Genomic DNA, 55753 nt, shown 5'->3' with positions numbered 1-55753 from the left:
GTCCTGCGCAAAGCCGCGGCCTCCCAGGTCCCTGGCTGCGCCGAGACCGCGGCGATCGCGCTGGTCGGCCGTGGTGAGATCCCCGAGGGACACGGTCGGGAACTCCAGCTATGGGGGCTCGTGGACCATCTGTGGGGCCCGCTGGGCGTAGCGGACGAGGCGCTTGCCGCGTTTCTGGACCAGGAGGAGGACTTGGTGCTGCCCCTCCTGGAGCAGGCCGCCGACGATCTGTGGCGCTGCGACCACCCCGCCACCGGGGCCGTCCTGGAAGCGGCAGGGCGACAGCTGAGGGCTCGGGACAAGGTGCTGGCCAAGCGGCTGCGCAGGTCCGCAACCAAAGTCGGATCCCAGCGCCGACGATGAAGTCGAACCCGCGCCGAAAGCCCAAGCACCGGAATGACGGCCGCGACTGGGCGGCCTCCGGTGCAAAAGTTCCGGGCGGGTGAGGAGCGGCAGGCAACGAGGAATGCAACGACCGGCCCCGTACGACGGCGGTCAGTGCGCGAATGCCTTGCGGAGCCGTTCCGCCGCGTCCACCAGTACCTCGGTGCGTTTGCAGAACGCGAACCGGACATAGGGGGCACCCGCCTCCGTGTGGTCGTAGAAGACCGCGTTGGGGATCGCGACCACGCCCGCGCGCTGCGGGAGGGAGCGGCAGAAGGCGGCGCCGTCGCTCTCGCCGAGCGGGCGGATGTCGGTCGTGATGAAGTACGTCCCGGCCGGCCGGAAGACCCGGAAGCCGGCGTCGGCGAGTGCCGCGCTCAATAGGTCCCGCTTGGCCCGCAGGTCCTCGCGGAAGGCGGTGATGTACGCGTTGGGCAGCCGCAGGGCCTCGGCGACGGCGTATTGGAAGGGGCCGGAGGCGACATAGGTCAGAAACTGCTTGGCCGCGCGGACGGCGGCAATGAGCTCGGGGGCGCCGGTATCCCAGCCGACTCCTCGTTCGTACGCTCATTCGCGTGTCACGCAACAGGCCCACCAGGGGCAACTCCAGCATCCGCGCCGCCGGTGAGCCGGCGGCGGTCTACTGCCGCATATCCCAGGCGGACGACGACGACCAGACGGGCGTCGACCGCCAGGAGCGCAGTGCGCGCACTGCCGCTGCCTCCCGTCGGCTACCCGCAAGGAGAGACGACCGTGGGGACCTTCTGGCAGCCGACGACTACGACTGGACCCAGAGCCAACTCGCCACAGCCAAGGCCCACAACGTCTTCGCCATCCTCTGGGGCGGCAGCGGGACCAACCAGCGTCGTCTCAACCCTCGGCTGACCCCGGACACCACACCGTGCGTCCCTCAACCAGCCACGGATGAAGGCGCTCGCCGGTAACAGCATGCATGAGGCCCGGATCCCCAGGATCCGGGCCTCATGTCACTTCAGTAGCGGGGACAGGATTTGAACCTGCGACCTCTGGGTTATGAGCCCAGCGAGCTACCGAGCTGCTCCACCCCGCGTCGGTAGGCCCAACCATACGCCACCCAAGCACCCCCCAGGACCGACGACGCGAGGGCCGCCACCGCGGCCGCAGCAGGCTTCTGCGCTCCGAAACACGGTGACGACAGCTATCCCGAGGTTTACCTGCCGCTAGCCCACCTCCGCGCTGGAGGCGCGTTCCACCCGCCGCAGAGCTACCGCACGTCGACCCCGACACCCTGCGTAGCTGGGTCCAGGGGCACGCGTCAGCGGACGAAGTACTCTGCAAATCCAGCCCCCGGACAGCAGCAGCTAGCAAGACCAAGGCCGCATCTAGGAGTCAGGCCCCACGAGGTACGGGTGCACCGCTCGGCGGCAGCATGATTCTTGCGCGGCATGTAGCAGCCTAGGGTCCCCCAAGACCGTTAGCCTCCACGAAGCTCGGTAGGCCCTTCCCAGCGCTAATGGTTGAGGGACATTATTGGGAGCCATCTGGGAGCCGGAATGCTCCCCCGAGGCTTCGCGGCACCCCGTCATACCAGCCCAGACCAATGGCCTGACCTGCACAATCTCCGATCGAGCTGGTGGGGATCTTGGTCGGACCTCATTCGGGACGAAGAGGTCGTGAGTTCAGGACGCCAAGCATTGCAGGCGGCTCGTGGCCTCGTGGAGAACGTCGTCCTTCTTGCAGAAGGTGAAGCGGACCTGGCTGCGGCCGGCTTCTGGGTCGTCGTAGAAGACCGAGTTGGGGACGGCGACGACGCCGCAACGTTCGGGAAGAGCGCGGCAGAAGGCGTAGGCGTCCTTCTCGCCCAAGGGTGTGATGTCTGTGGTGATGAAGTACGTGCCCTGGGGCTGGTAGACCTCGAACCCGGCCGCGCGCAGCCCGTCGCCGAGCAGGTCGCGCTTGCGTTGCAGGTCGGCGCGGAAGCTGTCGAAGTACGAGTCCGGCAGGCGGAGCGCCTCGGCGATCGCGTACTGGAACGGGCCGGAGCTGACGTAGGTCAGATACTGCTTGGCCGTCCGGACGGCGGAGACGAGCGGTCCGTCCGCCGTGACCCAGCCAACCTTCCATCCGGTGAACGAGAAGGTCTTGCCGGCGGATGAAATGGAGACGGTGCGCTCGCGCATGCCGGGCAGAGCCGCGATGGGACGGTGCGTGCCCTCGTAGACAAGGTGCTCGTACACCTCGTCGGTGACGACGAGCAGGTCGTGTTCGACAGCGAGCGTGGCAATGGCGCTCTGCTCTTCGGCGGTGAGGACCATCCCGGTCGGGTTGTGCGGCGTGTTGAGGAGCAGGAGGCGGGTCTGCGGAGTGATCTTGGACCGCAGTTCGTCCAGGTCCGGGCGGAAGGACGGGGCGCGCAGGGTGAGCGGCACGCGCTTCGCGCCGGCCATCGCGATGCAGGCAGCGTAGGAGTCGTAGAAGGGCTCGAAGGCGATCACCTCGTCGCCCGGCTCCAGGAGCGCCAGCATGGTGGCGGCGATGGCCTCGGTGGCGCCGGCGGTGACCAGGACCTCGGTATCGGGGTCGAAGGAGATGTCGTAGAAGCGCTGTTGGTGTTCGGCGATCGCGGCGCGCAGTTCCGGGATGCCCGGGCCGGGCGGGTACTGGTTGCCCTTTCCCTCTCGCAGGGCGCGGACGGCGGCCTCGCGGATCTCCTCGGGACCGTCGGTGTCGGGGAAGCCTTGGCCCAGGTTGATCGCGCCCGTCGCGGATGCCAGCGCCGACATCTCCGCGAAAATCGTCGTCCCGAGTCCGTCCAGCCTTCGGTTCAGTAGTGGCCTGGCGTTCATGTCTCCACCGTTCTCACTCGGGCACCCGTCGATTCTCCGGGGGCCATCCTGTCTCATGGCCGGTCGAGGACTCGCGCGGCGTGGGGATCGCGGAGCGGGGATACGTGTGCTTCTCGTCGGGCTCTGCCTCCTGCTCCAGGAGAGCGCCGGCCTTTGCCGAGATGTCGCGCAGAAGCGAGTCCTTCAGGTCATGCAGTGTCGCGACATCGGAGACCAACTGCTTTGCCATGGCGTGCAACGGGTCGGCCACGGCGTGAAAATCGGCGCGGGTGCCCAGTTCGGGCCAGGTGATGCTCAGGCGCGAGAGGGCCCGTGCGGAGACCTCCCGGGCGTTTCGGCCCTGAGCCACCTGAGCGACGTCGCTGCTCCGGCTTCTCAGCTCGTGGAGCAGCCACCAGCTGTCCTTGTCATCCGCAGGCCGCACCGCCACGACACCTCTGGTGGGTGACGCCGGGTGCCGCGTCACGGCGATGTGCGCGCCGTCGGGGCGGGTGCTCAGCATGAAGGTGCCGGCAGGCCACGCTTCCGCGGCATCCGACGGGCTGCTCAGGCGGAACCTCTCCACGTGGGGCTTGACCCAGCCGACCTTCCACCCGGTGGTGCCCGGCGCGCAGCGCGCGGACCGCGGCCTCCCGGATCTCTTCGGGGCCGTCGGTGTCGGGGAAGCCCTGGCCGAGGTTGATGGAGCCGGTCCGTACGGCCAGCGCCGACATCTCCGCGAAGATCGTCGTGCCGAACTCGGCGAGGCGGCGGTTGAGCAGCGGTCGTCCCTGTGTCATGCCCGCCATCCTGGGCCGAAGCTCTGGAGTTGCTCAAGTCTGCTTTGGCTCCGCGGGGCCGAGGGCATCCCCCACTCACGCGAGAAGCGGTGGGAAGCGGGGGACCTCGCTTCGGGGGACGGAAGGACGTGAGGTCGATGGAGAACTTTCCTGGTGTGCTGATCGGGGCCGTGGTCGTCGGGTTCGTCGTGGTGCTGCTGCTGGCGGTGGCGGCCAACCGGAAGTCGGGCCGGGGGCGCAGCGGGCGGCGTCGCGCGGGCGGTGGCGCGGGCAGTGGTGCGGCCGCTGGTGGCGGCTGGTGGGCGGCCGGCGACGGCGGTGGCTCGTCCTGCGGAAGCGGCGGCCACTCCGGTGGTCACTCGTGCGGCGGGGGCTCCTCGTGCGGCGGCGGTTCTTCGTGCGGCGGCGGGGGCGGATGCGGCGGAGGCAGCTGACACGGGGCAGCTGGTCCGCGTGGTGAAGGTGCCCGGCGGGTGAACTCCCGCCGGGCACCTTTTTGTTGGGCCGCGCAGCGCGTTTGTGGTGAACAGTTGAACCGTCGGGCCCCCGAGGGGATGGAAACCACGTCAAGTTGGGCAAAAACGCTGTGGACGCGGCGTACTTCATGATTCCCTCGTTGGAGAGAACATTCAGCCCTCGGACCCCAGTTGGACCTGATCGGGCGTTCCCCACCCCCCACGTGCGTCGTTACGGGGGCGTCCCCTGTCCATGTGTCCATGCGTGTTTTGCGGAGCCGACCCATGCTCACGACCCTCCAGACGGCCTATTCCGACACCCGTGCTGCCGACCTGGCCTGGGCGCTGGGGCGTGAACCGCTCCCAGCCCTGGCCGTGCTCGACCTCGAGCTCGGCGGGGCCCCATTGCAGCTGCGTCTGCTCGGCGCCTCCCACCAGGTGCTTCTCGAAGAGGACGGCGGTACCTGTTCCGAAACGGTCGCCTGTATCCCCGGCAGCTCCACGCCGCTGCCGCTCGGCGTCGCCAAACGGCTCGGTGACTGGGAGTACGAATTCGCGGCGCGCGTCGAGACGCTCTCCGCGGGCTCCTTCGCCGTGCGTGCTCAGGAGCTCCTCGCGCTGGTGACCGACCATCCGCACGGCCTCGCAGGTACGTTCCCCGGCAGCCCGCACGCCTTCACCGCCATGCTCGCGCAGCGGTCGGAGGGCCAGGTCCGGTGGCGCACCTGGCACGCGTACCCGCAGGAGGGGCAGTTGGTGGTGACCCGCACCCGGGTGGGAGTGCGGATGCCGGTGGTGGCGCCCTGAATCGCCTCAACTCGGTTGCGTGCACGGCACTTGCACCCTTGTGGGTGACAGGCGGCGACGTCATTGTGACGTAGCGTTCGCATCATGATCGACCAGCAGGTGCAGGTGTCGTTGCGAGGGGGTGCGCCGCGTCTTCCCGTACGACCGCGGACCGGTCGGTTCCTCGTGCTGGCCACAGTCTTCGTCTGCGCCGCCTGCGGGCTGGTCTACGAACTCGAACTGGTCGCTCTCGCCGCCTACTTGACCGGCGATTCCGTCACCCAGACATCCGTCGTGCTCTCCGTGATGGTCTTCGCGATGGGGGTCGGCTCGCTGCTCGCGAAACGTTTACGCAGCCATGCCGCCGTGGGTTTCGGGCTGATCGAGGCGGGTCTCGCACTGATCGGCGGCTGCTCGGCGCTCGTGCTCTACGCGTCGTTCGCGTGGATGGGGGAGTCACGTTTCGCGCTGGTCGGGTTCTCGCTCGCCATAGGGATCCTGATCGGCGCGGAGATCCCGCTGCTGATGACGCTGATCCAGCGCGTCGACCGGCAGGACGCGGGCGGGGCGGTCGCGGATCTGTTCGCCGCCGACTACGTGGGTGCGCTGGTCGGCGGACTGGCGTTCCCCTTCCTCCTGCTGCCGGTCCTCGGCCAGCTCACCGGGGCGCTGCTCACCGGCACGGTCAACGCGGCGGCGGGCGGGGCGCTGGTGCTGTGGGTGTTCCGGCGGGACCTGACCCGGCGGTCCCGGTGGCTGCTGATCGTCGCCAACGTGACGGTGATCGCCCTGCTGGCCGCCGCCACGGTGCTGGTCGACGACTTCGAGCGGGTGGCCCGGCGTGCGGTGTACGGGGACCAGGTGCGGGTTGCCGTGCAGACCGACGTGCAGGAGGTCGTCCTCACCGGGGCCGGTCGCAGCTCCCTGGACCTTTTCCTGGACGGGCGGCTGCGGGTCAGTGCCCGTGACGAGTACCGGTACCACGAGGCGCTGGTCCATCCGGCGATGAACGGGCGCCATGCCCGGGTGCTGGTCCTGGGTGGCGGCGACGGCCTGGCCGCCCGCGAGGTGCTGCGCTACCCGGACGTACGGAGCGTCACGGTCGTCGAGCTCGACCGCGGCGTCACCCGACTGGCCCGTACCGACCCCGCACTCTCCGCGCTGAACGCGCACGCGTACCGCGATCCGCGGCTGACCGCCGTCACCGCGGACGCGTTCACCTGGCTGCGGGAGGCGTCGAACGGCGGCTACGACGTGGTGATCTCCGACCTGCCGGACCCCGGGATCACGGCGAGCACGAAGCTGTACTCGGCGGAGTTCTACGGCCTGGTCACCGAAGCCCTCGCGCCGGGCGGACGGCTGGTGGTGCACGCGGGCCCGCCCGTCGTCCGGCCCCGGACGTTCTGGACGGTCGAGGCGTCCATGAGAGCGGCGGGCCTGCGGACCCGCCCGTACCGCATCAGCGGGCGTCTCTCCGGCTTCGCGGCGGGCCCGGACCGCACGACGGACGCTGCGCAGGGCCGCCCCGACTGGGGCTTCGTCCTCGCCCGCCCGGGCGTGAGACCTCCGGCCCTTCACCTGCCTCCACGTCCGCCGGAACTCCGGTTCCTCACAGAAGGGGAACTGGCGCGGGCGGCCCGGTATGCGGAGGGCCGACGGCTGCGGGGGCAGGCGCCGTCGACGCTCGTGCATCCGCGGTACTGGGAGGAGCCGTGAGGGCGCGCGGGGGCACGCCTGGTCCGGGAGATCGGAGGTGTGTCGCTCCGGGGGAGATCCCCGGCTCTTCCGGGTGCGGAAGCGCTGACGGGGCGGCCGTGCCTGAGTAGGCTCGGTTTCCATGGAGCATGAGGTGTTCGTTCCGGTTCCGGTCCCGTCCCTGCTGCGGACGCTGGGCGACTCCGCCCGTGTCGCGCGCTGCGTGCCGGGCCTCCAGCAGGATGCCGACGTGTCCGCGGGCTCCCTGGCCGGCCGGCTCAAGGTCCGGATCGGCGGCCACACGATCACGTACCGCGGCACGCTGACACCGACCGCGCTGCCGGACGGGGCAGGGGTTTCCGTCACCGGTGAGGGCGTGGAGGCGCGGGGCACCGGCTCGGCGAAGCTCGGCCTGACGATCCGCCTGACGGAGACGGACGGCGGTACGACGATCGGGTTCACGGGCACGGCGGGCGGCGAGGGCCGCATCGTGGAGCTGAAACCGGAGGCGGCGCTGGCGGCGGCGTACCGGCTGCTGGACCGTTTCACGCAGCAGCTGGTGACCGAGACTCTGGCGACGCACGGCGCGGGCGACGAGCCCGAGGGGGCGGCGTCCGGCGGAGTGCCCGCCGCCTCCGCACCGTCCGACGAGGGACCGTCCGGCGAATCGCCGTCCGAGGAGGCACCCTCCGCCGAGGCGCCGTCCGACGGCACGCCCCCTGCCGAAGCACCCTCCGACCGGACACCCCCCGGCACCGGCTCGGTCTTCGAGGCGCCGGTGCCGCCGCCCTCGCTCGACCCCTCCGCGGACAGGTTCCCCGTCTCCGAGGGCCCGCCCGCCGAGGCCGCGCACGCGCGCCGGACCATGATCGGGCGCAGCGCCGAGGAGGTCGACCACGCGCCGCCGCGCGGCCGGTACGCCCCCGTGCCGTCGCCCGAGTCGACCACCGCGGGTGCCACCCTGCGCTGGGTGGCCCCGGCGGCCGCCCTCGCGCTTGCCTCCGCGGTCGTCGTCGGCCGGGCGCTGCGGCGGCGGAGGTAGCGGCGCCAGTAGTGTCGTCGTGTGAGCAGTAGCGAGAAGAACGTCCGGCTGTCCGTCGGCGACGCCGAGTTGACCGTGGACCCCGCCAACGGCTGCCGCATCAGCAGCCTCCGGATCGGGGGCACCGAACTGCTGCGGCAGGGGGAGCGGTACGGCTGTTTCCCCATGGTGCCGTGGTGCGGGCGGACCGAGAACGGCCGGTTCCACAACGGCGATGTGCCCCACCAGCTGCCGCTGAACTCCCCGCCGCACGCCATCCACGGCACCGGCCGTGACACCGCGTGGCTCACGGCGAAGGAGGGCGGGACCGAGGCCGCCTTCTACTACGACCTGGCCGAGCCGTGGTCGTATCCGGGCCGGGTCACCCAGACCTTCGAACTGGCCGAGGACTCGCTCACGCTCGCGTTCGGCATCGAGACGTACGGCGACTCGTTCCCCGCACAGGCCGGCTGGCACCCCTGGTTCCTGCGCAACCTCAGAACCGGCGGTGACGACGTGCAGATCGGCTTCGACGCCGCCTGGCAGGAGGAGCGGGGCGAGAATCATCTGCCGACCGGCCGGCGGATCCCGCCGCTGCCCGGCCCGTGGGACGACTGCTTCGGGATGCCCGACGGGGTCGACGTGACGCTCACCTGGCCGCAGCAACTGGAACTGAAGGTGAAGAGCCGGTCCGAGTGGGTCGTCGTCTACGACGAGCAGGACGAGGCGGTCTGCGTGGAGCCGCAGTCGGGTCCGCCGAACGGACTGAACACCGCGCCGCGCTATGTCACCCCGATCGACCCGCTGGAGATCGTGACGACCTGGAGCTGGCGCAGGCCCTGAGGCGGGCGGCCTTACGGACTCCCCCACGATGGGGAGCCCACTCCCTGTCGTGGGGGAGGCCGTTAAGCTCGTAGCCATGACTGACGTACACGCTGAGCTGCTCCAGCAGATCAAGGACAAGGCCGTGGTGCACGGCAAGGTGACCCTGTCCTCGGGTCTTGAGGCCGACTGGTACATCGACCTGCGCCGCATCACGCTGGACGGCGAGGCTGCTCCGATGGTCGGTCAGGTCATGCTGGACGCGACCGCCGAGCTCGACTACGACTGCGTGGGCGGGCTGACGCTGGGCGCCGACCCGGTCGCCACGTCGATGCTGCACGCTGCCGCCGCGCGCGGGGAGCGGATGGACGCGTTCGTCGTCCGCAAGGCGCAGAAGGCGCACGGGATGCAGCGCCGGATCGAGGGCACGGACGTGAAGGGACGCCGCTGCCTGGTGGTCGAGGACACCTCGACGACCGGCGGTTCGCCGCTGACGGCCGTGGAGGCGGTACGCGAGGCCGGTGGCGAGGTCGTCGCCGTCGCCACGATCGTGGAGCGGGGTGCGGCTCCGGCCATTGCCGAGGCAGGTCTCCCGTACGTCCACGCGTACACGGTGTCGGACCTCGACCTGGCCTGATCGCCGGCCTGACCTGCGCTGTTCTTCGAGGGCGGACGGTTTCACGTGAAACCGTCCGCCCTCGTCGTATGCCTCCAGCGGCCCGGCCCGAGCGCCCTGGGAGTCCGCCGGGTGGAGCCGGAGCGAGAGTCTGGGAAGATGAGGGCGACGATGACGTCGCCCCCAGGTCAGGGAACCAGCAACGCACACCCGCACATCCCAAGGAGCGGACAGATGCCCATCGCAACCCCCGAGGTCTACGCCGAGATGCTCGACCGGGCGAAGGCAGGCAAGTTCGCCTACCCGGCCATCAACGTGACGTCGACCCAGACCCTGCACGCTGCGCTGCGCGGCTTCGCGGAGGCGGAGAGCGACGGCATCGTCCAGATCTCCACCGGTGGGGCGGAGTTCCTGGGTGGCCAGCACAACAAGGACATGGTCACGGGCGCCGTTGCCCTCGCCGAGTTCGCGCACATCGTCGCCGCCAAGTACGACATCACGGTCGCGCTGCACACCGACCACTGCCCCAAGGACAAGCTGGACGGCTACGTACGTCCGCTGCTCGACATCTCTGCCGAGCGCGTCGCCAAGGGCCTGAACCCGCTGTTCCAGTCCCACATGTGGGACGGTTCGGCCGAGACCCTCGCCGACAACCTGGCCATCGGCCAGGAGCTGCTGGCCAAGGCCGCCGCCGCCAAGATCATTCTTGAGGTCGAGATCACCCCGACCGGTGGCGAGGAGGACGGCGTCACGCACGAGATCAACGACGAGCTGTACACCACGGTCGACGACGCGCTGCGTACCGCCGAGGCGCTCGGTCTGGGCGAGAAGGGCCGCTACCTGCTGGCCGCGTCCTTCGGCAACGTGCACGGCGTCTACAAGCCGGGCAACGTCGTGCTCCGTCCCGAGCTGCTGAAGGACCTCCAAGAGGGCGTCGGCGCCAAGTACGGCACGTCGTCCCCATTCGACTTCGTCTTCCACGGCGGCTCCGGCTCCACCGAGCAGGAGATCGCCACCGCGCTGGAGAACGGCGTCGTGAAGATGAACCTCGACACCGACACCCAGTACGCCTTCACCCGCCCGATCGTGGACCACGTGTTCCGCAACTACGACGGTGTGCTGAAGGTCGACGGCGAGGTCGGCAACAAGAAGGTCTACGACCCGCGCAGCTGGGGCAAGTCCGCCGAGGCGGGCATGGCCAAGCGCGTCACGGAGGCCTGCGCCAACCTGCGGTCCACCGGCACGAAGCTGAAGTAGCAGTAGGCACGAACAGCGGCCATGGGCCCGGTACTCCCTGGGGGTGCCGGGCCCATGGCACGTCCGCGAACGAGCAGAAGGAGCACTGGTGCAGGCGCGCGCAGGCTATGACTTCGACACCGTCGTCGACCGCAGGGGCACCTGGTGTGTCCAGTGGGACGGAGTCGCCGACCGGTTCGGGGTCGACGGGCTCCTCCCGTTCACTATCTCCGACATGGACTTCGAGACCGCCCCGGAGGTGCTGACCGCGCTGCGGACCCGCCTCGACCACGGCGTCCTCGGCTACACCAGCTGGCAGCAGGACGACTTCCGGTCGGCGATAGCGCACTGGTACGGGACCCGGTACGGCACCGAGCTGGACACCGGCCGGCTGGTCTACGCCCCGTCGGTGCTCAGCCAGCTCTCGCAGCTTCTCCAGATGTGGACGGCCGAGGGCGACGGCGTCGTCGTCCACACCCCCACGTACGACGGTTTCCGCAAGGCGATCACCGGTCTCGGCCGGGAGCTGCGAGGGGTGCCGGTGGGCGACACGGAGGCGCTGGAGCGGGAGCTGGCGCGCCCCGACGCGAAGGTGCTGGTGCTGTGCTCTCCGCACAACCCGACCGGCCGGGTGTGGACGGAGCCGGAGCTTGTCGAGACGGCGGCGCTGGCGGCGCGCCACGGGGTCGCGGTGATCAGCGACGAGATCCACGCGGACTTCGTGCACGAGGGCCATCGGCATGTGCCGTGGGCGCGAGTGGCGGGCGCGGGCGGGGGCCGCTGGGCGGTGATCTCGTCCGCCTCGAAGTCCTTCAACTTCCCGGCGCTGACCGGCTCGTACGGCATCATCGGCGACCCGGCGGACCGGACGGAGTTCCTGCGGCGCATGGAGACGGCAGAGGGGCTCGCCTCCCCGGCAGTCCTGTCGCTGACCGCGCACATAGCCGCGTACCGGGAGGGCGGGGAGTGGCTGGACGCGGTCCGGGCGTACGTCCGCGACAACCTGGCACTGGTCGCCGAACGCCTGAACACGGCCTTTCCCGAACTGTCCTGGGAACCGCCGCAGGCCGGTTACCTGGCATGGATCGATCTGCGCCCGCTGGGTGTGGACGACGAGGCGCTGCAGCGGGCGCTGATCGAACGCGAGAAGGTCGCGATCATGCCGGGTGCGGTGTACGGCGCGGAGGGCTTCCTGCGTCTGAACGTGGGGTGCCCGCGCAGCAAGGTGGAGGCGGGCGTCGAGGCGCTGATCAGGGCGCTGGGGGCGGTGCGCTGATCCCGGCCGGACAGGGTGCAAGGCGCCCTGTCCGGCAGGTGCCCGCCCCGGACTGGCCACCTCCCCCCGGACCGGGGATGCTGCTCGCATGGGCGAGACACCTGCCGGTCAGATCCGTGCTGCCTCCGCACCCGGGCGCTGGGTCGTTCTGACCACCGTCCTGGGGTCCGCCATGGCCATGGTCGACTCCACCGTCGTCAACGTCGCCCTGCCCCGTATCGGCAAGGACCTCGGCACCGATCTCGCCGCTCTCCAGTGGACCGTCACCGCCTACATGCTGACCCTTGCCGGGCTGATCCTGCTCGGCGGGGCGCTCGGGGACCGGTACGGGCGGCGGCGGGTGTTCGTCATGGGAGTGGTGTGGTTCGCTGCCGCCTCACTGCTGTGCGGCGTCGCGCCGAATGCTGTCGTGCTGATTGCGGCCCGGGCCCTTCAGGGGGTGGGCGGGGCGCTCCTCACGCCCGGGTCGCTGGCGTTGATCCAGGCCAGTTTTCACCCGGACGACCGGGCGCGCGCGGTCGGGCTGTGGTCCGGCTTCGGTGGGGTGGGGGCCGCGATCGGGCCGTTCGTCGGGGGGTGGCTCGTCGACGGACCGGGGTGGCGGTGGGTGTTTCTGATCAATCTGCCGGTCGCCGCGATCTGTGTGCCATTCGCGCTGCGGCACGTACCGGAGTCGCGGGACCCGCACGCGCACGGGCGCTTCGATGTGCTGGGGGCCGTGCTCGGCGCGCTGGCTCTGGCCCTGGTGACGTACGCGTTGATCGAGGCTCCCGGGCAGGGGGCGTCTGCCGCCGTGATCGGGGCGGCCGTGGGCGGAGTGCTGCTCGGAGTGGCGTTCGTGCAGGTGGAGCGGCGGCGGGCGAACCCCATGCTGCCGCCGTCGGTGTTCGAGTCCCGCCAGTTCACCGCCGTCAATATCGTCACGCTCTGCGTGTACGCGGCGCTCGGCGGCTATTTCTTCCTCTCCGCGATTCAGCTCCAGGTCGTGGCCGGGTACTCCGCCCTCGGCGCCGGAATCGCCCTCCTTCCGACCACGGTGCTGATGCTGCTCTTCTCCGCTTCGTCGGGCGAGCTGGGGCAGCGCATCGGCCCCCGTATCCCGCTCACCGTCGGGCCGCTGCTCGCCGCCGCCGGGATGCTGCTCATGCTGCGGGTGGGGCCCGGCGACGCCTCCGTCTCCGCGTACGTACAGCACGTGCTGCCTGCCGTCGCCGTACTCGGCCTCGGCCTGGTCACCCTGGTGGCGCCGCTCACCGCGACCGTCCTCGCCTCCGTCGACACCGCGCGCGCCGGGCTGGCCAGCGGGATCAACAACGCCGCCGCCCGCGCCGCCGGCCTGATCGCCGTGGCCGCGCTGCCGCTGCTCGCCGGGATGGGGCCGGAGGCGTACCGCGACGCCGGTGAGTTCGCCGAGACCTTCCGGCGGGCGATGCCGATGTGTGCCGGGCTGATGGTGCTGGGCTCGGTGATCGCCTGGGCGACCGTACGGACACCGCCCGCGGCCCGGAAGAGCAAGGCGCGTCCCGAATGCACCGTGCACTGCGGTGTCGCGGCACCTCCCCTGGAGCCCGCTCGGGACGAGGACGGGGACCCGGACCGGGCCTGACCGCTCGGGGGCGCCCGGCTACCCCCGACGCGCATGTGCCAGGCACACTTGAACCCATGTCCATCCACGAGAACCTGCTCGGGGGGCCTCCCCCGACCCACCTGCCCGACGACCCGGAGCCGCGCGAGCTGCTCGCGAACGGCACCGCCCCCGCCGACGTCGCCGCGAAGTACCCGACCTCCTCGCTGGCCTGGGCGCAGCTCGCCGACGAGGCGTTCGACGGCGGCCGCGTCATCGAGTCGTACGCCTATGCCCGCACCGGCTACCACCGCGGCCTCGACGCGCTCCGCAGGGCCGGCTGGAAGGGCCACGGGCCCGTACCGTTCGAACACGAACCGAACCGCGGTTTCCTGCGCGCCCTGCACGCCCTGGCGCGCGCCGCGCAGTTGATCGGTGAGCAGGAGGAGTACGAGCGCTGCTCGACGTTCCTCCGCGACTCGTCGCCGACCGCCGCCGAGATCCTGGGATAGCAGGCGCATGCGCCCTGTTCACGGCCCCGCAGACGTATCGCCGTCTGTGGGGCCTGCGCCTTTCGCGGGGCTCCGCTTAGGATGCGGACAGGGGACCGGAGCTCCATCACCTCACGGAAGGGGCGGACCGCTACCCGGAAGCTCGTGTCGAGGAGACAGCAATGTCGACGATCCACCCCGACCCCGAAGCCACCGGTGCGGACACCCCGCACCTGGACTTCGCGGGAACGACTCCGTACGAGGACTATGTCCAGGCGGATGTCCTGACCCACCTCCAGCACCTCCGCTCCGACGACCCGGGCGAGATGGTCTTCCTGGTCACCACCCAGGTCATGGAGCTGTGGTTCACGGTCATCGTCCATGAGTGGGAGACCGCGGCGCACGCCCTGCGCGAGGACCGGCTGCCGGTCGCACGCGATGCGCTGAAGCGGTCGGTACGGGAACTCGAGGCGCTCAACGCGTCCTGGACGCCGCTCGCCCAGCTCACCCCCGCCCAGTTCAACTCCTACCGTGGCGCACTCGGCGAGGGCTCCGGCTTCCAGTCGGCGATGTACCGGCGGATGGAGTTCCTGCTCGGCGACAAGTCCGCGTCCATGCTCGTACCGCACCGGGGTGCACCCCGCGTCCACGCCGAACTGGAGAAGGCGCTCGCCGAACCGGGTCTGTACGACGAGGTGCTCGCCCTGCTCGCTCGGCGCGGGCACGCCGTACCGCAGGCCGTGCTCGGCCGGGACCTGACGCAGAAGTACGAGCCGTCCCCCGAGGTCGAGGCCGTCTGGGCGGAGATCTACGCCGATCCCGAGCGGCACGACGAGCTCGTCCGGCTCGGCGAGGCGCTCACCGACGTCGGTGAACTGGTGTGGCGCTGGCGCAACGACCACCTCGTCGCCACCCGGCGCGCGATGGGCTCGAAGACCGGCACCGGCGGCTCCGCCGGGGTCGCGTGGCTGGAAAAACGCGCCACGAAGAACGTGTTCCCGGAGCTGTGGACGGCGCGCAGCCATGTCTGAGACCTTCGCCGCGCGGGCCGCGGCACTCGACGCCGCCGACGAACTCGCCGATCTGCGGAAGCTGTTCATCCTCGACGACACTGTCTATCTCGACGGCAACTCGCTGGGGGCGCTGCCCCGGCACGTACCCGCCCGGATGCAGGAGGTCCTCACCCGCGAGTGGGGTGAGCTGCGTATCCGGTCCTGGGACGAGAGCGGCTGGTGGACCGCGCCCGAGCGAATAGGCGACCGGATCGCCCCGCTCGTCGGGGCCGCCGCCGGGCAGATCGTGGTGGGCGATTCGACGAGCGTGAACGTCTTCAAGGCCGTCGTCGCCGCGAGCAGGCTGGCAAGCGCGGGACGCGACGAGATCCTGGTCGACGCGACGACGTTTCCCACGGACGGCTACATCGCCGAGTCCGCCGCCCGGATGACCGGGCACCGGCTCGTCCCCGTCGCCCCGGCGGACGTGCCGGGTGCGGTCGGTCCGCGCACCGCGGTCGTCCTGCTCAACCACGTCGACTTCCGCACCGGCCGGCTGCACGACCTGCCCGGTCTCACCGCCGCCGTGCACGCGGCGGGCGGGCTCGCGGTCTGGGACCTGTGCCACAGCGCGGGCGCGCTGCCGGTCGGGCTCGACGCGCACGGGGTGGACCTGGCGGTCGGCTGCACGTACAAGTACCTCAACGGCGGGCCCGGTTCGCCCGCCTATCTGTACGTCGCCGAGCGGCACCAGGCGGCCTTCGACTCGCCGCTGCCGGGGTGGACCTCGCACGCCGACCCGTTCGCGATGACGCAGGACTACGCTCCGGCGGACGGTTCCGTGCGCGGCCGGGTAGGAACCCCCGACATCCTGTCCATGCTGGCGCTCGAAGCGGCGCTGGACGTGTGGGACGGGGTGCCGGTCGAGGCGGTACGAGCCAAGTCGCTGGCGCTGACGGACTTCTTCCTGGAGTGCGTCGGGGCATATGTGCCGGAGGGCGTGGTCGTCCCGGTCACCCCGGGGGCGCACGGGGAGCGCGGCAGCCAGGTGTCGTTGCGGTGTGTGGACGCGGCGGTCGCCGAGCCGGCGATGCGTGCGCTCATCGCCCGGGGCGTGGTCGGGGATCTGCGGCGGCCGGATGTGCTGCGGTTCGGGTTCACGCCGTTGTACGTGGGGTTCGCGGATGTGGAGCGGGCTGCGCGGGTGCTGGGTGAGGTGGTGAGCGGGCCGCTCGGCGGGGTGTGACACCTGCCGCGTCCCCACGGTCAGTCCCCGTGGGGACGCGGGGTCCCGTGCTGATACCGTCCCCGCTGGTCAGGCCAGTTGGGCACCTCTGTCGGATGGTTGGAGCAGCATGTCGGATTCCGCCGCGCGTGATCGGGACGCAGTCGAGACCGAGTCGGCGTTCTCGCATCCGGCTGTCGCCCCCGACGCCACCGCCGCCTACGGCAACCACCCCGACCAGGTGATCGACTTCTACGCCCCGCGGGACGGGCGGGCCGGGGCGCCCGTCGTGGTCCTTCTGCACGGCGGTGCGTGGCGGGCGCCGTACGACCGGCAGCATATGTCGCCGTTCGCGGACTTTCTGGCCCGGCGCGGGTTCGCCGTCGCCAATGTCGAGTACCGGTGCGGCAGCGAGATCCCGCAGCAGCGCGGTTCCGGTCCGGTCGCGGGCCGTTGGCCCGAGACGTTCGACGATGTGGCCGCGGCGATGGACGCGCTGCCCGCACTGCTGGCCCGTGAACTGCCGGAGGCCGATGCGCGGCGGATCGTCGTCACCGGTCACTCCGCGGGCGGTCACCTGGCGTTGTGGGCAGCGGCCCGGCACGTACTCCCGGAAGGGTCGCCGTGGCGGCTGCCCGCGGCGCCGCCGCTGCGCGGCGTTGTCGCCCTGGCGCCGATCGCCGACTTCACCACGGCGGTGGAGCTGGATGTCTGCTCCGGTGCGGTGGGTCAACTGCTCGGAAGGGAAGAGGACTTCGCGGCCAGGAGCCCGTACGCCGATCCGGCTGTGCTGCTGCCGACGGGAATCGCCACGGCGCTGGTGCAGGGACGCACTGACCTCACGGTGCCGCAGGCGGTCGCGGAGGCGTTCGTCGATGCGGCGGCGAAGGCCGGCGAGACAGTGGGGCTGACGCTGCTGGAGGAGGTCGGGCACTTTCCGTTGATCGATCCGGCGGCGGATGCGTGTGCGGTGGTGGCAGAGGAGATTGCGCAGCTGGCGTGGTGACAGGCGGTCCCGGGGCCGTCCGGTGGCGGCGGCCTTGGCCGTGACCGGTCCGCCCGGGTGGGTCCGAGTAGTCCTTGCGACGGATGCCGCAGGATCCGTATCACTGCTGACGACGTCGCGCGCCGGGCCGCCTACCGTGAGGGCGTGACCGAGACCACCAAGAACAGAAGTCCCGAGTTCCGGCTGGCCGCAGGGGCGATAGGCGGCCTGCGGCAGGACCTCTTCCATGATGCGTTCGCCTACCGTTCGCTGCCGCCGATGCGGACCGGCCGGGCGCTGACCCGGCTGCTGTCCGAGGGGATGCGCGCGCGGGCCGGGTGGACGCCGCACGCGCTGGTCGGGCTGGCCGCGCTGATCACGGTCCTCATCGGCCTCGCCAGGGCGGACGGCGCCAGGCCGCTCGGGATCGAGATCATCCTGACCGGGCTGCTTCCGGCGGTAGCCGTCGTGATGACCCTGGTCCGGCCGGTCGGCGCGTTCTGGATGTCGATGGGGCTCACTCCGGTGGCAGCCACCTTCGGCGGCGATGGCTGGCCGTGGGTGCCGAGCATGTTCCTCGCCCATCTGGTGGTGCTCGTCGTGGTCGCCGCCCGGACCCGGCCCCGTACCGCGGCCTGGATGTGGGTGATGACCGTGATGCTCGGCATCGTCATGGAGAACATCGGCTGGCACCCCTCCACGACCACCGCGCCCATGGCCGTGACCTCCGCGTTCGCGCTGCTCGTGGTGACCGTCGTGCAGACCCGCCGGGAAGCGGAGCGTGAGGTGACCGTGCAGCGCACCGTCACCGCCGTGGAACGCGACCGGCGCACGCTGCTGGAGGAGCGCACCACCATCGCCCGTGAGCTGCACGACGTGGTCGCCCACCACATGTCGGTCGTCGCGATCCAGGCCGAGGCGGCCCCGTACCGGGTGGAGAACCCGCCCCCGGAGCTGGAGCAGGCCTTCGTCACCATCCGGGAGAACGCCGTCGCCGCCCTCACCGAACTGCGCCGGGTTCTCGGCGTCGTACGGGCCGAGGACTACCAGGCGCCGGACGCACCGCAGCCCACCCTCGCCGAACTCGACGCACTGCTCGCCAACGTGGCCGACGCCGGCCTGGTGGCCGAGAAGACGATCACCGGCGCGGTACGTGAACTGCCGCAGGGTGTCGAGCTGTCGGCGTACCGGATCATCCAGGAAGCCCTCAGCAACACGTTGCGGCACGCCCCGGGCGCCACTGCCAAGGTCGAGATCGGCTATGTGCTGGGCGGGCTCGGGCTGCGGGTCGTCAACGGTCCGCCGACCGGTCCGGTGAAACCGTCGCAGGGTGCCGGGCACGGGATCACGGGGATGCGGGAACGGGTCGCGATGCTGAACGGCGAGATGACCGCCGAGCCGGCCGCGGACGGCGGTTACGAGATCACCGCGTTCATCCCCGTACCCCTGGCCCAGGAACCGACGCAGAGCGAGACCTCATGAACGACATACGTGTCCTGATCGTCGACGACCAGATGATGGTCCGCGAGGGTTTCTCGGTGCTCCTGGGCGCGATGCCGGGCATCGCGGTCGTCGGCGAGGCGGTCGACGGCCGGCAGGCCATCGCCCAGGCCGCAGCGCTCCGGCCCGACGTGGTCCTGATGGACATCCGGATGCCGGAGCTCAACGGCATCGAGGCGACCCGCGAGATCGTCGCCAACGACGCGGCCGCCAAGGTGCTGGTGCTGACCACGTTCGACCTCGACGAGTACGTGTACCAGGCGCTGCGTGCCGGGGCGTCCGGCTTCCTGCTGAAGGACGCCTCCGCGCGCCAGCTCGCCGATGGTGTACGGGTGGTGGCGGCCGGGGAAGCGCTGCTGGCGCCGACCGTCACCAAGCGGCTGATCACCGAGTTCTCGCGGCTCGCCGGTACCCCGCGGTCACCCGCGCTGGCTCAGATCGGCGATCTGACGGAGCGCGAGACGGAGGTGCTCGTCCTCATCGCGCAGGGGCTGTCGAACGCGGAGATCGCCTCGCATCTGGTGGTCGCCGAGTCCACCATCAAGACGCATGTGAGCCGGATCCTGGTGAAGCTCGGGCTGCGGGACCGCACGCAGGCCGCGGTGTTCGCGTACGAGGCCCGCCTGGTCACCCCCGCCTGACCTTCCTGCTTCCCTTCAGGGCCGCCCGTGACCGAGAGGCTGTCGGGCCACCTCTGATCGGGCGGTCGTGCCCTGGCACGCACGCTCCAGGCCCCGCCCGCTTCCCGATCGAAGGTAGCCCGACAGCCTCTGAACCGACCGGTCGGGTTAGCGTCGGTTCATGCACCAGTCTCCGCAGCTCGCCGCCACCGCTTCGTTCGACCCCTGGTCACCGGCGTTCGTCGCCGACCCGTACCCCGCGTACGCATCGCTGCGGGCCGACGGCCGGGTGCACCGGTTCGAGCCCACGAACCAGTGGCTCGTTCCGCACTACGCCGATGTGTCCGCGCTGCTGCGGGACCGGCGCCTGGGCCGGACGTATCTGCACCGTTTCACGCACGAGGAGTTCGGCCGTACGCCGCCGCCCGCCGCGCATGAGCCCTTCACCACCCTCAACGGGCAGGGGATCCTCGACCTGGAGGCGCCCGACCACACCCGGATCCGGCGCCTGGTCTCGAAGGCGTTCACCCCGCGCACGGTCGAGCAGCTCGTCCCGACGGTGCGGCGGCTCGCCGCCGAGCTGGTCGACAGCTTTGTGGAGGCGGGCGGCGGCGACCTGCTCGCCGCGGTCGCCGAACCGCTGCCCGTCGCCGTCATCGCCGAGATGCTCGGCATCCCCGAGTCCGACCGCGGGCCGTTGCGGCCCTGGTCGGCGGCGATCTGCGGAATGTTCGAACTGAACCCGTCCGAGGAGACCGCGAGCGCCGCCGTCCGCGCCTCGGTGGACTTCTCCGCGTACCTGCGGGAGCTGATCGCGGAGCGCCGCAAGAACCCCGGTACGGATCTGATCTCCGCGCTCATCGCCGCGCACGACGAAGGGGAGCGGCTCAGCGAGCAGGAGATGATCTCCACGTGTGTGCTGCTGCTGAACGCGGGCCACGAGGCGACGGTCAACACCACCGTGAACGGCTGGTGGACGCTGCTGCGTCACCCCGAGCAGCTGGCGGCCCTCCGCGCCGACCACGGGCTGCTGCCCACGGCCGTGGAGGAGTTGATGCGGTACGACACTCCGTTGCAGATGTTCGAGCGCTGGGTCCTCGACGACATCGAGATCGACGGCACGGTCATTCCGCGCGGCTCCGAGGTGGCCCTGCTCTTCGGCTCCGCCAACCGCGACCCTGCGCGCTTCGCGGACCCGGACACGCTGAACCTGTCCCGGCAGGAGAACCCCCACATCACCTTCGGTGCGGGCATCCACTTCTGCCTGGGCGCGCCACTCGCCCGAGTCGAACTCGCTGCTTCCTTCGGTGAGTTGCTGCGCCGGGCACCCCGGATGCGGTTGGCGGCCGAGCCGGAGTGGAACCCGGGCTACGTGATCAGGGGCCTGAAGGAACTGCGCGTGGAGCTGTGACCGGAAGCTTTCCACTCAGCACCCCGGTCCGCAGGGCGGCTGCGGGCCGGCGGTGTCCTCGATCTCCCCCATGGCTGGGGGCCATGGGGGACCGCCTCGACGGGCTTGAACACCAAGCCCGTCCGGCAATTGGGGGGCGGCGTCACGGGGCTGGGGCACGCACCTCGCGGCGTTGTCGTCCATCACCATGGCTCCGCCATGGCTCAATCCTCCGCCTTGCGCTGCACGCACCCCAGCCCCGCTCCTTCACCCACCCCCCATTGCCGGTCGGTCCAAGCCCGTCCGGCAATCGAGGACAGGAACGGTCACCCGGTCACCCCTGCACGTCCCGCCTCCGGAGCGCTCCCAGTCCCGCTGCCACCAGGACCACCGCGCCCGCCGTGAGCCACAGTGCCGGCGGCCACTGCATCTCCGTGCCCGGCAGCTTCGGCAGGTGGCTGAACGGTGACAGGTTCATCACCGGCTGCGGCATGTTCACCGCAGGCCCGATCCACCCCAGTGCCAGGCAGACCCCGACGACTCCCCACGAGGCCACTGCCGCCTTCGGAAGCGCGCCGTACAGCAGGACGGCGAGTCCTCCGAGCAGCCAGACGGCGGGCAGCTGCGCCAGCGACGCGCCCAGTACGGCCGGGAGTTCGTGGCCGTAGCCGGCGGCCAGGCCGAGGCCGCCGACCGCCATGATCAGTGCCGCGCCGCCGAAGGCGATGACCAGGTGTCCGGCCGCCCAGCCGGTCCGGCTCACCCCGCCCGCCAGCACGGGTTCGGCGCGCCCCGCGGTTTCCTCGCCGTGCAGCCGCAGCACCGACGCGACGATGTACAGCGCGGCCACCATCCCCAGCATCCCGACCATCGCGGCGAGGAACGCGTCGGTCAGACCGGCCTGTCCGCCCATCCGCTCGAAGATCTCCTTCGTCTTCTCGTTGTTGCCGACGAGATCGGCCGCCCCGCCGGTGAGCCCGCCGAAGACGGCGCCGGCCGCGGCGAACGACAGCGTCCACCCGATCAGAGCACCGCGCTGCAGCCGCAGTGCCAGCCCGAACGCCGTGGAGATCCGCCCTGTCGCGGGTCCGGGGCGGGTCGGCAGGAAGCTCATGCCGACATCGCGCCGCCCGGCCAGGGTGTACGCGATCCCGCCCTGGATCAGCACCGCCGCGCCGATCACCAGCAGCACCCACCACCGTTCGTCGGCGTAGGCCCGGACGTTCTCCGCCCAGCCGATCGGCGAGAGCCAGTTCAGTACGGACGAGGCGTCGTCCGTCGACGAGTCGCCCGCCGCCTTCAGGACGAACGCGGCGCCGATCACCGCCGCCGTCAGCCCCTTCGCGAGCCGCGCGCTCTCCGTGAGCTGGGCGGCGATCGCCGCGGTGCAGGCGAACAGCGCCCCGATTCCGGCGACTGTCAGCGCGAGCGTCACGGCCCCGGCGCCGCCCGCTCCGGACCCGGCCATCCCGGCGACGATCACCAGGGCGAGCGCGGCGTCGGCGATCAGTGCGGCGAGGAGGGCGGAGGTCAGTGGGGCGCGGCGCCCCACCATGGCGGAGGAGAGCATTTCCTGGCGGCCGGTCTCCTCCTCCTCGCGGGTGTGCCGGATGACGATGATCAGGCTCATCACGGCTGCCATCGCGGCGCCGAAGCCGACCATGCGCCAGGTGACGAGCCCGCCGACGGAGTCGTTGAAGACGGGTCCGTACACCGCGCGCAGCGAACTGTTGGCGTTCATCGAGGCGGCGAGTTCGGCGCGCTGCGCCGCGGTGTCGTACAGCGAGGAGAAGGACTTCCCGACGGAGGAGAACGACCCGCCGAGCACGATCACCCAGATCGGCATCATGATCCGGTCGCGTCGCAGCGCGAGCCTGAGCAGGGTTCCGGTGCCGGTGAGCTGCCCGCCCCGGGCGGGGCGTCCGGCACGGGTCGCGGGCACGGTTACGGCAGTCATCGCGCCGTCACCCCCGCCCGTTCGTCGGTGTCCGCGGCGTAGTGCCGCAGGAAGAGTTCCTCCAGCGTGGGCGGGGTGCTGGTCAGCGACCGTACACCGGACGCGGTGAGCGACCTGAGGACGGCGTCGAGCTTGTCCGTGTCGACCTGGAGCGTGACCCGCATGCCCTGGATGTCGATGTCGTGCACGCCGGGCAGGTGCGCGAGCCCGTTGGGCGCGCCGGCCAGTTCGGCGGTGATGCTCGTACGGGTCAGGTGCCGCATGTCCGCCAGGGAACCGGTCTCCACCGTGCGTCCCTGCCGGATGATGCTCACCCGGTCGCAGAGCGCCTCGACCTCGCTGAGGATGTGGCTGGAGAGCAGGATCGTCCGTCCGCGCTCGCGCTCCTCGGCGACGCAGCTCTGGAAGACCTCCTCCATGAGCGGGTCGAGCCCGCTGGTCGGCTCGTCGAGGATCAGCAGATCCACGTCGGAGGCGAACGCGGCGACGAGGGCGACCTTCTGCCGGTTGCCCTTGGAGTACGTACGCCCCTTCTTGGTGGGGTCGAGTTCGTACCGCTCGATGAGGTCGGCCCGGCGGGCCGGGTCGAGGCCTCCGCGCAGCCGGCCGTACAGATCGATCACCTCGCCGCCGGAGAGGTTGCGCCACAGGGTGACGTCACCGGGGACGTATGCCACCCGCCGGTGCAGCTCGACCGCGTCGTTCCAGGGGTCCCGGCCGAGCAGCTGGACAGCGCCGGAGTCGGCCCGCAGCAGGCCCAGCAGGACCCGGATGGTGGTGGACTTCCCGGAACCGTTGGGCCCGAGGAAGCCGTGAACCTCACCGGTCTCGACCGCGAGGTCGAGGCCGTCCAGCGCGTGTGTCCGCCCGAACGACTTGTGCAGTCCGGCCACGGTGATTGCCTTCGTCATGTTTCTGAACGTACGCTACTTTCACAAACTTGTGAAGTTAAGGAAGCGTATAAAGTCGGGGTGTGGCCCAGGGCCGGGGAACCCGCAGGAAATTCAGGGGAGACGATGGGGCGATGAGCAGCGAAACCGGCGCGGACGGGCGTGAGCGCGAGCCGGAGCCCGAGCACGCGCGCGACGAGGAGGCCGTGTCGCGGTTCGTGGAGCGCTTCGCGGCCGAGATGACCGAGGCGGGCATGCAGCGGATGGCGTCCCGCGTCTTCGCGGCGCTGCTCGCGGACGATGACGGCTCCATGACCTCGGCGGAGCTCAGCGAGCAGCTCCGGATCAGCCCGGCCGCGGTCTCCGGCGCGATCAACTACCTCACGCAGGTCAGCATGGTCGGCCGCGAACGCGACCCGGGCTCGCGCAGGGACCGCTACCGCCTGCACAACGAGATCTGGTACGCCACCTTTGCCAGCCGCGACCGGGTCCTGACCCGCTGGGAGCACGCCCTCAGGGAGGGCGCACAGACCCTCGGCCCGGACACGCCTGCCGGTGCGCGGCTCGCGGAGACTGCGGAGTTCTTCGAGTTCCTGCAGACGGAACTGGTCGGCATGATGGACCGCTGGCGCGACTACCGCAAGAAGTTCGACCTCCCGGAACGGAAGAGCTAGTGCCGTGACCGGCAAAGCTTGCCGGGAGGGGCACTGGGCAAAACGGAAGAGCTGGGCAAGAGGCCCGGGGTACTGGGTCCTGGGCCTCGGCTCGGAACGGCTCAGGTCAGCGGGTGCGACGTCCGGCCGGACGCCTGGTCGATCTCGTCGTGCGCCTTGGTCAGCAGGGTCATGGCGAGTTCGTTCAGTGCTCTGGCACCCGCGATCTCCTCGCCGACCCTCGGCTGCTGGGAGTCGGAGGGGTGGCGGCTGGCGTATCCGTGCGCACGTACCTCGTTCCCGTCGGGAAGCCGTACCAGGGCGGCGGCACGGGTGCGGTGGTTGTCTTCCTCGAATTCCAGCTCGATGTGCCATCCGATAGCGGTTTTCATCATGGCGAACACCTCCAGGACCTGCTACCAGGGTGCGCCTCTTTCCGCACCCGCGCTCGGTGTGTCAGAGGCCGGTCGCGCAGGCCGCGGCAGGTGCGACACGTCCCCTGAACCCTCACGTGCGCGCCCCCGGTGCGGGGATCATCCGCTCTCCGCCGCCACCGGCAGCATCAGCCCCCACGCACCCGCCCACACCGTCCACGTCCTCGTCCGGACCGGGCCGCCGACCTGTATGTCCGCCCGGTAGCGGAAGTCCGCGCCGGAGACCGTGACCGCCTTCGCCTCCGCGGTCACCGGTTCGCCGGTCGTCGTCCGGACCACCACGTCCGCCAGACCCCCGTCACCACCCTGCGCGCTCACCGTCACCGATTCGACCGGCCGGTCCAGATCGTTCAGGAGCACGCCGTCCACCTCGACCCGCAGCCGATGGGTGCGGGTCGGGACGGGCGTGGCCGGCGACGGGGCGGGGCGGACCAGGGTCCGTACGAGGGAGCGGCAGGTGTCCCAGACCGCCGTGACACCGGTGTGCGCCGCCGCCGTCCCCGGTACCGCGGACAGGGCGGGGATGCGCAGGGCGCCCAGGACGACACCGTCGCTGTCGTCGACCAGCAGGTCGAGCCGGCGCACCGCCCCGTCCAGTGCCGCGCGCGCCGCGGCCACCGCGCCCAGGGGCACGCCGAGCGAATGCGCGAGTTCCAGCGCGGCCGCGGCGCCCACCGGGACCAGCGAGAGCGCTGCACCGGCCAGCTCCCGCTCCCGGTGCAGGAGAGTCACGGCGCGCAGCAGCGCCCGGTCGTCGCCGACGACCACCGGCCGCCTGGTGCCCCGGCGGGACAAGGCCCGCGCGAACTCCTCCGGACTGTCCGGGAGGCAGATCTTGGCGTGCGAACCGGCGCTCAGCACGTCCTTCGCGATCCGGACGGACTCGCCGTCGGTCCGGCGGGCGACCGGGTCGATGACCACCAGCAGCTGGTGCGTACCGTTGCCGGGGGGCTGGGCAGCCGACACCTCGGTCCTTCCTCGGGTAGCATCTTGGTGCAAGAGCCCCTTGCGCTATTGCGCCAGGGGCTTCGTCTATTCCGGGGCACCCGGTTCGACGGTTCAGGCTTCGTCGTACATCGTCGTACGGCATGTACGGCGTTTACGTACGGCCCCTGACCTTGGACATGCCCCGCCCGGAAGGGGTGTACGCCTGTGCCCGCACTTGTGCTGCTCGGTGCTCAGTGGGGTGACGAGGGCAAGGGAAAGGCCACCGACCTCCTCGGTGGATCCGTGGACTATGTGGTGCGTTACCAAGGCGGCAACAATGCCGGCCACACGGTGGTCGTCGGCGACCAGAAGTACGCACTTCATCTCCTCCCCTCCGGAATCCTTTCGCCGGGGTGTACCCCGGTCATCGGTAACGGTGTCGTCGTCGACCCGGCGGTCCTGCTGTCCGAGCTGAGTGGGCTCAACGAGCGCGGCGTGGACACGTCCAAGCTGCTGATCAGCGGCAACGCTCATTTGATCACTCCGTACAACGTCACCGTCGACAAGGTGACGGAACGGTTCCTCGGGAAGCGGAAGATCGGCACGACCGGCCGCGGTATCGGCCCGACGTACGCCGACAAGATCAACCGTGTGGGCATCCGCGTCCAGGACCTGTACGACGAGTCGATCCTGGAGCAGAAGGTCGAGGCGGCCCTGGAGCAGAAGAACCAGCTCCTCGCCAAGGTCTTCAACCGCCGTTCCATCGAGTCCGGCAAGATCGTCGAGGAGATGCTCCAGTACGCGGAGCAGATCAAGCCGTACGTCGCGGACACGACGCTGATCCTCAACGACGCCATCGACGCGGGCAAGGTCGTCCTCTTCGAGGGCGGTCAGGGCACGCTGCTCGACGTCGACCACGGCACGTACCCCTTCGTCACCTCGTCGAACCCGACCGCGGGCGGCGCCTGCACCGGTTCCGGCGTGGGCCCGACGAAGATCAGCCGGGTCATCGGCATCCTCAAGGCCTACACCACGCGCGTCGGCGCCGGCCCGTTCCCGACGGAGCTGCTCGACGAGGACGGCGAGGCGCTGCGCCGGATCGGTGGCGAGCGCGGTGTCACCACCGGCCGCGACCGCCGCTGCGGCTGGTTCGACGCGGTGATCGCACGGTACGCGACCCGGGTCAACGGTCTCACCGACTTCTTCCTCACCAAGCTGGACGTGCTGACCGGCTGGGAGCAGATCCCGGTGTGTGTCGCCTACGAGATCGACGGCAAGCGCGTCGAGGAGCTCCCGTACAGCCAGACCGACTTCCACCACGCGAAGCCGGTCTACGAGATGCTGCCGGGCTGGTCCGAGGACATCACGAAGGCCAAGACCTTCGCCGACCTGCCGAAGAACGCGCAGGCGTACGTGAAGGCGCTGGAGGACATGTCCGGCGCCCCGATCTCCGCGATCGGTGTCGGCCCCGGCCGTACCGAGACCATCGAGATCAACTCCTTCCTGTAGGACGGGACAACGCGGAGGGGGCCGGGGCGGCTGTTGCGCCCCGGCCCCCTCCGCACGTTCACTCCTCTGCGCCGGCTCCCGCACGACCGGTTCGAAGGCGGTGGAGCCGGTCACCGTCAGGGTGCCCCGGGCGCAGCTTGGCCCGGACCGCTGTCACACACCGGTGCCGTGCCGTCGGCACGCCTATCGCCTCCCCCGCGATCGGGAGTGGGCTCCCGACGCCCTGCGACTCCGCCTGACGCCGTTCGCTGATCCACTTCCTGTCGCGGGGGAGGCCGTCAGACCAGCGGCTTCACGGACATCAGAAGATGCCGGTGCGTGGGGCCGCCCTCGGTTTCGTCCTCGGCCGTCCCGCCGGTGATCATGGCGCGCTGGCCGGGACCCATCATGCGGAACTGGACGACCGGCGCGTCGAACGAGGTCAGGGCGTCCATCAGGTACGAGGGATTGAACGCGACCGTCAGCTCGTCGGCGCCCTCCAGGACGGCAGGCAGCCGCTGGGAAGCGACATCGTCCTCGTACCCCGCCTGAAGCATCACCGAGCCGTCGGAGAAGGTCAGATGGAGCGGGCCGTCGCCGTCCGCGACCACCGCGACGCGCTTGACGGCCTCGACCAGGGGCGCCCGGTCCGTGACCGCGGTCGTCGGGTCCGCCATCGTGAACAGCTTGTCGTGGCGGGGGAGCCGACCGTCCAGGAGGCGGACCGTGGTCCGCATCCCGGCGAGTTCGAAGCCGGCCGATCCGGCGTCCAGTGCGACGCGGACCATGCCGGAGTGGCCGAAGGAGCGGGCGATCTCGGTCAGCCGCCGCGCCGACACCACCACATCGGCTGTGACGTCCGCCGTCTCAGGTTTCCATCCGAGCGTGCGCACAGCGAAGCGGTACCGGTCCGTGGCGGCCAGCGTCATCGTGTCGCCGTCGAGCCCCAGCCGGATCCCGGTGAGGGTCGGCAGCGTGTCGTCCCGGCCCGCGGCCACGGTCACATGGGCGACGGCCGCGGCGAACTCCTCGGAGTCCACCTCTCCCAGCACCTCGGGCAGCGGCGGCAACGCCGGATAGTCGTCGAGCGGCAGCACGGACAGCCCGAACCGGGCGCTGCCGCCGGTCACCGAGAACCGTGAACCCTCCACCGCGCACACCACCGGACTCTCGGGCAGCACCCGGCACACATCGAGCAGCCGTCGCCCCATGACCAGGACCTTCCCGGCCCGTACGGTCTCCGCCTCCACCTCGATGCAGGCGGACGCCTCGTAATCCAGGCCGGAGATCCGCAACACCTCGCCGTCGGTCTCCAGCAGCAGCCCGCCGAGCACGGGTACGGGCGACCGGGTGGGCAGCACCCGGGCCGCCCAGGCCACGGCATCGGTCAGTGCGCTGCGATCAATACGGAACTCCATGGCGGGGCCTCTCTCCGTCGGACCGGACGGCGTCCGACGCTAGAGGGCGCCACTGACAATCGACCGAGGTCCGGCGACGCGCGGCCGACGACAGCGATCACCCCCGTGGGTCGCTGCCGTCGTTCACCCCGCCGTCCCCCGACACCCCTGTGCCCACGGACGGCACCCGACATCCCCCGACATCCATGTCGTCCGCGGAACACGTTCGGACTGTAGGTCGGCGAGTACCCGACAGTAAGATTCAATTCGCACGGTGTGGGCACCGCAGGGGTAACAGTCCGCACAGTCAGACCGGTAAGCAGGGACGGACGGGTACGAGTACGGAGCGGAGGGCCTGTGCGAACGTGGGAACGGGCCGACGACATACTGCGGATGCACCGCCTGGCCCGCATCGGTGGCGTGCAGGAACTGCTGCGCTGGCTGTCGGGACGCGCCGACGGCTGGGCCGGACTGCTCCACGACGACGGAACCGTCCTGCACGCCGTGGCACGGACCCCGGACCGCACGAGCGCCGCAGCCGTCACGCTCGCCTCCGACGGCGCAAGGGAACTGACGGCCCGCGGCGTACGCTCCTTCACCCTCGACCGTGGCCCGGACACCGCTCTGCTGCTCCCTCTCGACGGCCCGCCCGATGCCCGTGACGCCCGTGTCCCGGTCCTCGCCGTCGTCACGCGCCGTCCGCTGCCGGACGGGCTGGCCACGCTCCTCGCCGACGCGGTGATGCCCCTGGCCATGTGCTGGGCGGCCGAATCGGTCGAACGCAAACGCCGCCGCGTCGACCTCGCGGAGTCCCGCGGCCGGGAAGCGGTGCTGCATCTGCTGATGACCGGCCAGCTCTCCATCGCCCACCAGGTCGCGGGCGCCCTGAAGCCCAGGCTGCCGGACCCCGTCCAGGTGTGCGTGGTGGAGTGCCCGGGCGGGCGGCGGGACGAGGTGGCGAAGGTCTGCACGGATCTCTCCGGCGGACGGTCCTGGATCGTGCGGTGTCCGGTGTACGCACGCCACTTGATCCTCGTCGTGCCCGCCGGCCCGGGCGGGACCGAGCCGCGACTCGGCCGCGAAGTCGCCGTCGTGGTGGACGACTGCGTGGTCGGCGTGAGCGAGGAGGTTCCGCTCAGCGACACGGCGACCGGATACCGGCAGGCGTTCCATGCCCTGGCGGTCGCCCGCGGACTGCCGGTCCGCCACGCCCGGTTCGGCTCGGCACCGGAACCGGCGCTGCTCGTCGGCGCCGAGGGCGCGCGGTGGGCCGACGCCCTGCTGGGGCCGCTCCTCACCTACCTGCCCCGGCGCAGCCAGGACCCCGGCAGTCAGGAACTGGCGGCGACGCTGGGTTCCTGGCTCGCGTTCTCGTCCCATGCGACCAAGCATCTGAAGATCCACCGCAACACCCTGTCCGCACGGCTGCGGTTGATCGGCGAGCTGCTCGGACGCGACCTCAACCGGCTCGCCGACCAGGCCGCACTCGACCTGGCGCTGCGGATCCGCGCCACACCCGCCCGCGCACCCCGTCCCGCCGAGCCCGCGAAGGGGGCCCGCTCCCTGGACGAGATCCTGCGCCGCCCCGACGTTCGGGAGTGGGCGGCCCAGCAACTGCAACCGCTCCGCCGGAACGGCGGGGCGGCCGAGGCGACGGTCCGGTCCTGGCTGGAGTGCGAGGCCCAACTGGCGCCGACCGCCGCGTCGTTGGGAATCTCCGTGCCGGGCGCCCGCAAGCGCCTCACCCGTCTCGAAGCGGTACTTCGGCGCTCACTGCTCCAAACGCCCAGTGCGCGGTACGAGTTGTGGCTGGCTTTCCGGGCGCTGGACGTCGCGGGTGTCACCGACGGAGCGTGAGTTTCACTCCCGGGGGTGAACTCATCCGGTGATCGCAGAAAATTCCGGGCGTTGAAAAGCAGCGCACCTGAAGTGAAAAGCAGCAGGTCGGGGGCGGTGTGGAGAGGGCGCCCCGCTGTCTCTAACTCCGGCTCTGGCCAACGCTTTTGGCATTTGCGCCGGTGACGGTGTGTGGCATTACATTCGCAGCAGACCTTCAGACGTGAGAATGCCCCCGCGGTGCAGCAACACCCGGGGGCTCGACACCAGGAGTAAGGCTCCGGATACACATTTACCGTACAGCGCCGACGCGTTCCTTCTCCACTTTCGGCAACGCGCTTCTGCGTGACCGTTCCATCTCGTGGTGCGCCGCAGGCGTACTGGTGTACCTCCTGAGCCTCCCGAACGGCGCCCGTGCCTCGATCCGGACGCTCGCCGAACAGCGCAAGGAGGGGCGTACGCGCATCGCCGACGCCCTGCGTGAGCTGGAGGATTCCGGCTATCTGCGTCGGCTGCTCCGCCGGGACCCGGCGTCGGGTGAGCTGCGGACGGTGTACGAAGTGTTCGATACCCCGCATGCCGAGCCCCCGGAAGAAGTTGGCCGAAATCAGGCCTCCGGTGAATCGGACGACGGTGATGCGGGCCCGCTCCCCCAGGGAGAAAAGACGGGGGAACAAGAACCTCCCTCCCCGGCGCGTGAGGAACCGAGGGCGCGCAGAAGCGTCCGGCGGCTGCCTCGCCTCTCCGTGCCCGAACAGCTCAGGTCCGCCACGGAACTGCTGCTCTCACTCGGCCGCCGCGACCCCCGGCTCACGCTCGGCACCGCAGAGGCGGTGCGGCTGGCGCCCCGGGTCGAGGAGTGGCGGGCGGCCGGGGCCACCGACGCCCAGCTGCGGGAGGCACTGACCAGTGGCTTGCCCACGCCCGTGCTGACGGCGCCGGGCCTGATCAGCGACCGGCTGACCCGCAAGATGCCCGCCCGGCCCGAACCCCCTGCGCCGCCCGCGCCGCCCGCGCCCCGCGCCGAGTGCCCGGAGTGCGGCGTGCCGGTCGCGGACTCGGAGGCCTGCCGAGTCTGCGCGCCGCCCTCTGGGAATCCCGCACACGCCCGGTTCCGGGACGCCGCCGAACGGGGGCGGGCCAAGGTCCGGGCCACCCTGGGCACTTTTGCCGAGGCTCCGGCCACTTAGAACTCCCGGCCCGGAACAGGGCCGGGTAAGCCCAAGAGAAAGCGCGACATGACCATCCAGCTTGACCCACTCCAGGCGGTATACCGGCGGTATACTTTCGTCATGGCCGACACCACCGTCAAGGTTGACCCCGCTGTCCGTGACCGCCTCATGGTTCTCGCCCGCGAGCGCGGCCTGACCATGCGTGACCTGATCGCCGAACTGGCCGGGGCGACACCGACCCGGCCTGAACTCCAGAAGCGGTACGAGGAGACGAAGGCGTACTGCGAGACGCACTTCGGTGTGACGCTCACGGACGATGATCACGACAGGGCCGAGAATGTCTGGCAGGACCTGGAGGCCGGCCGGCCTGTGACCGGGTCGACGGCGGTGATCTATGACGAGTCCGCCCTCGTCGCGCTCGGAGCAGGCAATCGGCTTGCCTCGCAGCTCATGGTCAATACCGCGCACGGACCGACTCGGCACGTCTATGTACCGACCCTCTGCCTGGCAGCCGCAGACGGTACGAGGAAGGGGCTGGCTGATCATGTCGGTGCGCTGCCGGCCGCCGAGATCGTGGAGCTGGACTTCGCCGGTGCTTCTGCGGTGGGTGCGCTGATTCGCGATGGTGTCGAGTGGCACCTGGGCCACGCGATCCATCTTTCGCGGCCGACGCTGGACTGGCCGGACGGGCGCCCTGTGGTGACGGCAATGCCCGAGTTGTATGCGAACATGCCGCTTGTCAGGACTATTCGGCTGCCCGGCAAGCGTCGGCCGGGATGAAAGCGCGTGCAGGGCCAGATGCACTCGGTCCTGCACGCGCCCCCGCTCACCGCTGCCAGTCACCGCCCAGTAGCGTTCCACCGACTGCCGGCAGCCCCAGCGAGCCCGTGCCGAAGGGCACCGCCGACGTGTACACCGGCCGGGTCTTCCCGCCCGGCAGCACCCAGGCCGCGCCGCGCTCGTCCTCCTCGCACGCGCCCATCGGTGCCGCGGTGGCCGTGGCCGGTGGGGGCCGGCAGTGCAAGACCCTGCGAAGAGCCTTCAGTCCGCCCAGGTGAGGAACGTCGACCAGGCGTCGGGGGCGACCGCGAAGGTGGGACCGTCGGGGATCTTGGAGTCACGGACGTGGACGGCGTGGGGGCAGGTGGCCACCTCGATGCAGTCACCGCCACTGGGGTTGCTGTACGAGGACTTGTGCCAGTCGAAGGCGACCTCGATGCAGTTGCCGCCGCCGCTGTCGCTGTAGCTGGACTTGAACCACCGAAGGGTGCTGCTCATGCCTGTTCTCCTGCCAACCGCTCGATGAGGCCCAGCGATTCACGAGGACCCAGGGCCTGTGCCCGGATCTTTGCATATCGCTGGGCGTACGTGCTCACCTTTGCGGGCTCCGTGATCAACTTCCCTTCCTCCTGCGGCTCCAGGTAGATGAGGTGATCGTGTTCCGCGGTTTCTACGAGGTTCATGTCGCCATAGGCGCCCGCATGCTCGCCGCTCAGTCCACAGTCCAGCGGCAGCACCTGAAACGTCACGTTACGACGTCGCGCACACTCTGCGAGATACCGCATTTGGGCGTGCATGATTTCCTTGCTGCCGATGTCCCGGGTCAGTACAGCCTCTTCCAGGATCAGTTCGATCAGCGCCACCGGCTCCCGGTCGAAAAGCACCTTGCGGGCCACCCTTGCCTCGACCAGTTCTTCCACCCGCGGGTCGGTCAGCGGCGGGTAGCCGCCTCCGATCAGGGCCCGCGCGTACGCCTCCGTCTGGAAAAGCCCGTGGACGACGAGCGTCGCGTACAACTGGAGTCTCACCGCATCCTGTTCCAGCAACGCGTAGTTCTGGAACTGCTCCGGATACTTCTCCATCCGTACGTACCGTCGTGCGCTCTCGAAGATGCCCGTGCCGTCGCCGAGCACCCGTTCCAGTGCCGCCAGCATGTCGTCGCTCGCCGGCTGTGCGCAGGTCTCCATCGCGCTGACTGCCGCCGCCGAGTAGCCGATTTCGGTGCCCAGGTGTTCCTGGGTCCACTTCCGCTTGATGCGCATCGTGCGGGCGACCTCGGCCACCATCTGTACCGTCGGACTCGCCGTTTCCTTGTTCTCTGCTCGCGCCATTGCGATCCCTTTTCGACTCAACCGGTCTCAACCGGTCACTACTCGGCTCCACCGAAATCAACCCAGTTTCAGAGGAGTTCGCGCAGGTCAACGGGTATGCGACGCCCCTCGTCAGTCAGGGAGAACGCTAGCGAAACGGCCGCAGAATATCCCTGTGAATGCGCCGAATCATGAACTGAACCTTGATTGGATTCCGGCCTCGGGATTCCAACTCCGCAAAGCTGGTGTGCAATTCGACGCCGTGCGCGTCGACGGGGACGACGGGCGGAAGCTTGCCGCGCTGATGGAGGCCATGGCGGGAGGCGAGCCGGGCCCGGTGGTCACCGAGGCGAACGGGCGGCGGGCGGTGTACTTCCTGGTTCCGGCCGGGAGCACCGCCCGCAAGGCATGGCCGGACGGGGTGACGCAGCTGAACGCGCGTGCCGGGTGCGTGAGTTACGTACCGGTCCCGGCGCTGACCGGGCGGACCTGGCCGCTGGCGTGGCACTTTCCGCCGACGGCGCCCGGCAGGTTCGTCCACACGCTGCTGCTGCTCAACGCGGCCGGAGCGCTGCTCGGCTGAACCCTTCAGCCGGTCTTCGTGTACGTGATCTTCTCGCCGGTGTCCGGGTTCTCGCGGCGCAGAGTGCCGTCCGGCAACAGGGTCAGCGTGGTGGCCTTGCCGGGGGTGCAGGACGTCATGGGTTCGCCGAGCGTGATCGTGGAGGGGCCGATGTGGATCGGTCCGTCGGGGGACGGCTCGTCGGTCAGGTCCGCCTGGAAGACGCAGCGGTAGGTGCCGCCGGTGTCGATCGGACCCTCCGCGGTGAGGGTGAGGACGGTCTGGCCGACCTTGCCCTGCTGGATGACGAGTTCGCGGGTCGAGTGACCGGCGGCGTTGTCGATGCTTCCGGACCAGGTACCGAGGTAGCCCTCGGGGATGGAGCCGTCGCCGTTCTTCTCCTCGTCGGAGGGGGACGGGGAAGCGTCGGAGGGGGAGTCCGACGGCTCCTCGGACGGGCCGTCGGACGCGGACGGGCTGGGCGAACTGCTCGGGGACGCGCTGGACTTCGTGCCGTCGTCGCTCATGAGCGCGTACACCGAACCGCCCGCACCGATCGCGACGAGCACGGCGACCAAGATGAGAGCGACGGTCGAACCCGCCCTGCGGCGTACCGGTTCGGGCTGCGCGGCGGAGGCGGGATAGAGGGGGCCGTACGGAGGCGTGGAGCCGAAACCGGGGTGCTGCGGTGGCTGGTGCTGCTGGTGCGGATATCCGTAGCCGTACGGCTGTACCTGGCCGGGGTGTGGCTGGGCGGGCAACTGCGGGTAGCCGTACGCGGGGGCAGGGCCCGGTAGGGGGGTTGAGGTGCCGATCGCCGTGGGTATCGCATGGACCCCGCCGGGTGCTTGGGGGGCCGGAGGCTGCGGGGCCGGAGGCTGCGGGGCGGGCGGTTCCGCCGCCGCGGGCACCGCGTCCTGCGGATCGGACGGGTCAGCCGGTTCCGCGGGCTGTTCCGGCTCCTCCGGCTCCTCCGGCTCCTCCGGCTCCTCCGGCTCCTCCAGGTCCTCCAGGTCCTCCGGGTCCTCCGAGTCCAGCAGCTCCACCGCGTGACGGCCCAGCTGGGCGAGGAGCGCGCCCGGCAGCCACGGTTCGGCGGGCTCGTCCTCCGCCAGCCGCTCCAGGATCGCGTCCGTCGTCGGCCGGGCGGCCGGGTCCTTGAGGAGGCAGTCCCGGACGAGGTCGACCAGATCCACCGGGACACCGGTCAGGTCCGGGTCCTCCTGCGCGATCCGGAACATCAGCGCATGGACCTCGTTGTCCGCCCCGCCGAACGGAAGCCTGCCCGTCGCCGCGTACGCCAGCACCGAGCCGAGGCAGAACACATCGCACGCCGCGGTCACCCGCTCGCCCCGCACCTGCTCCGGCGCCATGAAACCGGGCGAACCGACCAGCGCCCCGGTGCGGGTGAGGCCCCCGTCGGTGACGGTGTCCAGTGCCCGGGCTATGCCGAAGTCGATGACCCGCGGACCGTCGATCGTCAGCAGGATGTTGGACGGCTTGAGGTCGCGGTGGATGAGCCCGGCGGAGTGGATGGCCTGGAGTGCGCGGGTCAGCCCGGCACCCAGGATGTGGACCGAACGCTCGGGCAGCGGACCGAAGGCTCCCGGGGCCGGCCCCACCGTTGCGCCCGCGCGCCCGGAGACGGTGACCTGGAGGGACGGCCCGGCGACGTACCCGGTCGCGACCCACGGCACGGCGGCCTCGGTGTCGGCGTCCAGCACGGGGGCCGTCCACGTCGAGCCGACCTGGCGTGCGGCCTGCACCTCCTGGCGGAACCGGTCGCGGAACTCCTGCTGCTCGGCGAGTTCCTGGCGTACCAGCTTGATCGCGACGGTACGGCCCCGGTCGGACCGGGCCAGATAGACCTGCCCCATGCCACCCGCGCCGAGCCGCCCCAGCAGGCGGTACGCGCCGATGCGTTGCGGGTCGGTGGACCCGAGCTTCTCCATGGTGTGCGACCTCCCCCGTACGGCGACACGCCGGACGGGTCGAGAATAGCGGCGCACGTCACGCCCCAGCAGTCCGCCCGGGTGCCGGTCCCCGTCCGCTGCCGGTTCCGTCCTCGAGCGCCGGACGGGCCGGGTTCAACCGCTGGGCGGGCTCGGGTTCACGCGCTGGGCGGGGTGGGTTGTGCGTCGGTCACGGCGTCGACTGCCACCGACAGCCGCTCCAGCACCCGCACCGTCTCCGCGAAGCCCTCCGCTCCCAGCTCCTCCTCCGCCGGTCGCGCGGCGAAATCCGCGTGGCCGGGGCCGCGCCGACCCGACACCCTGCCCACCAAACCGCCCCACGCCATACAGGTTGGCCATGTCAAGCCGCTCACCGCACGACCTACGCTCGCCGCATGACCCCTCATGCCTCCCATGCCTCCCACGCTCCGCAGGTCGACTCCGCGGCCGGTGCGGCCGTGAAGGCCGCCGACCGTGCGCACGTGTTCCACTCCTGGTCCGCCCAGGGCCTGATCGACCCGCTCGCCGTCGCCGGCGCCGAGGGGGCGTACTTCTGGGACTACGACGGCAACCGCTACCTGGACTTCACCAGCGGCCTCGTCTACACCAACATCGGCTACCAGCACCCCACCGTCGTCGCCGCGATCCAGGAGCAGGCGGGCAAGCTCGCCACCTTCGCTCCCGCGTTCGCGATCGAGGCCCGCTCCGAGGCCGCACGCCTCATCGCCGAGCGGACCCCCGGCGACCTGGACAAGATCTTCTTCACCAACGGCGGCGCCGAGGCCGTCGAGAACGCCGTCCGGATGGCCCGGCTGCACACCGGCCGTACGAAGGTGCTCTCCGCCTACCGCTCGTACCACGGCGCCACCTCCACCGCGATCAACCTGACCGGGGACCCGCGCCGCTGGCCGTCCGACAACGGCTCCGCGGGTGTCGTACGGTTCTGGGCGCCGTTCCTCTACCGCTCGCCGTTCTACGCCGAGACCGAGGCCGAGGAGTGCGCCCGCGCCCTCCAGCACCTGGAGGACACCCTCGCCTTCGAGGGGCCCGCCACCATCGCCGCGATCATCCTGGAGACGATCCCCGGCACGGCCGGCATCATGACGCCTCCGCCCGGCTACCTCGCGGGCGTCCGCGAGATCTGTGACCGGTACGGCATCGTCTTCATCCTCGACGAGGTGATGGCCGGCTTCGGGCGCACCGGCACGTGGTTCGCCGCCGAGCACTTCGACGTCACACCCGACCTGATGACCTTCGCCAAGGGCGTCAACTCCGGTTACGTACCGCTCGGCGGTGTCGCCATCTCCGCGGAGATCGCCGCCACCTTCGAGACCCGCCCCTACCCGGGCGGACTCACGTACTCCGGTCACCCGCTGGCCTGCGCCGCGGCCGTCGCCACCATCGGCGTCATGGAGGACGAGAAGGTCGTCGAGAACGCGGCCCACATCGGTGAGACCGTCCTCGGCCCCGGCCTGCGTGAGCTCGCCGAGCGCCACCCGTCGGTCGGCGAGGTGCGCGGTCTCGGCGCGTTCTGGGCGCTGGACCTGGTCCGCAACAAGGAGACCCGGGAGCCGCTGGTCCCGTACAACGCCGCCGGCGCGGCCAACGCGCCGATGGCGGCGTTCGGCGCGGCCTGCAAGAAGAACGGCCTGTGGCCCTTCATCAACATGAACCGCACCCACGCCGTTCCGGCCTGCAACGTCACGGAGGCCGAGGCCAAGGAGGGTCTGGCGGCCCTGGACGTGGCCCTGTCCGTCGCGGACGAGCACACCGTCTGACGCACTCCGCCCGCATTCCACGGGCCAGCCGCATGGCGTCCCTCCCCCCTGCCCGGATCAGGGCACACCGGCCCTGGCTTAAGGTGACCGGAAGCCGAAAAGGGAGGGTCGCCATGCGCGCGAGTGGAACGGTGACCCGCAGTACGCTGCGGCAGCAGATCGCGGACGCGCTGCGTGACGAGGTGCTTGCCGGGCGTCTGCAGCAGGGACGGGAGTTCACCGTCAAGCAGATCGCCGAGCAGTACGGGGTCTCCGCGACGCCCGTCCGCGAGGCGCTTTTCGATCTCTCCGCGCAGGGCCTGCTCGAATCCGACCAGCACCGCGGGTTCCGGGTGCACGAGTTCACCGTGGACGACTACCGGGCGATCGTCGAGGCCCGCACCCTGGTCGTCGACGGAGTCATCCGCAGCATCTTCGACGGGCCGGTCCGCCCGAAGGGTGCGCAGTCGGCGAAGTACCGCGACGCGCTGGTCTCCGTGCGCCGTCGCGCCGAGGAGGCCGCACGGGCGGCGCGGGGCGGTGACCTCGACATCCTCATCGGGTACGACCTGCGCTTCTGGCGTGAGCTGGGCGCGTTCGTCGGCAACACGTACATCACCGACTTCCTGCACCGGCTGCGCATCCAGGCCTGGGTGTTCGCCGTGCCGTACCTCCGCAGCGACGTGGATGTGCGCGACTGGCTCTGGAGCGGTCACCCGGACCTGGTCGCGGCGATCACGCTCGGGGACCGCGACGCGGTGCGCGCGGTGATCGACGGCCGCAACGCCCACTCGCTGAGCTGGGCGGAGCGGCTCGCGGCCGGCAACCCGCCGCATCCGGGGCACGGCGGCTGACGGTCCGGCGGCGAGGTGTTCCGCAGCCGGTCATGAAGGGCCACTGTGCGCGACGGCCCCCTCGCACTTACGCTGTCCCGACCATCGCGCGAACCGCGCGAGATCCCGTGGGAGAGCGAGACTTCGTGGCCTGTGACCTGTGGCTGGTCCCCCTCGTCGATGTGCTGTGCCACAGCCCCGACAACCCGTTCGCCGAAGAGATAGCCGTCTACGACAACGCGCTGGGCGAGGCCGGACTCCCGGCCGTACCCGTCTACGCCTACATGCCGGGTCTGACCGGCGATGTGGCCCCGGTCGCGGGCTTCGACTACGACGCACTGCACTTCCTGCGCCGCGCCTATCTGCTGCAGCTGAGCGGTCTCGCCGTCACACCGGTCGACGAACTGGGCGGCGACTACGAGCAGCTGCTGGAAATGTTCGAGCCGACGGCGCGGCAATCCCACCTGGTCTGGCACTACGACCATGCGGGGGCGTACGTCCCCGTGGACTTCCCCTCCCCGCTCTCCAACGACCAGCTGCTGGAGGGAGGCGGCCCGCTCGGCTCGGCGCACGGGCTGCTGCGGGAGCTGGAGTACGTCGCTCCGTCCATCGGCATCGACCCGGCGAACCCGCCGGCCGCCCCGCTGCCGCCCGTCGCGCCGACCTCGCTGGAGGAGCCGGCGAGCCCGATTCCGTACGCCGGCAGCCCGTTCGCCCGGGAGCGGCACGTCTGGCTGGGCCTGCACGCGGCGGTGACCCGCAGCCTCGCCCAAGGCTCCATGATCATCTTCAGCTGACGCGGCGGCCCGGACCGCCGAGTTCACCGCCCACCGGAGTCACCGCCCACCGGAGTCACCGCCCACCGGGACCACCCGTCACCGGGGTGACTCCGGTGGTCGCTGCCGCGGCATGTTCGGCCGGGTCACCGACTGCATCGGGAACCGCCCCTGCGCCGCCCCCGGCTCCGTACGCCCTCCGATCCCGCTCCCCGAGACCAGTGCCTGCATCCCCATCGGCGCAGGCCCGGCCCGGAATTCCACCATCCAGTCCGCGGTCTCGGACCGTACGAGATCCGTGATGTCCTCCGAGAACCGCCGCAGCACCCCCAGGCACCGCTCGGCCGCCTCGCTCGCCGTCCCCTCGGTCGGCCCGAGCACCTCCCGTACGCACTCCGACGCCCAGTCGAACTGCAGCACCTGAAGCCGTCGCTGCACGGCCTGCGCCGTGGCGAGGTTCCTTATCCAGCCGGAGGTCAGGCCGAAGTACCGGTCGCAGGCCATGCAGGCGGCACCCAGCAGCAGCGAGAGATAGCCCCAGCCGGCCGCCCCGTGCAGCGCGCCCGTCAGATCGAGCAGCGGCAGCGCCGCGCCCGCGACCGCCCCGGCCGCCGTGCCGATCCGCAGCGCCCTGGCGCCGCGCCGCTTCCACACCCGGTCGTTCAGATACCAGCCGGCGGTGCGCAGCGCCTCGGCCTCGACCCAGCGGTACAGCTCGTCGAGGCGTTCCGCGGGTTCACCCCAGTCGCCGAGCGGGAACGGCTGTCCGGTCAGATCCCGGCCCCGCGCACGGAAGCCGGAGCGCGGCTCCGAGCCCGGCCCGGAGCCCGGGCCCGAGCCCGGCGGAACGGCCGAACCGGGCGCGCCGGACTCGTTGCGGGGCGCCCTCTCGGGCTGCATCTCCGGCTGACTCACCCGGGCACTCCTCTGCACTCTGCGTTTTCGACGTTTCGGACGCGCGTATGGGACACGTGCATGCGACGACAGGCGGACCTTCGACGCGGCCGCCCGTCCCGCTTGTGTAACCCTGCGTGACGGACGACGCACGTGTGCGTATTGATATGCATGCCCTTCCTACCGCCGAATGGTGGGCCATGGGGCCGAAATCGCGGTATTCCTGGGTGTGCATGCCCTGTGATCAGGTATAGGAGTCTTGCCGTAGTTGACCGGGTCTCACCCGAAAGGGTTGCTCGACAGTGGGTGGGGCGCGGTTCCCGGTGACCACGTAGGCTCGGCATGCCGAAACATTTGTCGTCGAAATGCCAGGAGTGACCGTGATTCCCGGTGGTGGCCAGCCCAATATGCAGCAGCTGCTGCAGCAGGCCCAGAAGATGCAGCAGGACCTCGCCCAGGCTCAGGAGGAGCTGGCCAGGACCGAGGTCGACGGTCAGGCGGGTGGCGGTCTGGTGAAGGCGACCGTCACCGGCTCCGGCGAGCTCCGCAGCCTCGTGATCGACCCCAGGGCGGTCGACCCCGAGGACACCGAGACGCTCGCCGACCTCGTCGTCGCCGCAGTCCAGGCGGCGAACGAGAACGCGCAGGCGCTTCAGCAGCAGAAGCTGGGCCCGCTGGCCCAGGGGCTGGGAGGCATGCCCGGTCTTCCCTTCTGATCCGGCTGCACAGCAACTACCGTACGTACCACGAGGACAACAACAGCAGTAGCGGTCGAGGCACTCGGCTCAGGAAGGCGTTCCGTTGTACGAAGGCGTGGTTCAGGACCTCATCGACGAACTGGGCAGGCTGCCCGGCGTCGGTCCCAAGAGCGCGCAGCGGATCGCTTTCCACATCCTGCAGGCCGAGCCCACCGACGTGCGCCGTCTCGCCCGGGCCCTCCTGGAGGTCAAGGACAAGGTCCGGTTCTGCTCGGTGTGCGGCAATGTCGCGCAGGAGGAGCAGTGCGGGATCTGCCGCGACGCACGCCGCGACCAGACGGTGATCTGTGTGGTCGAGGAGCCGAAGGACGTCGTGGCGGTCGAGCGGACCCGTGAGTTCCGGGGCCGCTACCACGTGCTCGGCGGGGCGATCAGCCCGATCGAGGGCGTCGGCCCGGACGATCTGCGCATCCGTGAGTTGCTGGCGAGGCTCGCCGACGGCTCGATCACGGAGCTGATCCTGGCCACCGACCCCAACCTGGAGGGCGAGGCCACCGCGACCTACCTGGCGCGGATGATCAAGCCCATGGGGCTGCGGGTGACGCGGCTGGCCAGCGGGCTGCCGGTGGGCGGCGACCTGGAGTACGCGGACGAGGTCACCCTGGGCCGCGCCTTCGAGGGGAGGCGCTTGCTGGATGTCTGACCCCGCCCCGTACGACACCTGCACCACGGCCGGGATCTTTGCGGACGAAACCTTGACGTCTCACGGCGGCTTTACGTTCAGCGGCGCTATGTTCTACTCACCGTTCGCGACCGTGCCCACGGGAGGTCCCCTCGATGTCTGACGCCACGCTGAATTCCGTAAGGCAGGACCCGGACGACTTCGCCGTCCAGATCGCGGACCAGATCAAGACGTTCATCGTCGCGGTCACCGAGATTTCCAAGGTCGACGAGCCGGAGCAGGCCGTTCCGACCCTGCTCCTCCAGGTCTCCCAGCTGCTCCTCGCGGGCGGCCGGCTCGGCGCGTACGAGGACGTCCTCCCGGACGAGCGCTACGAGCCGGACCTGGGTGCCGAACCGGACGCCGACGGCCTGCGCGAGCGGTTCGCGGCCCTTCTCGAACCGATCGACGTCTACTCCGAGGTCTTCGACCCCTACGAGCCCCGCAAGGCCCCGGTCCCGGCCCGCATCTCCGACGACCTGGCCGACCTGGTCACGGACCTGCGTCACGGCCTGGCCCACTACGAGGAGGACCGCGTCACCGAGGCGCTGTGGTGGTGGCAGTTCTCCTACTTCTCCAACTGGGGCTCCACCGCCTCCGCGACCCTGCGCGCCCTCCAGTCCCTGGTGGCCCACATCCGCCTGAACCAGCCCCTCCAGGAACTGGACGGGCTGGACACGGACTCGGAGACCGTCGACGACGACCTGGCCGAGGAGGCGGGCCGGGTCATGGCCGAGGAGATCGCGGGACCGCTGGGACTGCGCCCGGTGCAGTAGCCGTCCGGCCGGGAGTGACCCCGTGGGGCCCGGCCCCCGTCACCCTCCGTCGCAGCGCAGATCGGCCGCCCGCAGGGAGCCCGGCTGTGCGCCGTTGTCCGTGCGGGACACCCACCACAGCTCGTCCGGGCCCTGGCGGGTGCCGCTCACCGGGATGCCCGGGGCCAAGTGGCCGGCGATCTCCGTCCACGGGTTGGCGCCCGCGCAGATCGGTGCGTCCGTGTGGGTAGCAAAGCAGGTGCCGCCCGCATGGGCCGGGGCGGCGGCCAGGGGCGCGGAGGCGAGGGCGAGAAGCAGCGGGAGGGTGCGGAGCGGCTTGTGCATCGGGGGGAGTTTCCGGGGGCGGTCCGTGGCGTTCCGGTTCACTCTGGAGGGACGGACCCGGAGATCGTGGACCTTGCCCGGTGTGGGCTGAGCCACATGCCGGCGTGGTGCCGGGATTACTGGGCAGCAGACCCGTACGAGCAGTCCGGGCGACACGCCGATGATCACGTGGTGAGCGGGACATCTCACGATGCGATATCAGCGGGGCGATTCCGGACTGCTCGTTAAACTGAGTCGACCGCAGTAATGGATTGAGCGAGGAGCGCACGTGGGCCTTGTCGTGCAGAAGTACGGAGGCTCCTCCGTAGCCGATGCCGAAGGCATCAAGCGTGTCGCCAAGCGAGTCGTCGATGCCAAGAAGAACGGCAACCAGGTGGTTGTCGTGGTGTCGGCGATGGGCGATACGACGGACGAGTTGATCGATCTCGCCGAGCAGGTGTCACCGATGCCTGCCGGGCGTGAGTTCGACATGCTGCTGACCGCCGGAGAGCGGATCTCCATGGCCCTGCTGGCGATGGCGATCAAAAACCTGGGCCACGAGGCCCAGTCGTTCACGGGCAGCCAGGCCGGCGTCATCACCGACTCGGTCCACAACAAAGCGCGCATCATCGATGTCACGCCGGGCCGTATCCGGACCTCGATCGACGAGGGCAACATCGCCATCGTCGCCGGGTTCCAGGGGGTGAGCCAGGAGGGCAAGAACATCACCACCCTCGGCCGCGGCGGGTCCGACACCACCGCCGTCGCACTCGCGGCCGCGCTGGACGCCGAGGTCTGTGAGATCTACACCGATGTGGACGGTGTCTTCACCGCCGACCCGCGGGTCGTGAAGAAGGCCCGGAAGATCGACTGGATCTCCTTCGAGGACATGCTGGAGCTGGCCGCGTCCGGCTCCAAGGTGCTGCTGCACCGGTGCGTGGAGTACGCACGCCGCTACAACATCCCGATCCACGTCCGCTCGTCCTTCTCCGGACTGCGCGGCACCTGGGTCAGCAACGAGCCGCAAGGGGACCAGAAGGTGGAGCACGCGATCATCTCCGGAGTCGCCCATGACGTCTCCGAGGCCAAGATCACGGTCGTCGGCGTGCCCGACAAGCCGGGCGAGGCCGCAGCGATCTTCCGCACCATCGCGAACGCGGAAATCAATATCGACATGGTGGTGCAGAACGTCTCCGCCGCGTCGACCGGTCTGACCGACATCTCGTTCACGCTGCCGAAGGCCGAGGGCCGCAAGGCCATCGACGCCCTGGAGCGCAACCGTGGCACGATCGGCTTCGAGTCGCTGCGCTACGACGACCAGATCGCGAAGATCTCCCTGGTCGGCGCGGGTATGAAGACGAACCCCGGGGTCACCGCGGCCTTCTTCGAGGCGCTGTCCGACGCCGGTGTGAACATCGAACTGATCTCGACGTCCGAGATCCGCATCTCGGTGGTCACCCGCGCCGACGACGTCATCGAGGCCGTGCGCGCCGTGCACACCGCCTTCGGCCTCGACAGCGACTCCGACGACGCCGTCGTCTACGGGGGCACCGGCCGATGACACCTCGCCGCCCTTCGCTCGCGGTCGTCGGAGCGACCGGGGTGATCGGCGGCGTCATGCTCCAGATCCTTTCGCAGCACGCGGACGTCTGGGGCGATATGACGCTGATCGCCTCGCCGCGCTCGGCCGGCCGCAAGCTGGTCGTACGCGGCCAGGAGACCGAAGTCCTCGAACTCACCGAGGACGTGTTCGACGACGTGGACGTGGCCCTCTTTCTGGTGCCCGACGACGTGTCCGCACGATGGGCACCGATCGCCGTGTCCAAGGGTGTCGTCGTCATCGACGACTCGGCGGCGTACCGGATGGACACGGACGTGCCGCTGGTCGTGCCCGAGATCAACCCCCACGCCGTACGGATCAGGCCGCGCGGCATCATCGCGAGCCCCAACTGCACCACGTTGTCGCTGATCGTCGCCGTCGGTGCGCTGCATGCCGAGTTCGGGCTGCGGGAGCTCGTCGTCTCCTCGTACCAGGCAGTGAGCGGCGCGGGCCGCGACGGCGTCGTGGCGCTGCGCGAACAGCTGTCGATGGTCGCGGGCACGGAACTGGGCACCAGGCCCGGGGACGTACGCCGCGCCCTCGGGGACGCCGAGGACTCGCCGTTCGCCGCGCCGGTGGCGCTCAACGTCGTGCCGTGGGCCGGGGCCGACGCCGGGGACGGCTGGTCGTCCGAGGAACTGGCGATCCGCGACGAATGCCGCAAGATCCTGGACCTGCCGAGCCTGCGGGTCGCGGCGACCTGTGTGTACGTACCCGTCATCGCGACACACTCCATGTCCGTGCACGCCCGCTTCGAGAACGAGGTCGCGGTCGACCGGGCGCACGAGATTCTGGCGACCGCGCCGGGCGTCGTCCTCTTCGACAGCCCGGCATCCGGCGAATTCCCGACGCCGTCCGACGTCGTGGGGACCGACCCGGCCTGGGTGGGGCGGGTCCGGCGGTCGCTGGACGATCCGCGCGCCCTGGAGCTGTTCGTCTGCGGCGACAACCTCCGTAAGGGAGCGGCGCTGAACGTGGCGCAGATCGCCGAAACAGTGGCCGCAGAATTTCCCCGGACCTGATCCGACCGTTTCTGTACGCTCTGTGGACCCCCGGTGAACAAGTTGCTGGTCTGAACCTCTTGAGCTGGGACGTTGCGGTGGCCGACGATGACCTTTGGCCTGCTGGAACCGGCGGCCGGGGAGCGTGCGTCTACGCGGTCACTTCTTGCGCGGCGGGGCGCGAAATCGTGGCATTCGGGGAAGAGCAGGTACGTATGAGGGTATGTCGCACAGCGCCAAACGCGGTGCCGTACGCGTACAACCCTGACGGGGGGAAACGTGTCCAACAGGCGTGGCAGAGGTTCTCGATATCACAGTGGTGGGCCCGTTGCGGGGCGCTTCAGTGCGTCCGCTCCGGAGGCCCCGCGCACCCGGCGGTATGCCGGTGATTGCGCCCATGCCCGCTGCGCGCCCCGCCCAGCTCCCGTCGCAGCGCGAGGGCGTTGAGCGCGGCGTGGCAGCCGGAACCACCGTTGACCACCTCACCGAGACCTACCGCGCCCACTACCGTTCGCTGCTCGGCCTCGCGGCCCTGCTGCTGGACGACACCGCGTCATGTGAAGACGTGGTGCAGGAGGCGTTCATCCGTGTGCACTCGGCGCGCAACCGGGTACGTGAGCCCGAGAAGACACTCGCGTACCTGCGCCAGACGGTCGTCAACCTGTCGCGCTCCGCACTGCGCCGCCGCATCCTCGGGCTGAAGCTGCTCTCCAAGCCGATGCCCGACATGGCGAGCGCCGAGGAGGGCGCGTACGACCAGCTGGAGCGGGACGCGCTGATCAAAGCGATGCGGGGGCTGCAACGGCGCCAGCGAGAGGTACTGGTGCTGCGCTACTTCGCGGACATGACCGAGGCCCAGGCGGCCGAGACGCTGGGCATATCGCTGGGTTCGGTCAAGGCGTACGGTTCGCGCGGAATCGCGGCGCTTCGCGTCGTGATGGAGGCCCAGGCATGAACTGGCGCGAGCGCAGGCAGGGACGCACGCATGAGCGTGGGATTGACCGGACTGGAAACGGAATTGTGAACCACGGGCCGGAGAACACCTCGAACGCGCAGCCGAACGGGGATCGGGACCCGCAGTCGGATGCGGACGCCGCCACGCAGGCTGCCGCATCCGTGACGGGTGCGGCAGGCGCGCAGGAGGCGCAGGGCGGGGGCGACGATCCCGCCGGAACGGCCCGGCTCGGAAGTCTGTCGGAGCTCCTCGGCACGGACTCCGACGACGGTTCCGGCGTAGCCGGCGGCTCCGGCCCTGACCTGGAGGAGCTCGCACTGCGCCGCATGTTCCACGGCGCCGTCCAGAACCTCGCACCCACCGACGGTGCCCTCGACCACCTGCGGCATGCCGTTCCCGCCCGGCGCGCCCGGCGGCGGCAGGCCGTCGTCGGCATGGCGGCGGCGGCGCTGCTCATCGGCACCGCGGTCCCCGCGTTCGTCCATGTCGCCCGCTCCACCGGCTCGGACACCGCCACCCCGGCCATCGTCGGACACGGCGAGCAGGCCCAGGGCGGCAACGGCGCAGATTCCGGTTCGACGGCCGACGAGAAGAGCCACGGCAGCAGCACCGACGGACACAACAACGGCTCCAACGGCCACCCCAACAGCACCAGCAGCCCCTCGGGCCGCGGCGACACGGGCACCGACGGCAGCGCGTCAGGCGGAGGCGCCGACCCTGCCGACACCGCGGCGGCTTCGACGCCGGTCTGCGACCCGGGGCAGCTCGGTGTCGCCTCCGCCCAGGCGGGCGCGGCCGGTGCCGACGGCACGGTGTACGGCACGTTCCGTATCTCCAACACCTCCGGCACGGACTGCACCGTGACCAGCAGCGGCACCGTGGGCTTCGAGACGACGGGCGCGGCCGACCCGGCCAGGATCGATGTCGTCCAGCACACCGCGGGCGACCCGGCGGCCGGACTGCCCGACCCGTCGCAGGAGGCGGGCGCGGTGCTGCTGAAGCCGTCCATGACGTACGAGGTCCAGTTCGCCTGGGTACCGAAGGACACCTGCCCGACCGCCGGCAGCTCGCCGGCCCCGACGCCGACCGACGGCGCGGTGGGTACCAGCGGCGGCACCAGTGAAGGGACGCCGCAGACGGCGCCGCAGTTCGGTGGCGAGGACGGTGGCGGAACGCTGGAGGGCAGCGTCGCCGTGACACACACTCCGGAGCCCGGTTCGTCGGTCGCGGCGGCGAGGATCCCCAACGCCTGCGCGGGCACGATCTACCGGACGGGCGTGATCGCCCCGTCGGCGTAGCGACGACGCACATACGTGAGGGGCCCGCCGGTTTCCGCCGGCGGGCCCCTCACGTATGTGCGTCAGCACGCCTCAGGTGCTGTCCGTGTCCGCACCGTCCGCGAGGCCGAGCCGCACATCCCGCGCGGCCTCCGCCTCGCGCCGGACGAGCCGGAACCACATGAAGAGCACGAAAGCGGCGAAGACGAACCACTCGCCGGTGTAGCCGAGGTTCTGGAACGCCTTCAGGTCGAGCCCACCGCCCTGCGGCGCGACGGCGGGTACGGGGCGCAGAGCAGTGGCCCCGCTGTTCTTGGCGTCGGTGCTCTTGCTGTCGGTGTCCTGGAGCGTCACCCATGCGTCGTACACGTCGTACGGGACGAGGTTGACCAGTGACGCGGCACTGATCATGCCGAGCTGGCCGTCCGGGAGTCCGCCCGCCGGGTCGACGCCCGCAGTCCCCGCGTTCTCGGACGCCTGTAGGTCGCCGGTCACGGTGACTTCACCGGTCGGAGCGGCGGGAACCGCGGTCTGCCCGGCCTTGCCGGGCAGCCAGCCGCGTACCACCGGAAGCGCCTTGCCGTCGTCGGTGCGCAGCAGGTTCAGGACGTAGAAGCCGCTCTTGTCGTCGAGTTCCCGGCCGGGCACCAGGAACTGGTCGGCGTACCGGCCCGTTGCGGTGGCGGGGCGCCCGGACGTCACCTTGTCGACCGGCAGGAGATCGTCGAGCGGTTCGGCGGCCCTGCTGCCCGGGGCGGGCTGCTCCTGGGCCTGTTCGTGTGTCTGCACGCGGTCCTCGAAGCGCCCGAGCTGCCAGGTGCCCATGAAGACGCAGAACGGGATGGCCAGGACGGCGAAGAGGTTGATCCCCCACCATCGCGGGGTCAGCAGGAACCGGTACACCCCTCCACGGTACGGTCCCCGCTCCGGGGTGCCGCAAGCACCCCCAACCGCCCGGGCCAGGACGCCGGTCACCCGGGACGCCGCCGGGCGGGGCGGAGGTCGGCACGGGACGCCGCGCCGGAGCGTGGCGGGGCCCCCGCGCGGCCCGGGCGCCACCAGGGCCCCCGCGCGGCCCGGGCGCCACCAGGGCCTGGCGCGGGCCCGGACGCCGCTACCCGAGGTGCCGTCGGGCGAAGTCGAGTTCCAGCCGCACCTGCTTGATCCGCTCCTCGACGACGAGCGAGCCGTGCCCCGCGTCGTACCGGTACACCTCGTGCGGGGCGCCCCGGTCCTTCAGGCGGTCCACATAGTTCTCGACCTGGCGGATCGGGCAGCGTGGGTCGTTGACTCCCGCCGAGATGTAGACCGGTGCCTTCACGGCGCCGGCGTACGTCAGCGGGGACGAGGCCTCGAACCGCTCGGGCACCTCCTCCGGCGTGCCGCCCAACAGCGTGCGGTCCATCGCCTTCAGGGCCTCCATCTCGTCGTGGTACGCCGTGACGTAGTCGCCGACCGGGACCGCCGCCAGGCCCAGCGCCCAGTCGTCCGGCTGCGTACCCAGGCCGAGCAGGGTCAGATAGCCGCCCCACGAGCCCCCGGCCAGCACCAGCTTCTCCGGATCCGCGAGCCCGGACTTCACCGCCCACTGCCGTACCGCCGCGATGTCCTCCAGTTCGATCAGGCCGACCCGGTGCTTGAGCGCGTCCGTCCACGCCCGCCCGTAGCCCGTGGAGCCGCGGTAGTTGACCCGGACCACCGCGTAGCCGTGGTCCACCCAGGCGGCGGGCCCGGACGCGAACTCGTCACTGTCGTGCCAGGTGGGGCCGCCGTGGATCTCGAAGACGGTCGGGAACGGTCCCTCCACCGGGGTGGCGGGCCGCTGCACGAGCGCGTGGATCCGGCCGCCCGGACCGTCCACCCACACGTCCTCCACCGGAACCGAATCCGGAGCCTTCGCGCCCGGTGGATCGAGCACCACCGCACCCGTCGTGGACCGCACGACGGGCGGCTGCGCGGCCGACGACCACAGATACTCCACCGTGCCGTCCGGCCGGGCCGTGGCACCCGACACCGATCCGGCCGGCGTCTCCACCCGTACCGGAGCGGTATCGGTGCCCGGCTCGAACCGCCACAGGTCGCTGCGGGCCTCGAAGCCGTGCACGATCAGCAGCGCGGAGCCGTCCGGATACCACTCGGCGCCCACGTCGCCGGGCAGATCGATCGCGAGGTCCGTCTCCGTCCCCGCCACCGGATCCCAGATCATCGGCTCCCAGCGTCCCCGCCGCTGATGCCCGATCAGCAACCGGGTGTCTCCGGCCACCGGCGCGAAGCCCAGCACGGTCAGCCCCAGCTCCTCCGTACCCCCCTTGGTGTCGTCGAGCTCGGCGACCGTCGTTCCGTCCGGCCGCACCACGCGGAGCGCCGAGTGCATCGCGTCGCCGTGCTCGGTGTGCTCCAGGGCGATCAGCGTCCCGTCGTGCGACAGGTCCCCGACGCCCGCCGACTCGCGGTGCCGGTAGATCTCGACGGGCGCGGACCCCGGCCGTACGACATGGACCGTCGTCCCGTCCTCGTCGGTGGAGCGGCCGATCACCGCCGTCCCGTCCCGCCCGATCGCGAGCCCCGCCGGGTAGGAGGGGGCGAGACCGGGAGCCGCGGGCAGGTCCGCCGTCCCTTCACCGCCACCGCCGTGGAACGGCTGGCGCATCCACACCCCGAACTCGTCCCCGTCGGTGTCGTCGAACCACCAGATCGCCTCGCCGTCCGGGGTCAGCACCCCGTCCGTCGTCCCGTTCGGCCGGTCGGTGACCTGTCGCTGATCCCCGCTCGCCCGGTCCCATGCGTACAGCTCGTACGTCCCCGTCGCGTTGGAGACGAACAGCGCACGGTCCGGCGCGTCCTCCGCCCAGTCGGGCAACGACACCCGGGGCGCCCGGAAGCGCTGCTCCCACACCGGAACGGAATCGGTCGTCGGTGCCGGAACGGAGCCGTTCGCCCGCGCCGGAGCGGAGTCGGTCGTCGAGCCAGTGATCTCAGTCATGCCCCCCATTCTGCGTCGGGCACGGAAAATCCGTTCACATCGTCCTCAGCCTGTGGATAACCTTCCCGGCATGTACTCCCCGACTCCGGACGACTGGCGCGAGGCCAACCGCGCGCGCTGGGACGAGCGCGTGGCGATCCATACGGCGAGCGACTTCTACGACCTCGACGCCTTCCGGGCGGGCAAGGACGCGTTGCGTGCGTTCGAGCTCGCGGAGGTCGGGGACGTCGCGGGAAAGTCGCTGCTGCATCTGCAGTGCCACATCGGGCTCGACACTCTCTCCTGGGCCCGGCACGGCGCCACGCACGTCGTCGGGCTCGACTTCTCCGAGCCCGCCGTCGAGACCGCCCGTGGTCTGGCCCGCGAGCTCGGGTTCACCCCGGACCGGGCGGCGTTCGTCGCCGCCGATGTGCATGACGCGGCGGAGGCCGTCCCCGACTCCTCGTACGACATCGTCTACACCGGCGTCGGTGCGCTGAACTGGCTGCCGGACACCCGCCGCTGGGCCGAGATCGCCGCCGCGCTCGTCGCGCCCGGCGGATTCCTCTATCTCGCGGAGTTCCATCCGCTGACCGACTGCCTCGATGACGCGACCGGCTCGACGATCACGTACGACTACTTCAGCCGCGACGCATGGGTCGACGAGACGCCGGGTACGTACGCGGACCTCGACGCACCGACCGTCCACAACCGGAGCGTCGAGTGGCAGCACCCCGTCGGTGACGTGGTGTCGGCGCTGGCCGCCGCCGGACTGCGGATCGAGTTCCTGCACGAGCACGACGCCTCGCTCTTCCAGCGGTTCGCGGCACTGGAGCGGCACGCCGACGGGTTCCACCGCTTCCCGCCCGACCGGCCCCGCATTCCACTGATGTACTCGATCAAGGCGTCGAAGCCGGCTGCGGGTTGAGCGAAGGCCGGTTGTCAGTGGTGGGGTTCAGACTCGAACCATGACTGCCGATCTGCGCGCCACGGTGGAGACGTACTGGACCGCGGCCGAGACACGTGACTGGGACACCTTCGCGACGACGCTCGCCGAGGAGGTGCTTTACGACCTGCCGCAGACCCGCGAGCGCATCCGCGGCAAGGAGCGGTATCTCCGGTTCAACCGGGAGTATCCGGGGGACTGGCATGTCCGTGTTGAACGGATCGTGGCCGACCGGGCAGGCGAACAGGTGGCCGTACGGACGCTGTTCACCGTAGGCCTGGAAGAGATGCACGCCATCCACTTCTTCACGGGGGACGACCAGGGCCGGATCGTGGAGATCACGGACTTCTGGCCGGAGCCGTACGAGCCCCCGGCAGGGCGGGAGCACCTCGTCGAGCGTTACTGAGTTGCGGCTTCAAGGGCAGCCTCCACGGGGGTGGGGCCGGCCCGGTCCCAGCCGGGGGCGCGAACGTCCACGGTGAGGGTGTTCATCACGACCTCCTCGCCGCAGGTGCGGCAGACCCACGCGGCGTCGGCCGCGCCTGAGCGGGACGGCAGACGTGTGGCGGCCCACCGGAGACTTCCCGGCGGACCGACACCTTTCCGTACCGTACGAACGCGTTACCCGTTGCGTGTCACGCGACCGAGCGGAAGGCGGGCAGATAGCCGCCCGACTGCCCCGCGGCCTTGGGGTGGTATGACTCACCGATGTTGAGCCAGTTGACACTGTGCAGCCACGCGCTGCCGGAGCAGATCTCGCGCCCGCTGAACTCGTCGACCACGCTGGAGAACGTGAATCCGGCATTGGCCGCCTGCTTGGCGATGACACCGTTCAGCACGTTGGACGCGTTGTTGATGGCCGAGCGCTCGGTCTCGGAGAGCCCGGCGATGCAGGTCCCGCTCAGCTGGTAGAACCGCGGATATCCCAGCACCACCACATGAGCCTGCGGGGCACGGGAACGGATGGCGCTGTACAGCGAACCAAGGCCGGACGGAAGCGAGTTCTGCATCTGTGAGACAGCCGCGTTCACGCCGCTCAGGCAGGTGGACTCGCTGTACAGGACGCAGTTCGACATGACATCGGCGAAACCGACGTCGTTGCCGCCCGCGGTGACGCTCACCAGGGTCGTGGACGAACTCAGTACGCCCAGCTGAGTGCCGGCGACCGAACTCGTCGTGGCACCCGAGCACGCGACGAAGGCGAACGAGGACGGAGAATTCGCCGCCGCCCAGAGGTAGGGGTAGGCCTTGGTGCTCCGGTCGCAGTTGCCGGAGTTGGAGAGATAGCTTCCCGAGCCGACGCCGGACGAGTAGGAGTCGCCGAGGGCGACATACCCGCCGGCGGCGGCCGAGGCCGGCTGGGCCATGCCCAGCGCGGCCACGACGGCAAGGACCAGGGTGGATGCGGACGCCCAGAATCTCCGTACTGACATGCCTGTTAGACCTCCGGTGTGGGGGGTGGGTGGGGGGTTGAGTGAGCGAGGACGTTTCTAGCAGCTGGTGCTACCCGCCGGTAATAGCTGCGCCAGAACTCGTCTGAAATGCCCGAATGATCGTTCGTTCGGGCATGCTGATCCGCCCGTCCACCGTGGGTTGCCGGTCGGTCTTAGTCGACGCGCCTCGCTGAAGCCGGGGTCGCGACATCGAGATGTCCCCCCAAGGCCCTGGAAAACGTGTGCCGGACGCTGCGCCTCGGGACACAGGAACGGGCCCGCCCTATCCGTCCGGCAGGGCCCAACTCGCCGTCCTCGTGCGGCGCGACCAGGAGTCCGGTCGGCCCAGGGTTACGGCGCGAGATCGACCGGAGGGCGCCGCTCCCGGCCAAGTCGGTCAACCCTACGGGGACATGCCCAGGCCCGACTCCGCGGGCGCCGAAGTGATCGATGCGGAGGGGCTGTTCACCCTGTCCTGACGGGCCGGAACGCACGGCACGCCCGGCCGGCGGCACTCAGGCGGTCCCACTCCGAACTGTCGCTCGGCGGGCATCCCGGAGATCCTGCGGAGAGCCGACGGCGTGGTGCGCCCGGAGGGCGTCAGTGCCGCGACGCTGCTGGGCGCCGTGTCGGCGCAGGACGCGGACATCATCACGCTGCTGGACGCGGGCATCGCCACGCCCCCTGACACGGGCATCATCACGCCCGCTCGACTCGGACACACGTCATGAACGCGCCCGGCCACGCCGACGCCGGCTCGTCAGACGCTCACCGATGCCGAACTGCGAGCGGTGTTCGGACACGGCCGGCCGAGCGGCGGCAAGCTGGACTTCGGCGCCCCGCCCCCAGGAGCTGCGCCGCGTGCGCAAGAACCTGCTCCCGTCGGACGACGGACCGGTCACCCTGACCGTGGCCACGACGGGACCCGGCGCCCCCGGTATCGACAGCGCGCACAGTTGCGGTCTGCCCGGCGACCGGGATGACGATGCCGGTATTCGGTGCGCAGGCGGCAGTACGACGGATCCTGACGACCGGGATCACCACCGGCCCCGGTATCGACATCGAAACCTGCCGCAGCGGGCGGTCTGTTCACCGCGATGCGCTTCACGGTCGCAACCGACCGGGCGAACGCGCCGGACGAGGAGTCCGCACTGGGCGCGCGGGAGGTGCTACGAAATCATCGAAGGGGCGCGCGGCATCGGGCCCAGTGGCTGGGCAAAGTGGCCGATCCGGTCCCGCTCACGCCAGGCGACCTGAACCCGGCGCCGATGCCGACGGCTGCGGAGCGGTCGCGCTGACCGTGCGCCCGGGCACAGGGGACACGGTTCTCGTCGTCGGGTGGATCACGGAACGGGGTGGGTGACCGCTCACGCGACACCACGCGGCTTCGCAGGCCGGCCGCGGCATCAGCGGCATACCCGCGGGGCGCCGCCACAGATGGCGCCCGGGGCTGCGCGAATTCAGGCCGACGGGTGCACTCTGTGGTGGCCCCCACGCGGGGTGCCACCACAGCGCTTCGGTCGCGGTCGGCCGCCGAAGATCAGTTGTGCCCGAACCTACGCTGCTTCCGGTGGGAGACCTGCTCCGATATCGCGCGCACAGGCCCAGGAGCTTCCGGAATATGCGCCTGCGTCTGATCCTTCGTCTCCGCGGACGCGCTGCGTTCGTGGCCACCTGTGCGGGCACCGCGATTCTGTCGGCTCTGCTTCTTGCTCACGATTACGCCTCCTGTAGCCGATCTCGGACGAGGGGCCACTTTCAGATTCGCATGTGAGTACGAAGCACGCATTCCGGACGGCCGGGGCTGAGGGCCTGGAGTGCGGCCCGTCGCGAGGTGCCGGATTGCCGCCTGCGCGGACGGTCCGACCGTGCGAGTCCGAGTAGCGCGGTGCGTCGCTGCTCAGGGGAGCCCGGTCCCGCGGGGCGATTTCGGCGATCAGGCCCTCTATCAGCGCCCTGATCTCGTCGCGGATGGGGCGGACGGCTTCGACGCCCCGGCCAGCCGGGTCCTCCAGTTTCCAGTTGAGGTACCGCTTGCCGGGGAAGGCCGGGCAGGTGTCGCCACAGCCCATGGTGATGCAGACGTCCGATTCCTTGACCGCGTCGACGGTGAGGATCTTGGGGGTCTCGGCGGAGATGTTGATGCCGACCTCGGCCATGGCCTCGACGGCGGCCGGGTTAACGGCGTCACCGGGGTCGGAGCCGGCCGAGCGGACCTCGACGCGGCCCCCGGCCAGGCGGGTCAGCCAGGCGGCGGCCGTCTGGGAGCGGCCGGCGTTGTGGGCGCAGACGAACAGCCACGGACGGCTTCTCGGGCATCGGGGATCTCTCTGTGGATCCTCGCCGCGATGGCCGCCGGGCTGGGACTGGGCCGGTTCACTGCTGTCGCTGCGGCCCGAGGCGGCCGTCCTTGGTGTTCACCTCAGCCCGGCACAGCCCGTCCTCCGCGTACAGGCGCGTGCGCACCTTCCAGCGGTGGCGGCGCCGCTGGACGTGGGCGCGCCAGGCGCCAAGCTGCGGGGTGTCGAAGTACGTGCTGAGGTAGCTGGTCGTACGCCGTCCGGCGAGGTCGAGGACACGGTGGCTGTCGGCGAGCTGGTCGGCGAAGAAGCGTGCGCGGTCGAGCGGGAGCAGGTACTTGCGGTCGGTGCGGTGCTGGAGTGCGGCGGCCGCGTCGACCTCGGCGAGCGTCGCCCCAGTACGTGCCCTCTGACGCGTAAATAGCAGCAGGTCAGGGTAGGTGTGGACGTGTTTGGGTGCCCGGTGGCCGTTGGTGGCTGCCGGGTGCCTGGTTCGGGGAG

55 protein-coding genes, 1 tRNA gene and 3 pseudogenes (1 of these 59 cut by a window edge) are annotated in these 55753 nt (G+C 70.6%); 37 read left to right on the top strand and 22 right to left on the bottom strand.

What is annotated here, in order from left to right; translation table 11 throughout:
• Nucleotides 1–363, top strand: the 3' end of a protein-coding gene (locus tag ACWD6R_RS11500) for an IS1096 element passenger TnpR family protein (RefSeq protein ID WP_451818495.1). It extends 1788 nt beyond the left edge of the window; the window shows 363 of its 2151 coding nt (coding positions 1789–2151); its start codon lies beyond the left edge, outside the window; the stop codon is at nt 361–363.
• Nucleotides 364–495: 132 nt separating this feature from the next.
• Here ACWD6R_RS11500 and ACWD6R_RS11495 read toward each other — a convergent pair.
• Nucleotides 496–936, bottom strand: a pseudogene (locus ACWD6R_RS11495) (aminotransferase class I/II-fold pyridoxal phosphate-dependent enzyme); the annotation flags it as partial.
• A gap of 23 nt (nt 937–959) precedes the next feature.
• On the opposite strand from ACWD6R_RS11495, the gene ACWD6R_RS11490 reads away from it, so the two are divergent.
• Nucleotides 960–1328, top strand: a complete 369-nt coding sequence (locus ACWD6R_RS11490; protein ID WP_451818494.1) for a hypothetical protein — start codon at nt 960–962, stop codon at nt 1326–1328.
• A gap of 51 nt (nt 1329–1379) precedes the next feature.
• Here the strand turns inward: ACWD6R_RS11490 and ACWD6R_RS11485 are convergent.
• The 4 genes and pseudogenes from ACWD6R_RS11485 to ACWD6R_RS11470 all read right to left on the bottom strand — a co-directional run.
• Nucleotides 1380–1453 (bottom strand) — tRNA-Met (locus ACWD6R_RS11485).
• A gap of 589 nt (nt 1454–2042) precedes the next feature.
• Complete coding sequence (locus ACWD6R_RS11480; protein WP_451818493.1) at nt 2043–3209, bottom strand: pyridoxal phosphate-dependent aminotransferase; 1167 nt, start codon at nt 3207–3209, stop codon at nt 2043–2045.
• A gap of 13 nt (nt 3210–3222) precedes the next feature.
• Nucleotides 3223–3633 (bottom strand): hypothetical protein, encoded by a 411-nt coding sequence (locus ACWD6R_RS11475; protein WP_451818492.1) that lies wholly within the window; start codon nt 3631–3633, stop codon nt 3223–3225.
• A gap of 121 nt (nt 3634–3754) precedes the next feature.
• Nucleotides 3755–3988, bottom strand: a pseudogene (locus ACWD6R_RS11470) (aminotransferase); the annotation flags it as partial.
• Between the two features lie 137 nt (nt 3989–4125).
• Between ACWD6R_RS11470 and ACWD6R_RS11465 the strand changes: the two are divergent.
• From ACWD6R_RS11465 to ACWD6R_RS11390, 16 genes are all read left to right on the top strand, one after another.
• The gene (locus ACWD6R_RS11465; protein ID WP_451818491.1) at nt 4126–4422 is read left to right on the top strand and encodes a hypothetical protein; all 297 of its coding nucleotides are present in this window, start codon (nt 4126–4128) and stop codon (nt 4420–4422) included.
• Between the two features lie 306 nt (nt 4423–4728).
• Complete coding sequence (locus ACWD6R_RS11460; protein ID WP_451818490.1) at nt 4729–5250, top strand: DUF2617 family protein; 522 nt, start codon at nt 4729–4731, stop codon at nt 5248–5250.
• Between the two features lie 84 nt (nt 5251–5334).
• Nucleotides 5335–6945, top strand: coding sequence for a polyamine aminopropyltransferase (locus tag ACWD6R_RS11455; RefSeq protein ID WP_451818489.1), 1611 nt, complete (start codon nt 5335–5337; stop codon nt 6943–6945).
• A gap of 121 nt (nt 6946–7066) precedes the next feature.
• Nucleotides 7067–7966 carry an SRPBCC domain-containing protein gene (locus ACWD6R_RS11450; RefSeq protein WP_451818488.1) on the top strand — a complete coding sequence of 300 codons (900 nt, stop codon included), beginning with the start codon at nt 7067–7069 and terminating at the stop codon, nt 7964–7966.
• 21 nt (nt 7967–7987) lie between these two features.
• A complete protein-coding gene (locus ACWD6R_RS11445) occupies nt 7988–8788 on the top strand; it encodes an aldose epimerase family protein (RefSeq protein WP_451818487.1) in 801 nt (266 codons plus the stop codon).
• A gap of 76 nt (nt 8789–8864) precedes the next feature.
• A complete protein-coding gene (gene pyrE, locus ACWD6R_RS11440; RefSeq protein ID WP_359115711.1) occupies nt 8865–9404 on the top strand; it encodes an orotate phosphoribosyltransferase in 540 nt (179 codons plus the stop codon).
• A 213-nt stretch (nt 9405–9617) separates the two neighbouring features.
• Nucleotides 9618–10640 (top strand): class II fructose-bisphosphate aldolase, encoded by a 1023-nt coding sequence (gene fbaA, locus ACWD6R_RS11435; protein ID WP_451818486.1) that lies wholly within the window; start codon nt 9618–9620, stop codon nt 10638–10640.
• 88 nt (nt 10641–10728) lie between these two features.
• Nucleotides 10729–11895 (top strand): MalY/PatB family protein, encoded by a 1167-nt coding sequence (locus ACWD6R_RS11430; protein ID WP_451818485.1) that lies wholly within the window; start codon nt 10729–10731, stop codon nt 11893–11895.
• Between the two features lie 88 nt (nt 11896–11983).
• Complete coding sequence (locus ACWD6R_RS11425; protein WP_451818484.1) at nt 11984–13501, top strand: MFS transporter; 1518 nt, start codon at nt 11984–11986, stop codon at nt 13499–13501.
• Between the two features lie 56 nt (nt 13502–13557).
• Nucleotides 13558–13971 carry a DUF3151 domain-containing protein gene (locus ACWD6R_RS11420; protein WP_451818483.1) on the top strand — a complete coding sequence of 138 codons (414 nt, stop codon included), beginning with the start codon at nt 13558–13560 and terminating at the stop codon, nt 13969–13971.
• A gap of 161 nt (nt 13972–14132) precedes the next feature.
• The gene (locus ACWD6R_RS11415) at nt 14133–14981 is read left to right on the top strand and encodes a tryptophan 2,3-dioxygenase family protein (RefSeq protein WP_037690734.1); all 849 of its coding nucleotides are present in this window, start codon (nt 14133–14135) and stop codon (nt 14979–14981) included.
• On the top strand, nt 14974–16188 hold the full coding sequence (kynU, locus tag ACWD6R_RS11410; RefSeq protein ID WP_451818482.1) for a kynureninase: 1215 nt from the start codon (nt 14974–14976) through the stop codon (nt 16186–16188). The genes ACWD6R_RS11415 and kynU overlap by 8 nt, the downstream gene beginning before the upstream one ends.
• A 109-nt stretch (nt 16189–16297) precedes the next feature.
• Nucleotides 16298–17173: an alpha/beta hydrolase family protein gene (locus ACWD6R_RS11405; protein WP_451818481.1), complete on the top strand. Its 876-nt coding sequence runs from the start codon at nt 16298–16300 to the stop codon at nt 17171–17173.
• Between the two features lie 144 nt (nt 17174–17317).
• A complete protein-coding gene (locus ACWD6R_RS11400) occupies nt 17318–18634 on the top strand; it encodes a sensor histidine kinase (RefSeq protein WP_451818480.1) in 1317 nt (438 codons plus the stop codon).
• Complete coding sequence (locus ACWD6R_RS11395; protein WP_451818479.1) at nt 18631–19293, top strand: response regulator; 663 nt, start codon at nt 18631–18633, stop codon at nt 19291–19293. Before ACWD6R_RS11400 ends, ACWD6R_RS11395 begins: the two co-directional genes overlap by 4 nt.
• A 160-nt stretch (nt 19294–19453) precedes the next feature.
• Nucleotides 19454–20683 (top strand): cytochrome P450, encoded by a 1230-nt coding sequence (locus tag ACWD6R_RS11390; protein ID WP_451818478.1) that lies wholly within the window; start codon nt 19454–19456, stop codon nt 20681–20683.
• Nucleotides 20684–20996: 313 nt separating this feature from the next.
• Here ACWD6R_RS11390 and ACWD6R_RS11385 read toward each other — a convergent pair whose 3' ends face one another.
• Both ACWD6R_RS11385 and ACWD6R_RS11380 read right to left on the bottom strand, forming a co-directional pair.
• On the bottom strand, nt 20997–22619 hold the full coding sequence (locus ACWD6R_RS11385) for an ABC transporter permease (protein ID WP_451818477.1): 1623 nt from the start codon (nt 22617–22619) through the stop codon (nt 20997–20999).
• A complete protein-coding gene (locus tag ACWD6R_RS11380) occupies nt 22616–23530 on the bottom strand; it encodes an ABC transporter ATP-binding protein (protein WP_451818476.1) in 915 nt (304 codons plus the stop codon). Before ACWD6R_RS11380 ends, ACWD6R_RS11385 begins: the two co-directional genes overlap by 4 nt.
• 113 nt (nt 23531–23643) lie before the next feature.
• Between ACWD6R_RS11380 and ACWD6R_RS11375 the strand changes: the two genes are divergently transcribed.
• On the top strand, nt 23644–24183 hold the full coding sequence (locus tag ACWD6R_RS11375) for a GbsR/MarR family transcriptional regulator (RefSeq protein WP_451818475.1): 540 nt from the start codon (nt 23644–23646) through the stop codon (nt 24181–24183).
• Nucleotides 24184–24284: 101 nt separating this feature from the next.
• Here ACWD6R_RS11375 and ACWD6R_RS11370 read toward each other — a convergent pair whose 3' ends face one another.
• Nucleotides 24285–24557 (bottom strand): DUF1876 domain-containing protein, encoded by a 273-nt coding sequence (locus ACWD6R_RS11370; RefSeq protein WP_451818474.1) that lies wholly within the window; start codon nt 24555–24557, stop codon nt 24285–24287.
• Nucleotides 24558–24695: 138 nt separating this feature from the next.
• A complete protein-coding gene (locus ACWD6R_RS11365) occupies nt 24696–25562 on the bottom strand; it encodes a diacylglycerol kinase (RefSeq protein WP_451818473.1) in 867 nt (288 codons plus the stop codon).
• 186 nt (nt 25563–25748) lie between these two features.
• Here ACWD6R_RS11365 and ACWD6R_RS11360 point away from each other — a divergent pair, with 186 nt between their 5' ends.
• Entirely contained in the window at nt 25749–27032 is a 1284-nt protein-coding gene (locus ACWD6R_RS11360; protein ID WP_451818472.1) for an adenylosuccinate synthase, read from the top strand.
• 278 nt (nt 27033–27310) lie between these two features.
• Here the strand turns inward: ACWD6R_RS11360 and dnaN are convergent, their stop codons facing one another.
• A complete protein-coding gene (dnaN, locus tag ACWD6R_RS11355) occupies nt 27311–28429 on the bottom strand; it encodes a DNA polymerase III subunit beta (protein WP_451818471.1) in 1119 nt (372 codons plus the stop codon).
• 372 nt (nt 28430–28801) lie between these two features.
• Between dnaN and ACWD6R_RS11350 the strand changes: the two genes are divergently transcribed.
• From ACWD6R_RS11350 to ACWD6R_RS11340, 3 genes are all read left to right on the top strand, one after another.
• A complete protein-coding gene (locus ACWD6R_RS11350) occupies nt 28802–30265 on the top strand; it encodes a helix-turn-helix domain-containing protein (protein ID WP_451818546.1) in 1464 nt (487 codons plus the stop codon).
• Between the two features lie 362 nt (nt 30266–30627).
• Nucleotides 30628–31434, top strand: coding sequence for a hypothetical protein (locus ACWD6R_RS11345; RefSeq protein WP_451818470.1), 807 nt, complete (start codon nt 30628–30630; stop codon nt 31432–31434).
• A 48-nt stretch (nt 31435–31482) separates the two neighbouring features.
• On the top strand, nt 31483–32196 hold the full coding sequence (locus ACWD6R_RS11340; protein WP_451818469.1) for a hypothetical protein: 714 nt from the start codon (nt 31483–31485) through the stop codon (nt 32194–32196).
• 46 nt (nt 32197–32242) lie between these two features.
• Here ACWD6R_RS11340 and ACWD6R_RS11335 read toward each other — a convergent pair whose 3' ends face one another.
• From ACWD6R_RS11335 to ACWD6R_RS11325, 3 genes are read right to left on the bottom strand one after another with little or no spacing between them, the layout of a single operon-like run.
• Nucleotides 32243–32398 (bottom strand): hypothetical protein, encoded by a 156-nt coding sequence (locus ACWD6R_RS11335; RefSeq protein WP_451818468.1) that lies wholly within the window; start codon nt 32396–32398, stop codon nt 32243–32245.
• A 59-nt stretch (nt 32399–32457) separates the two neighbouring features.
• A complete protein-coding gene (locus tag ACWD6R_RS11330; RefSeq protein WP_451818467.1) occupies nt 32458–32694 on the bottom strand; it encodes a DUF397 domain-containing protein in 237 nt (78 codons plus the stop codon).
• Nucleotides 32691–33527 carry a helix-turn-helix domain-containing protein gene (locus ACWD6R_RS11325; RefSeq protein ID WP_451818466.1) on the bottom strand — a complete coding sequence of 279 codons (837 nt, stop codon included), beginning with the start codon at nt 33525–33527 and terminating at the stop codon, nt 32691–32693. The genes ACWD6R_RS11330 and ACWD6R_RS11325 overlap by 4 nt, the downstream gene beginning before the upstream one ends.
• Before the next feature lie 154 nt (nt 33528–33681).
• On the opposite strand from ACWD6R_RS11325, the gene ACWD6R_RS11320 reads away from it, so the two are divergent.
• On the top strand, nt 33682–34089 hold the full coding sequence (locus ACWD6R_RS11320; protein WP_451818465.1) for a hypothetical protein: 408 nt from the start codon (nt 33682–33684) through the stop codon (nt 34087–34089).
• Between the two features lie 5 nt (nt 34090–34094).
• On the opposite strand, the gene ACWD6R_RS11315 is transcribed toward ACWD6R_RS11320, so the two are convergent.
• Nucleotides 34095–36020, bottom strand: coding sequence for a serine/threonine-protein kinase (locus tag ACWD6R_RS11315; RefSeq protein WP_451818464.1), 1926 nt, complete (start codon nt 36018–36020; stop codon nt 34095–34097).
• A 158-nt stretch (nt 36021–36178) separates the two neighbouring features.
• The gene (locus ACWD6R_RS11310) at nt 36179–36340 is read right to left on the bottom strand and encodes a hypothetical protein (RefSeq protein WP_451818463.1); all 162 of its coding nucleotides are present in this window, start codon (nt 36338–36340) and stop codon (nt 36179–36181) included.
• 75 nt (nt 36341–36415) lie between these two features.
• Here ACWD6R_RS11310 and ACWD6R_RS11305 point away from each other — a divergent pair, with 75 nt between their 5' ends.
• From ACWD6R_RS11305 to ACWD6R_RS11295, 3 genes are all read left to right on the top strand, one after another.
• The gene (locus tag ACWD6R_RS11305; RefSeq protein WP_451818462.1) at nt 36416–37798 is read left to right on the top strand and encodes an aminotransferase class III-fold pyridoxal phosphate-dependent enzyme; all 1383 of its coding nucleotides are present in this window, start codon (nt 36416–36418) and stop codon (nt 37796–37798) included.
• 113 nt (nt 37799–37911) lie between these two features.
• Complete coding sequence (locus ACWD6R_RS11300; RefSeq protein WP_451818461.1) at nt 37912–38631, top strand: GntR family transcriptional regulator; 720 nt, start codon at nt 37912–37914, stop codon at nt 38629–38631.
• Nucleotides 38632–38756: 125 nt separating this feature from the next.
• A complete protein-coding gene (locus tag ACWD6R_RS11295) occupies nt 38757–39407 on the top strand; it encodes a hypothetical protein (RefSeq protein WP_451818460.1) in 651 nt (216 codons plus the stop codon).
• Between the two features lie 78 nt (nt 39408–39485).
• Here the strand turns inward: ACWD6R_RS11295 and ACWD6R_RS11290 are convergent, their stop codons facing one another.
• Complete coding sequence (locus ACWD6R_RS11290) at nt 39486–40286, bottom strand: SLATT domain-containing protein (RefSeq protein ID WP_451818545.1); 801 nt, start codon at nt 40284–40286, stop codon at nt 39486–39488.
• A 374-nt stretch (nt 40287–40660) separates the two neighbouring features.
• On the opposite strand from ACWD6R_RS11290, the gene ACWD6R_RS11285 reads away from it, so the two are divergent.
• The 3 genes from ACWD6R_RS11285 to ACWD6R_RS11275 all read left to right on the top strand — a co-directional run bounded on the left by ACWD6R_RS11285 (nt 40661) and on the right by ACWD6R_RS11275 (nt 42475).
• Nucleotides 40661–40996: a YbaB/EbfC family nucleoid-associated protein gene (locus ACWD6R_RS11285; RefSeq protein ID WP_451818544.1), complete on the top strand. Its 336-nt coding sequence runs from the start codon at nt 40661–40663 to the stop codon at nt 40994–40996.
• Nucleotides 40997–41081: 85 nt separating this feature from the next.
• Nucleotides 41082–41681 (top strand): recombination mediator RecR, encoded by a 600-nt coding sequence (recR, locus tag ACWD6R_RS11280; RefSeq protein WP_451818459.1) that lies wholly within the window; start codon nt 41082–41084, stop codon nt 41679–41681.
• Nucleotides 41682–41815: 134 nt separating this feature from the next.
• The gene (locus ACWD6R_RS11275; RefSeq protein ID WP_451818458.1) at nt 41816–42475 is read left to right on the top strand and encodes a DUF5063 domain-containing protein; all 660 of its coding nucleotides are present in this window, start codon (nt 41816–41818) and stop codon (nt 42473–42475) included.
• A gap of 39 nt (nt 42476–42514) precedes the next feature.
• On the opposite strand, the gene ACWD6R_RS11270 is transcribed toward ACWD6R_RS11275, so the two are convergent.
• Nucleotides 42515–42799: a hypothetical protein gene (locus tag ACWD6R_RS11270; RefSeq protein WP_451818457.1), complete on the bottom strand. Its 285-nt coding sequence runs from the start codon at nt 42797–42799 to the stop codon at nt 42515–42517.
• Nucleotides 42800–43067: 268 nt separating this feature from the next.
• Between ACWD6R_RS11270 and ACWD6R_RS11265 the strand changes: the two genes are divergently transcribed.
• From ACWD6R_RS11265 to ACWD6R_RS11250, 4 genes are all read left to right on the top strand, one after another.
• A complete protein-coding gene (locus tag ACWD6R_RS11265) occupies nt 43068–44339 on the top strand; it encodes an aspartate kinase (protein WP_451818456.1) in 1272 nt (423 codons plus the stop codon).
• Nucleotides 44336–45400: an aspartate-semialdehyde dehydrogenase gene (locus tag ACWD6R_RS11260; protein WP_451818455.1), complete on the top strand. Its 1065-nt coding sequence runs from the start codon at nt 44336–44338 to the stop codon at nt 45398–45400. Before ACWD6R_RS11265 ends, ACWD6R_RS11260 begins: the two co-directional genes overlap by 4 nt.
• Nucleotides 45401–45758: 358 nt before the next feature.
• Nucleotides 45759–46334, top strand: coding sequence for a SigE family RNA polymerase sigma factor (locus ACWD6R_RS11255; RefSeq protein WP_451818454.1), 576 nt, complete (start codon nt 45759–45761; stop codon nt 46332–46334).
• Nucleotides 46335–46399: 65 nt separating this feature from the next.
• Nucleotides 46400–47632 carry a hypothetical protein gene (locus tag ACWD6R_RS11250; RefSeq protein WP_451818453.1) on the top strand — a complete coding sequence of 411 codons (1233 nt, stop codon included), beginning with the start codon at nt 46400–46402 and terminating at the stop codon, nt 47630–47632.
• 72 nt (nt 47633–47704) lie between these two features.
• Here ACWD6R_RS11250 and ACWD6R_RS11245 read toward each other — a convergent pair whose 3' ends face one another.
• Entirely contained in the window at nt 47705–48514 is an 810-nt protein-coding gene (locus ACWD6R_RS11245) for an SURF1 family protein (RefSeq protein WP_451818452.1), read from the bottom strand.
• Nucleotides 48515–48725: 211 nt separating this feature from the next.
• Complete coding sequence (locus ACWD6R_RS11240; protein ID WP_451818451.1) at nt 48726–50594, bottom strand: S9 family peptidase; 1869 nt, start codon at nt 50592–50594, stop codon at nt 48726–48728.
• A 70-nt stretch (nt 50595–50664) separates the two neighbouring features.
• Between ACWD6R_RS11240 and ACWD6R_RS11235 the strand changes: the two genes are divergently transcribed.
• Together ACWD6R_RS11235 and ACWD6R_RS11230 are read left to right on the top strand one after the other, a co-directional pair.
• Nucleotides 50665–51501: a class I SAM-dependent methyltransferase gene (locus ACWD6R_RS11235; protein ID WP_451818450.1), complete on the top strand. Its 837-nt coding sequence runs from the start codon at nt 50665–50667 to the stop codon at nt 51499–51501.
• A gap of 40 nt (nt 51502–51541) precedes the next feature.
• A complete protein-coding gene (locus ACWD6R_RS11230; protein WP_451818449.1) occupies nt 51542–51925 on the top strand; it encodes a nuclear transport factor 2 family protein in 384 nt (127 codons plus the stop codon).
• 229 nt (nt 51926–52154) lie between these two features.
• Here ACWD6R_RS11230 and ACWD6R_RS11225 read toward each other — a convergent pair whose 3' ends face one another.
• The gene (locus tag ACWD6R_RS11225) at nt 52155–52952 is read right to left on the bottom strand and encodes an SGNH/GDSL hydrolase family protein (protein WP_451818448.1); all 798 of its coding nucleotides are present in this window, start codon (nt 52950–52952) and stop codon (nt 52155–52157) included.
• A 581-nt stretch (nt 52953–53533) separates the two neighbouring features.
• Here ACWD6R_RS11225 and ACWD6R_RS11220 point away from each other — a divergent pair.
• Nucleotides 53534–53683 (top strand): hypothetical protein, encoded by a 150-nt coding sequence (locus ACWD6R_RS11220; protein ID WP_451818447.1) that lies wholly within the window; start codon nt 53534–53536, stop codon nt 53681–53683.
• Nucleotides 53684–54871: 1188 nt separating this feature from the next.
• Here ACWD6R_RS11220 and ACWD6R_RS11215 read toward each other — a convergent pair.
• Nucleotides 54872–55271: pseudogene (locus ACWD6R_RS11215) on the bottom strand (arsenate reductase ArsC); the annotation flags it as partial.
• 57 nt (nt 55272–55328) lie between these two features.
• On the bottom strand, nt 55329–55753 hold a 425-nt coding region (locus ACWD6R_RS11210), incomplete at its 5' end, for a VTC domain-containing protein (RefSeq protein WP_451818446.1).

It is taken from the genome of Streptomyces sp. NPDC005151 (assembly GCF_053599875.1).
Note: the sequence above shows the minus strand (reverse complement) of the source record. Positions and strands in the feature narration are given on the sequence as shown.

Coding starts and splice junctions, on each gene's coding strand:
- ACWD6R_RS11480 (WP_451818493.1), bottom strand. CDS start 3,209: ATGAACGCCAGGCCACTACTGAACCGAAGGCTGGACGGACTCGGGACG.
- ACWD6R_RS11465 (WP_451818491.1), top strand. CDS start 4,126: ATGGAGAACTTTCCTGGTGTGCTGATCGGGGCCGTGGTCGTCGGGTTC.
- ACWD6R_RS11460 (WP_451818490.1), top strand. CDS start 4,729: ATGCTCACGACCCTCCAGACGGCCTATTCCGACACCCGTGCTGCCGAC.
- ACWD6R_RS11455 (WP_451818489.1), top strand. CDS start 5,335: ATGATCGACCAGCAGGTGCAGGTGTCGTTGCGAGGGGGTGCGCCGCGT.
- ACWD6R_RS11450 (WP_451818488.1), top strand. CDS start 7,067: ATGGAGCATGAGGTGTTCGTTCCGGTTCCGGTCCCGTCCCTGCTGCGG.
- pyrE (WP_359115711.1), top strand. CDS start 8,865: ATGACTGACGTACACGCTGAGCTGCTCCAGCAGATCAAGGACAAGGCC.
- fbaA (WP_451818486.1), top strand. CDS start 9,618: ATGCCCATCGCAACCCCCGAGGTCTACGCCGAGATGCTCGACCGGGCG.
- ACWD6R_RS11425 (WP_451818484.1), top strand. CDS start 11,984: ATGGGCGAGACACCTGCCGGTCAGATCCGTGCTGCCTCCGCACCCGGG.
- ACWD6R_RS11420 (WP_451818483.1), top strand. CDS start 13,558: ATGTCCATCCACGAGAACCTGCTCGGGGGGCCTCCCCCGACCCACCTG.
- ACWD6R_RS11415 (WP_037690734.1), top strand. CDS start 14,133: ATGTCGACGATCCACCCCGACCCCGAAGCCACCGGTGCGGACACCCCG.
- kynU (WP_451818482.1), top strand. CDS start 14,974: ATGTCTGAGACCTTCGCCGCGCGGGCCGCGGCACTCGACGCCGCCGAC.
- ACWD6R_RS11405 (WP_451818481.1), top strand. CDS start 16,298: ATGTCGGATTCCGCCGCGCGTGATCGGGACGCAGTCGAGACCGAGTCG.
- ACWD6R_RS11395 (WP_451818479.1), top strand. CDS start 18,631: ATGAACGACATACGTGTCCTGATCGTCGACGACCAGATGATGGTCCGC.
- ACWD6R_RS11390 (WP_451818478.1), top strand. CDS start 19,454: ATGCACCAGTCTCCGCAGCTCGCCGCCACCGCTTCGTTCGACCCCTGG.
- ACWD6R_RS11385 (WP_451818477.1), bottom strand. CDS start 22,619: ATGACTGCCGTAACCGTGCCCGCGACCCGTGCCGGACGCCCCGCCCGG.
- ACWD6R_RS11380 (WP_451818476.1), bottom strand. CDS start 23,530: ATGACGAAGGCAATCACCGTGGCCGGACTGCACAAGTCGTTCGGGCGG.
- ACWD6R_RS11375 (WP_451818475.1), top strand. CDS start 23,644: ATGAGCAGCGAAACCGGCGCGGACGGGCGTGAGCGCGAGCCGGAGCCC.
- ACWD6R_RS11370 (WP_451818474.1), bottom strand. CDS start 24,557: ATGATGAAAACCGCTATCGGATGGCACATCGAGCTGGAATTCGAGGAA.
- dnaN (WP_451818471.1), bottom strand. CDS start 28,429: ATGGAGTTCCGTATTGATCGCAGCGCACTGACCGATGCCGTGGCCTGG.
- ACWD6R_RS11350 (WP_451818546.1), top strand. CDS start 28,802: ATGCACCGCCTGGCCCGCATCGGTGGCGTGCAGGAACTGCTGCGCTGG.
- ACWD6R_RS11340 (WP_451818469.1), top strand. CDS start 31,483: ATGACCATCCAGCTTGACCCACTCCAGGCGGTATACCGGCGGTATACT.
- ACWD6R_RS11335 (WP_451818468.1), bottom strand. CDS start 32,398: ATGGGCGCGTGCGAGGAGGACGAGCGCGGCGCGGCCTGGGTGCTGCCG.
- ACWD6R_RS11330 (WP_451818467.1), bottom strand. CDS start 32,694: ATGAGCAGCACCCTTCGGTGGTTCAAGTCCAGCTACAGCGACAGCGGC.
- ACWD6R_RS11325 (WP_451818466.1), bottom strand. CDS start 33,527: ATGGCGCGAGCAGAGAACAAGGAAACGGCGAGTCCGACGGTACAGATG.
- ACWD6R_RS11315 (WP_451818464.1), bottom strand. CDS start 36,020: ATGGAGAAGCTCGGGTCCACCGACCCGCAACGCATCGGCGCGTACCGC.
- ACWD6R_RS11305 (WP_451818462.1), top strand. CDS start 36,416: ATGACCCCTCATGCCTCCCATGCCTCCCACGCTCCGCAGGTCGACTCC.
- ACWD6R_RS11300 (WP_451818461.1), top strand. CDS start 37,912: ATGCGCGCGAGTGGAACGGTGACCCGCAGTACGCTGCGGCAGCAGATC.
- ACWD6R_RS11290 (WP_451818545.1), bottom strand. CDS start 40,286: ATGCAGCCCGAGAGGGCGCCCCGCAACGAGTCCGGCGCGCCCGGTTCG.
- ACWD6R_RS11275 (WP_451818458.1), top strand. CDS start 41,816: ATGTCTGACGCCACGCTGAATTCCGTAAGGCAGGACCCGGACGACTTC.
- ACWD6R_RS11270 (WP_451818457.1), bottom strand. CDS start 42,799: ATGCACAAGCCGCTCCGCACCCTCCCGCTGCTTCTCGCCCTCGCCTCC.
- ACWD6R_RS11260 (WP_451818455.1), top strand. CDS start 44,336: ATGACACCTCGCCGCCCTTCGCTCGCGGTCGTCGGAGCGACCGGGGTG.
- ACWD6R_RS11255 (WP_451818454.1), top strand. CDS start 45,759: ATGCCGGTGATTGCGCCCATGCCCGCTGCGCGCCCCGCCCAGCTCCCG.
- ACWD6R_RS11240 (WP_451818451.1), bottom strand. CDS start 50,594: ATGACTGAGATCACTGGCTCGACGACCGACTCCGCTCCGGCGCGGGCG.
- ACWD6R_RS11235 (WP_451818450.1), top strand. CDS start 50,665: ATGTACTCCCCGACTCCGGACGACTGGCGCGAGGCCAACCGCGCGCGC.
- ACWD6R_RS11230 (WP_451818449.1), top strand. CDS start 51,542: ATGACTGCCGATCTGCGCGCCACGGTGGAGACGTACTGGACCGCGGCC.
- ACWD6R_RS11225 (WP_451818448.1), bottom strand. CDS start 52,952: ATGTCAGTACGGAGATTCTGGGCGTCCGCATCCACCCTGGTCCTTGCC.